The organism is Bacillus sp. SIMBA_031, assembly GCF_046535225.1.
GTDB classification, from domain to species: domain Bacteria; phylum Bacillota; class Bacilli; order Bacillales; family Bacillaceae; genus Bacillus; species Bacillus velezensis.
The window spans coordinates 285520-341796 of sequence record NZ_JAWRXC010000001.1 but is presented as its reverse complement, the minus strand read 5'-3'; the positions used below and the strand labels follow the sequence as shown (position 1 = coordinate 341796).

General features: G+C 45.9%; 61 protein-coding genes, 1 tRNA gene, 2 pseudogenes and 1 riboswitch (2 of these 65 cut by a window edge). Of the genes and pseudogenes, 29 read left to right on the top strand and 35 right to left on the bottom strand.

Going from position 1 to position 56277, the window contains the following annotated elements; all coding sequences use genetic code 11:
- From SB724_RS01855 to SB724_RS01820, 8 genes are all read right to left on the bottom strand, one after another.
- Positions 1-519: the 5' portion of a terminase small subunit gene (locus SB724_RS01855; protein ID WP_044802860.1), read on the bottom strand. Its footprint begins 279 nt before the window's first position; only the first 519 of its 798 coding nucleotides appear in the window; it begins with the start codon at positions 517-519; the stop codon falls past the left edge of the window.
- A gap of 112 nt (positions 520-631) precedes the next feature.
- Positions 632-1144: a sigma-70 family RNA polymerase sigma factor gene (locus tag SB724_RS01850; protein ID WP_032874577.1), complete on the bottom strand. Its 513-nt coding sequence runs from the start codon at positions 1142-1144 to the stop codon at positions 632-634.
- Positions 1145-1250: 106 nt separating this feature from the next.
- Positions 1251-1454: an XtrA/YqaO family protein gene (locus tag SB724_RS01845; protein ID WP_007610788.1), complete on the bottom strand. Its 204-nt coding sequence runs from the start codon at positions 1452-1454 to the stop codon at positions 1251-1253.
- Positions 1444-1785 carry a hypothetical protein gene (locus tag SB724_RS01840; RefSeq protein WP_039251797.1) on the bottom strand — a complete coding sequence of 114 codons (342 nt, stop codon included), beginning with the start codon at positions 1783-1785 and terminating at the stop codon, positions 1444-1446. The genes SB724_RS01845 and SB724_RS01840 overlap by 11 nt, the downstream gene beginning before the upstream one ends.
- 97 nt (positions 1786-1882) lie before the next feature.
- On the bottom strand, positions 1883-2050 hold the full coding sequence (locus SB724_RS01835; protein WP_162839610.1) for a hypothetical protein: 168 nt from the start codon (positions 2048-2050) through the stop codon (positions 1883-1885).
- Positions 2050-2850, bottom strand: a complete 801-nt coding sequence (locus tag SB724_RS01830; protein WP_061581963.1) for an ATP-binding protein — start codon at positions 2848-2850, stop codon at positions 2050-2052. The genes SB724_RS01835 and SB724_RS01830 overlap by 1 nt, the downstream gene beginning before the upstream one ends.
- The gene (locus SB724_RS01825; protein WP_061581962.1) at positions 2750-3577 is read right to left on the bottom strand and encodes a hypothetical protein; all 828 of its coding nucleotides are present in this window, start codon (positions 3575-3577) and stop codon (positions 2750-2752) included. The genes SB724_RS01830 and SB724_RS01825 overlap by 101 nt, the downstream gene beginning before the upstream one ends.
- A complete protein-coding gene (locus SB724_RS01820) occupies positions 3567-3746 on the bottom strand; it encodes a hypothetical protein (RefSeq protein ID WP_061581961.1) in 180 nt (59 codons plus the stop codon). The genes SB724_RS01825 and SB724_RS01820 overlap by 11 nt, the downstream gene beginning before the upstream one ends.
- 190 nt (positions 3747-3936) lie before the next feature.
- Here SB724_RS01820 and xre point away from each other — a divergent pair, with 190 nt between their 5' ends.
- Together xre and SB724_RS01810 are read left to right on the top strand one after the other, a co-directional pair.
- The gene (gene xre / locus SB724_RS01815; protein WP_003154871.1) at positions 3937-4275 is read left to right on the top strand and encodes an HTH-type transcriptional regulator Xre; all 339 of its coding nucleotides are present in this window, start codon (positions 3937-3939) and stop codon (positions 4273-4275) included.
- A 147-nt stretch (positions 4276-4422) separates the two neighbouring features.
- Positions 4423-5013, top strand: a complete 591-nt coding sequence (locus SB724_RS01810) for an ImmA/IrrE family metallo-endopeptidase (protein WP_021494032.1) — start codon at positions 4423-4425, stop codon at positions 5011-5013.
- 138 nt (positions 5014-5151) lie between these two features.
- Here SB724_RS01810 and SB724_RS01805 read toward each other — a convergent pair whose 3' ends face one another.
- Positions 5152-5757, bottom strand: a complete 606-nt coding sequence (locus SB724_RS01805; RefSeq protein WP_038457723.1) for a poly-gamma-glutamate hydrolase family protein — start codon at positions 5755-5757, stop codon at positions 5152-5154.
- A gap of 109 nt (positions 5758-5866) precedes the next feature.
- On the opposite strand from SB724_RS01805, the gene SB724_RS01800 reads away from it, so the two are divergent.
- A complete protein-coding gene (locus SB724_RS01800; RefSeq protein WP_007610770.1) occupies positions 5867-6244 on the top strand; it encodes a PH domain-containing protein in 378 nt (125 codons plus the stop codon).
- Positions 6245-6281: 37 nt separating this feature from the next.
- Here the strand turns inward: SB724_RS01800 and SB724_RS01795 are convergent, their stop codons facing one another.
- From SB724_RS01795 to SB724_RS01785, 3 genes are all read right to left on the bottom strand, one after another.
- On the bottom strand, positions 6282-7235 hold the full coding sequence (locus SB724_RS01795; protein WP_265972145.1) for an N-acetylmuramoyl-L-alanine amidase: 954 nt from the start codon (positions 7233-7235) through the stop codon (positions 6282-6284).
- Positions 7236-7377: 142 nt separating this feature from the next.
- Positions 7378-7512, bottom strand: coding sequence for a PhrA family phosphatase inhibitor (locus tag SB724_RS01790; protein WP_003154881.1), 135 nt, complete (start codon positions 7510-7512; stop codon positions 7378-7380).
- The gene (locus SB724_RS01785; RefSeq protein WP_153014821.1) at positions 7502-8638 is read right to left on the bottom strand and encodes a Rap family tetratricopeptide repeat protein; all 1137 of its coding nucleotides are present in this window, start codon (positions 8636-8638) and stop codon (positions 7502-7504) included. The genes SB724_RS01790 and SB724_RS01785 overlap by 11 nt, the downstream gene beginning before the upstream one ends.
- 204 nt (positions 8639-8842) lie before the next feature.
- Between SB724_RS01785 and SB724_RS01780 the strand changes: the two genes are divergently transcribed.
- Entirely contained in the window at positions 8843-9310 is a 468-nt protein-coding gene (locus tag SB724_RS01780) for a DinB family protein (RefSeq protein ID WP_021494037.1), read from the top strand.
- A 145-nt stretch (positions 9311-9455) separates the two neighbouring features.
- Complete coding sequence (locus SB724_RS01775; protein ID WP_007610763.1) at positions 9456-10220, top strand: sulfite exporter TauE/SafE family protein; 765 nt, start codon at positions 9456-9458, stop codon at positions 10218-10220.
- 33 nt (positions 10221-10253) lie between these two features.
- Here the strand turns inward: SB724_RS01775 and SB724_RS01770 are convergent, their stop codons facing one another.
- The 8 genes from SB724_RS01770 to SB724_RS01735 all read right to left on the bottom strand — a co-directional run bounded on the left by SB724_RS01770 (position 10254) and on the right by SB724_RS01735 (position 19852).
- The gene (locus SB724_RS01770; protein WP_061581958.1) at positions 10254-11747 is read right to left on the bottom strand and encodes a UxaA family hydrolase; all 1494 of its coding nucleotides are present in this window, start codon (positions 11745-11747) and stop codon (positions 10254-10256) included.
- Positions 11744-13189, bottom strand: a complete 1446-nt coding sequence (locus SB724_RS01765; RefSeq protein WP_061581957.1) for a tagaturonate reductase — start codon at positions 13187-13189, stop codon at positions 11744-11746. Before SB724_RS01765 ends, SB724_RS01770 begins: the two co-directional genes overlap by 4 nt.
- A 75-nt stretch (positions 13190-13264) precedes the next feature.
- On the bottom strand, positions 13265-14263 hold the full coding sequence (locus SB724_RS01760) for a LacI family DNA-binding transcriptional regulator (protein WP_410569883.1): 999 nt from the start codon (positions 14261-14263) through the stop codon (positions 13265-13267).
- 70 nt (positions 14264-14333) lie between these two features.
- Positions 14334-15725, bottom strand: coding sequence for an MFS transporter (locus SB724_RS01755; protein ID WP_049589350.1), 1392 nt, complete (start codon positions 15723-15725; stop codon positions 14334-14336).
- Positions 15726-15749: 24 nt separating this feature from the next.
- Positions 15750-17147 (bottom strand): glucuronate isomerase, encoded by a 1398-nt coding sequence (uxaC, locus tag SB724_RS01750; protein WP_410569881.1) that lies wholly within the window; start codon positions 17145-17147, stop codon positions 15750-15752.
- A gap of 185 nt (positions 17148-17332) precedes the next feature.
- Positions 17333-18511 carry an NAD(P)/FAD-dependent oxidoreductase gene (locus tag SB724_RS01745; protein WP_012117352.1) on the bottom strand — a complete coding sequence of 393 codons (1179 nt, stop codon included), beginning with the start codon at positions 18509-18511 and terminating at the stop codon, positions 17333-17335.
- Positions 18512-18550: 39 nt separating this feature from the next.
- A complete protein-coding gene (locus SB724_RS01740; RefSeq protein ID WP_003154908.1) occupies positions 18551-18967 on the bottom strand; it encodes a DUF1641 domain-containing protein in 417 nt (138 codons plus the stop codon).
- Positions 18968-19354: 387 nt separating this feature from the next.
- A complete protein-coding gene (locus SB724_RS01735; RefSeq protein ID WP_410569879.1) occupies positions 19355-19852 on the bottom strand; it encodes a cupin domain-containing protein in 498 nt (165 codons plus the stop codon).
- Positions 19853-19981: 129 nt separating this feature from the next.
- On the opposite strand from SB724_RS01735, the gene SB724_RS01730 reads away from it, so the two are divergent.
- The 3 genes from SB724_RS01730 to SB724_RS01720 are packed head-to-tail and all read left to right on the top strand — an operon-like array spanning position 19982 to position 22492.
- Positions 19982-20965, top strand: coding sequence for a DMT family transporter (locus tag SB724_RS01730; RefSeq protein ID WP_410569878.1), 984 nt, complete (start codon positions 19982-19984; stop codon positions 20963-20965).
- A gap of 26 nt (positions 20966-20991) precedes the next feature.
- Positions 20992-21729 (top strand): ABC transporter ATP-binding protein, encoded by a 738-nt coding sequence (locus SB724_RS01725; protein ID WP_410569876.1) that lies wholly within the window; start codon positions 20992-20994, stop codon positions 21727-21729.
- 1 nt (position 21730) lies between these two features.
- Positions 21731-22492, top strand: coding sequence for an ABC transporter permease (locus SB724_RS01720; protein WP_003154915.1), 762 nt, complete (start codon positions 21731-21733; stop codon positions 22490-22492).
- A gap of 25 nt (positions 22493-22517) precedes the next feature.
- Here SB724_RS01720 and SB724_RS01715 read toward each other — a convergent pair whose 3' ends face one another.
- On the bottom strand, positions 22518-23336 hold the full coding sequence (locus tag SB724_RS01715) for a uroporphyrinogen-III synthase (protein WP_265972152.1): 819 nt from the start codon (positions 23334-23336) through the stop codon (positions 22518-22520).
- A gap of 175 nt (positions 23337-23511) precedes the next feature.
- Between SB724_RS01715 and SB724_RS01710 the strand changes: the two genes are divergently transcribed.
- The gene (locus SB724_RS01710; RefSeq protein WP_003154919.1) at positions 23512-23697 is read left to right on the top strand and encodes a DUF8096 family protein; all 186 of its coding nucleotides are present in this window, start codon (positions 23512-23514) and stop codon (positions 23695-23697) included.
- A gap of 42 nt (positions 23698-23739) precedes the next feature.
- Here the strand turns inward: SB724_RS01710 and SB724_RS01705 are convergent, their stop codons facing one another.
- The 4 genes from SB724_RS01705 to fdhF all read right to left on the bottom strand — a co-directional run bounded on the left by SB724_RS01705 (position 23740) and on the right by fdhF (position 29841).
- Complete coding sequence (locus tag SB724_RS01705) at positions 23740-24924, bottom strand: macrolide family glycosyltransferase (protein ID WP_064107726.1); 1185 nt, start codon at positions 24922-24924, stop codon at positions 23740-23742.
- Positions 24921-26141, bottom strand: a complete 1221-nt coding sequence (locus tag SB724_RS01700; RefSeq protein WP_045207154.1) for a cytochrome P450 — start codon at positions 26139-26141, stop codon at positions 24921-24923. Before SB724_RS01700 ends, SB724_RS01705 begins: the two co-directional genes overlap by 4 nt.
- A gap of 207 nt (positions 26142-26348) precedes the next feature.
- Entirely contained in the window at positions 26349-26891 is a 543-nt protein-coding gene (locus SB724_RS01695; protein ID WP_012117344.1) for a helical membrane plugin domain-containing protein, read from the bottom strand.
- Positions 26884-29841 carry a formate dehydrogenase subunit alpha gene (gene fdhF, locus SB724_RS01690; protein WP_410569872.1) on the bottom strand — a complete coding sequence of 986 codons (2958 nt, stop codon included), beginning with the start codon at positions 29839-29841 and terminating at the stop codon, positions 26884-26886. The genes SB724_RS01695 and fdhF overlap by 8 nt, the downstream gene beginning before the upstream one ends.
- Positions 29842-29965: 124 nt before the next feature.
- Here fdhF and SB724_RS01685 point away from each other — a divergent pair, with 124 nt between their 5' ends.
- The 4 genes from SB724_RS01685 to SB724_RS01670 all read left to right on the top strand — a co-directional run bounded on the left by SB724_RS01685 (position 29966) and on the right by SB724_RS01670 (position 31546).
- A complete protein-coding gene (locus SB724_RS01685; RefSeq protein WP_410569870.1) occupies positions 29966-30535 on the top strand; it encodes a YjgB family protein in 570 nt (189 codons plus the stop codon).
- Positions 30536-30632: 97 nt separating this feature from the next.
- Entirely contained in the window at positions 30633-31034 is a 402-nt protein-coding gene (locus SB724_RS01680) for a ribosomal maturation YjgA family protein (protein ID WP_410569868.1), read from the top strand.
- Between the two features lie 43 nt (positions 31035-31077).
- A complete protein-coding gene (locus SB724_RS01675) occupies positions 31078-31251 on the top strand; it encodes a YjfB family protein (RefSeq protein WP_410569866.1) in 174 nt (57 codons plus the stop codon).
- Between the two features lie 112 nt (positions 31252-31363).
- Complete coding sequence (locus SB724_RS01670) at positions 31364-31546, top strand: hypothetical protein (protein WP_076983061.1); 183 nt, start codon at positions 31364-31366, stop codon at positions 31544-31546.
- A 283-nt stretch (positions 31547-31829) separates the two neighbouring features.
- Here SB724_RS01670 and SB724_RS01665 read toward each other — a convergent pair.
- Positions 31830-32226 (bottom strand): annotated as a pseudogene (locus SB724_RS01665) (MgtC/SapB family protein); the annotation flags it as partial.
- A gap of 360 nt (positions 32227-32586) precedes the next feature.
- Between SB724_RS01665 and SB724_RS01660 the strand changes: the two are divergent.
- Both SB724_RS01660 and SB724_RS01655 read left to right on the top strand, forming a co-directional pair.
- Entirely contained in the window at positions 32587-33012 is a 426-nt protein-coding gene (locus tag SB724_RS01660; protein ID WP_410569864.1) for a MarR family winged helix-turn-helix transcriptional regulator, read from the top strand.
- Complete coding sequence (locus SB724_RS01655) at positions 32996-33343, top strand: DUF3147 family protein (RefSeq protein ID WP_032863792.1); 348 nt, start codon at positions 32996-32998, stop codon at positions 33341-33343. The genes SB724_RS01660 and SB724_RS01655 overlap by 17 nt, the downstream gene beginning before the upstream one ends.
- 188 nt (positions 33344-33531) lie before the next feature.
- Here SB724_RS01655 and SB724_RS01650 read toward each other — a convergent pair whose 3' ends face one another.
- Both SB724_RS01650 and SB724_RS01645 read right to left on the bottom strand, forming a co-directional pair.
- Positions 33532-34215 carry an HAD family hydrolase gene (locus SB724_RS01650; protein ID WP_410569862.1) on the bottom strand — a complete coding sequence of 228 codons (684 nt, stop codon included), beginning with the start codon at positions 34213-34215 and terminating at the stop codon, positions 33532-33534.
- A gap of 16 nt (positions 34216-34231) precedes the next feature.
- Positions 34232-34993, bottom strand: a complete 762-nt coding sequence (locus SB724_RS01645) for a DeoR/GlpR family DNA-binding transcription regulator (RefSeq protein ID WP_088037080.1) — start codon at positions 34991-34993, stop codon at positions 34232-34234.
- A gap of 252 nt (positions 34994-35245) precedes the next feature.
- Here SB724_RS01645 and lacG point away from each other — a divergent pair, with 252 nt between their 5' ends.
- From lacG to SB724_RS01600, 9 genes are all read left to right on the top strand, one after another.
- Complete coding sequence (gene lacG / locus SB724_RS01640) at positions 35246-36646, top strand: 6-phospho-beta-galactosidase (RefSeq protein WP_088462267.1); 1401 nt, start codon at positions 35246-35248, stop codon at positions 36644-36646.
- Between the two features lie 62 nt (positions 36647-36708).
- On the top strand, positions 36709-37023 hold the full coding sequence (locus tag SB724_RS01635; RefSeq protein WP_007407323.1) for a PTS sugar transporter subunit IIA: 315 nt from the start codon (positions 36709-36711) through the stop codon (positions 37021-37023).
- A gap of 11 nt (positions 37024-37034) precedes the next feature.
- On the top strand, positions 37035-38732 hold the full coding sequence (locus SB724_RS01630) for a PTS lactose transporter subunit IIBC (RefSeq protein ID WP_130571105.1): 1698 nt from the start codon (positions 37035-37037) through the stop codon (positions 38730-38732).
- 15 nt (positions 38733-38747) lie between these two features.
- On the top strand, positions 38748-39917 hold the full coding sequence (locus tag SB724_RS01625; RefSeq protein WP_410569860.1) for a galactokinase: 1170 nt from the start codon (positions 38748-38750) through the stop codon (positions 39915-39917).
- A gap of 3 nt (positions 39918-39920) precedes the next feature.
- A complete protein-coding gene (gene galE, locus SB724_RS01620; protein WP_104843270.1) occupies positions 39921-40913 on the top strand; it encodes a UDP-glucose 4-epimerase GalE in 993 nt (330 codons plus the stop codon).
- A 1-nt stretch (position 40914) separates the two neighbouring features.
- Complete coding sequence (gene galT / locus SB724_RS01615) at positions 40915-42414, top strand: UDP-glucose--hexose-1-phosphate uridylyltransferase (RefSeq protein ID WP_410569859.1); 1500 nt, start codon at positions 40915-40917, stop codon at positions 42412-42414.
- 51 nt (positions 42415-42465) lie between these two features.
- Positions 42466-43578, top strand: a complete 1113-nt coding sequence (locus SB724_RS01610) for a glycoside hydrolase family 53 protein (RefSeq protein ID WP_410569857.1) — start codon at positions 42466-42468, stop codon at positions 43576-43578.
- A 285-nt stretch (positions 43579-43863) separates the two neighbouring features.
- Positions 43864-44337, top strand: coding sequence for a MarR family transcriptional regulator (locus SB724_RS01605; protein ID WP_410569856.1), 474 nt, complete (start codon positions 43864-43866; stop codon positions 44335-44337).
- Positions 44338-44479: 142 nt separating this feature from the next.
- The gene (locus tag SB724_RS01600) at positions 44480-45892 is read left to right on the top strand and encodes an MDR family MFS transporter (RefSeq protein ID WP_410569854.1); all 1413 of its coding nucleotides are present in this window, start codon (positions 44480-44482) and stop codon (positions 45890-45892) included.
- A 99-nt stretch (positions 45893-45991) separates the two neighbouring features.
- On the opposite strand, the gene SB724_RS01595 is transcribed toward SB724_RS01600, so the two are convergent.
- From SB724_RS01595 to SB724_RS01580, 4 genes and pseudogenes are all read right to left on the bottom strand, one after another.
- On the bottom strand, positions 45992-46273 hold the full coding sequence (locus SB724_RS01595; RefSeq protein WP_082997856.1) for a putative quinol monooxygenase: 282 nt from the start codon (positions 46271-46273) through the stop codon (positions 45992-45994).
- A gap of 121 nt (positions 46274-46394) precedes the next feature.
- Positions 46395-47315: a class A beta-lactamase gene (bla, locus tag SB724_RS01590; RefSeq protein ID WP_088462275.1), complete on the bottom strand. Its 921-nt coding sequence runs from the start codon at positions 47313-47315 to the stop codon at positions 46395-46397.
- 635 nt (positions 47316-47950) lie between these two features.
- Positions 47951-48335 (bottom strand): annotated as a pseudogene (locus SB724_RS01585) (hypothetical protein).
- A gap of 2 nt (positions 48336-48337) precedes the next feature.
- Positions 48338-48703: a hypothetical protein gene (locus SB724_RS01580; protein ID WP_410569851.1), complete on the bottom strand. Its 366-nt coding sequence runs from the start codon at positions 48701-48703 to the stop codon at positions 48338-48340.
- 521 nt (positions 48704-49224) lie between these two features.
- On the opposite strand from SB724_RS01580, the gene SB724_RS01575 reads away from it, so the two are divergent.
- Both SB724_RS01575 and SB724_RS01570 read left to right on the top strand, forming a co-directional pair.
- Complete coding sequence (locus tag SB724_RS01575) at positions 49225-51063, top strand: T7SS effector LXG polymorphic toxin (protein WP_349551572.1); 1839 nt, start codon at positions 49225-49227, stop codon at positions 51061-51063.
- 21 nt (positions 51064-51084) lie between these two features.
- On the top strand, positions 51085-51420 hold the full coding sequence (locus SB724_RS01570; protein WP_007610697.1) for a hypothetical protein: 336 nt from the start codon (positions 51085-51087) through the stop codon (positions 51418-51420).
- A gap of 581 nt (positions 51421-52001) precedes the next feature.
- On the opposite strand, the gene SB724_RS01565 is transcribed toward SB724_RS01570, so the two are convergent.
- The 3 genes from SB724_RS01565 to SB724_RS01555 form a co-directional block, all read right to left on the bottom strand.
- Positions 52002-52074: transfer RNA gene (locus tag SB724_RS01565), tRNA-Val, on the bottom strand.
- A gap of 138 nt (positions 52075-52212) precedes the next feature.
- Positions 52213-53388, bottom strand: a complete 1176-nt coding sequence (metC, locus tag SB724_RS01560) for a cystathionine beta-lyase (protein ID WP_410569848.1) — start codon at positions 53386-53388, stop codon at positions 52213-52215.
- Complete coding sequence (locus SB724_RS01555) at positions 53381-54502, bottom strand: methionine biosynthesis PLP-dependent protein (protein ID WP_007610693.1); 1122 nt, start codon at positions 54500-54502, stop codon at positions 53381-53383. Before SB724_RS01555 ends, metC begins: the two co-directional genes overlap by 8 nt.
- A gap of 69 nt (positions 54503-54571) precedes the next feature.
- A riboswitch (SAM riboswitch) is annotated at positions 54572-54697 on the bottom strand.
- 174 nt (positions 54698-54871) lie between these two features.
- Between SB724_RS01555 and SB724_RS01550 the strand changes: the two genes are divergently transcribed.
- The 3 genes in view from SB724_RS01550 to SB724_RS01540 are tightly spaced (at most 25 nt apart) and all read left to right on the top strand, a layout consistent with a single transcriptional unit that may run on beyond the window.
- The gene (locus SB724_RS01550; protein WP_326150252.1) at positions 54872-55594 is read left to right on the top strand and encodes an esterase family protein; all 723 of its coding nucleotides are present in this window, start codon (positions 54872-54874) and stop codon (positions 55592-55594) included.
- Between the two features lie 25 nt (positions 55595-55619).
- Positions 55620-56135: a YjcG family protein gene (locus SB724_RS01545; RefSeq protein WP_007610690.1), complete on the top strand. Its 516-nt coding sequence runs from the start codon at positions 55620-55622 to the stop codon at positions 56133-56135.
- 4 nt (positions 56136-56139) lie between these two features.
- Positions 56140-56277: the 5' end (the start) of a GNAT family N-acetyltransferase gene (locus SB724_RS01540; protein ID WP_044802824.1), read on the top strand. 294 nt of this gene lie beyond the right edge of the window; only the first 138 of its 432 coding nucleotides appear in the window; its start codon is at positions 56140-56142; the stop codon falls past the right edge of the window.

The window sequence follows — 56277 nt, the reverse complement described above, 5'->3', positions numbered from 1 at the left end:
AATCGGATTATCATTTTCGTCAAAGAGCGGCCCTGATTTTCCGAAGGCCTGAACCTCTTTTTTTCCGAAGGTTACATAATCGGTAATGTCGGCGAAAGCGATTTTCACATAGACTTGAAGAACGTCCATCGCTTCGACAAACACTTTATTGACCATTTCCTTTTTCATGCGGCTGATTTCTTTGGCGACTTTTTCGTTTTTTAACAGCCTGCTTCCCGTCACATGCGCGCTTTCCGGTGAATACCCGGCTTTTATCGCAGATTGGGTGGCGTTAAAGCTTTTCACATAATAAAGACAAAACAGCCGCTGGCGTTCGTTTAACTCATCACCTTCGCCCGGGGTGTTTTTTCCGCCGCTTTCCGCGTTCTTATGGAGCGCCTCGTCCCAGCGCCCTTCTTTTTTCCATCTGCCGATCGTTCTTGCGGATACGCCTGATTTGCCGGCAAGGGCGCGATTTGTGATGCGGCCTTTATGAGACTGATAGATTGTAAATGCCTGTTCTCTTTTTGCGTTTTTCATGCTACGGCATCACCGCCACCTCCGACATGATTGTCTATAATAAAAAGCGGCTTCTAATCGGGCCGCTTTTTGTGATCGTCTGTTCACTTCTAGGTGGCAAACGTATGACAACTTATGAAGCAGGCGATTGATTTCTTTGTTCCTGCTGTTTTTGAATTTTTAGAAGCGCCCGTTTGACCGTCGTCTGTACGGTTGATTTCTTTACGTTCAGCAAGGCGGCGATCCGTTCATACGAAAAGCATTCCGCTTTGTGGAGCAGCAGCATTTCTTTTTCTCTATCCGTTAAAACGGCTAATGCGTCCCGCAGTCTGATTCTGTCTTCTTCAGTCACATTTGCAGAAGGTTCAAACATCAGCGCCTGCGAATAGGTTTCTATGATTCTAGGATCTTTAATCAGCATTCTCTGATAAGCGTCTCTGCGGTCTATCGCTCTTCTTATGCCGGGCTGCCGGCCTTTTTCAAGCCATTCGATGACATATTCCACATCTGTAATGATCGTTCTGATGATTTTTTTATCTTTCAGTTCTTCTGAAGTAAGCATCGTTTCATCGGCTTCCTCCAGCTGCTTGTACCACTTTTTCGTCTCTTTCAGCGTGCGTTTATATTCAAATAGTAAGTCTTCCATGTAGATCCTCCTCTTTTTCGGAACAAAAAAAGGACACCAACCAATGCGCAGCATGTACGCGATTGATCAGTGTCCGCAGGCTTTCCGTCTTGGACGTATTCTGTTTTTAATTCAATTTAAAGCCGATTTCATATTCGATCCGGGCCAGATCTCCTTTTCGCGTTTCGACAAGCGTTTTGCCGTGCTCCGGCGCTTCGGCGAGCCATGCTTCCTTCTTCAGTCCGTCTACAATAATCACCCGAACCTTGCCTTCTTCCAGCTGGCTTTTTAATGTTGTATGTTCAATGTCAGTCAGTTTTTTAGGATTCATGTTTTACGTCCTCCGTCTTTTTCAGGATGTTTACTTCATGTATGAGGCTTCCGAGCTTATTTATGAACGCTTCTTTTTCTTCAGAACTTTCTCCTCGGAGCAGGCGGAGAGCCGTTTCGGCCGCCTCAAAAAGTTCCGGAGCTTTCGCCATCAATGCCGCGTTGATCTGCTGAGAGTATGAACTTAAGTTGAAAACGGCCGCGATGAGCCTTCCGTTTGAATAAGGGAACTTCTCTTTATCCGCTTCGCTGTAAGCGGAATAAATGTAAATGGGTTTTTCTTCTCCGCTGTGTACGGCCCGCCATGGAGCGGGGCTGTGTTTTTCTTGCAATGGTTATCCTCACTTTCCATCAGCCTCATGCCATGCTTCAATTTGCTTTTCTATCCGTTTCGCCCTGAACAGCAGGCAAAAAAGCCATTTGATATATTTATACACGTGCATCAAGCCTCGCTTTTGCGTCTTGAACCATTCGCTCAAGACGTTTAATGACCGGCGTTAAATCAGTGCCTGTTTTGCAGTTCGGGCAAGGGTGAAAGACAGCGCCGAAACCCGTTTCCGTCATAATGACCTTCTTCGGCCCGCACAGCTTACACATTATCTCGCCCCCTCTAATCTGTGGTTTACGTCAAATGAATTGCCATTAATGATGACTAAATAATCGCTGCACATCTCATAAATTCTTGTGCCTAAGGCTTCATCAACCTGCACCAGTCCGTCACAGGCCAGCTCGCTCGAGATAAGAACCGGCTTATGATTTAAATAGCGGTAATTCACGACGGCGTACATTTGTTCAATCTGCCAATCGGTCGCCCGGGGTTTTCCGTTCAGCGGTTTGAACAGATCGTCAATAAAAAGCACATCCGCCTGTTTCATACGGCCAAGCTTTGTATCAAGCAGATCAAAATCATTTTTTAAATCCGTAAAGCCCTCCACAAAAGGAAAATACAGCACCGGTGTCTGCTTCTGTCTCATGACATAATTGCTGAGAGCGGTCAAAAGATGGGTTTTTCCCGACCCCGGACGCCCTAAAAGGGCAATGCTGTTTTTCCGGCAGTTTTTAATCTTGTCGAAGTTTTCAACATATTCAAGGGCGCACTCATATGCGTCGACGACTGCCTGAGGCTTGCCCCGCGTGATAAACCCTTTGAAATCCAGCTTCCGAAAGGCGCCTGTAATCTCACTTGCGCTGAGAATGCGCTCTGCTTTTCGTTCGGCGGCGCAGCGGCACTTAACCCACACATCCATTCCAAGCTGGTTTTTGAGATAACCGCCCTGATCTTTACAGAGCGGACAGTCAAAGCGGCTTTCGCCTGATTCTTCCGGTCTGTCCGCCAGTAATGGACGTTTTCCGTTTTTCAGGTCGGACAGTATCTGCTCGATCGTTCGTTTTGTCATGTATCGTATTCCTCTCTTTTTTTGTTGTGATTGTCCTTCCCGCAATTCGTGCATTCAAGCGGTCTTCCATATACTTGGCGCAATAGCTGAAAGCCTTGATCGTTTCAGCTGAAGAGGTGCGCCGCTGTTCAAAAGCGGTAAAGCATTCGCCGAGCCATTTGATTGCTTCTTGTGCTGACGCACCGAGAGAAACAATACGGGCGATGGCCTGATAATCCCGGGGCGACGGGTATACGCTCCGCCCCTCCTGTGCAGACCTTAATCTGATAAAATGGGCGGCAATGTCGTTAATCGCTTCTTCAGCAGTATGATTTTTTGTTATATCTATTTCTCTCCGGACATTTTTGTCCCGGTGATCCGCCGATATTGTCCGGTCTGTGACTTCCGGGCGGGTCAATGTCTTTTTCTGCGTGAATCTTTTCGAGTGCTTTACGGAGACGATGAGTCCGTAAGGGGCGCGGACGGTTTTGATATATTCATGCTGTTCCAAAACCTCAAGCCACCGTCTGACGGTTTTTTCGCTGACGGTAAATACATCGGCCATCTCTCTTGCTTTTACGGGCTTATGTCCGAGGACGATCCCCCACTTTACGCCGTCTTTTACGTGTTCCTTTGTCGTTGAGCTGATGAACCATAAAAACAGCCATATGGCGGACCCTATTTTGCCATAATGTTCGGAATTCAATAATCCGGAATAGATGAAAAACGGGTAGCTTTTACGATTCATATTGGACGTCTCCGTTTGTCTTCAGACTTATATAGCGTTCATACTGCGATCGGTTATCAAATCGGAATACCGGTAGTCCGCAAGCGGTAAAAGATATCGAACCGCCTGCTTTTCCTAAACATCTCTGATCAGCCGGATTGCTGCTGAAACGGATGATAATCGGCTTCATCTCTCACCCTCCTGATCAATTTTTTATCGCACGTCGATACATTTCGTATCCCTATGATGTTGATTATATACGATACAATTCGTATCATCAAGACCTTTTTGATACTTTTTTTATCATCACTTTATTTTGATACATTTTGTATCTATAATCATAAGTAACTTAGGGTGTTGAAAAAAGAGAGGTCATTCGGATGATAGGCGGAAGATTAAAGAGTCTCAGAGGAAAGAAAACGCAGGAAGAAGTCGCAAATCATATCGGTGTCTCGCGCGCCAGATATTCTCATTATGAAAACGGCCGATCTGAACCCGATTACGACACGCTGCAAAAGCTTGCGGATTATTTCAAAGTGTCGACTGATTATTTGTTAACCGGAAAAGAACCTTCAGATGAAGACATGTTTGCCGATCCCGACTTGCAGATCGCATATCGGGACATGCAGGACTTTTCCCCGGAAAGCAAGCAGCAGGCCATTGAATTCATTAATTATTTAAAAGAAAAAGAGAAAAACCGCAGGCCGAAACATAAATAATCCGCTCTTTTCCTTTAAACTGCTTAACGTTCAGCCGATATAAAAGCTGAATGTTTATTTTTAAAAGAAAAGGGAATTGATTCAAAGTCCGATCAGGGCTTTTCTTTCTCGCTTAAAAAGAACATATGTTCGAAAGGGTGTATTCAATTGGGCGATTTTTTAACACATCTTGAGGAATACGTCAAAAACTTATATTGCCGCATGGGAATGACCGCCCCTCTCCATATTGATATGCAGATGATTGCCAAGGAGCTTGACATTTGGATTCATTTTGAAGATACGCACAGTATGATGCTGAAGCGGGACGGCATGTATAGCATCGTCCTGAATCAAAAAAAGTCACCCGAAGAGCAATGGCAGGATTTTGCGCACGAACTGTGCCACGTGCTGAAGCATACCGGCAACCATTTTCATATGAACAAGCTGTTCAGGGAACTGCAGGAATTTCAGGCCAACCATTTTATGTACCACTTCTGTGTGCCGACCTTTATGCTGTTAAACATGGAGCTTCCCCAGCGGAGGAGCCACGCCGTCATTTTAATCGCAGCCGCTTTCCGGGTGACGGCATCATTTGCGGAAAAAAGGCTGGAGCTGTTTGAACGGCGTAAAGCAGGTATTCAATTTCAGAAGCGGCTCGCTTGTCTGTTATCCGACAAGCGGCCGAATGGGTATTATGAAAGCGGACAGACACACTTGCATGCCGCTGAGGAAAAAACGCCGTATTTTATTGAAAATTAGCGATTCTCCGCCGGCAGAGTGTCAGCATTTTAAATCGCAGGAAAGGTTTTTGCATCATGCCGCTGTTCTCACCGTGCTGCCCGCCAAGCACTTCTTGCGCCGCATAGCTCCAGTGAATGTAAGAACGGGCCCCCCTGTTCATTTATCATAAAAACCGGCCTTCACGGCTTCTACATACCGAAAAAACAGATCGGTTGGCGTATATTTTTCTCCCCGGCAGCCAAAATTGCTGAACAGCGCGTGTCTCTGCGCCGTGCTCACTTCCAATTGCAGCCCCATTTTCCTTTTTGTCCGATTGACAATGTTGCCGGGATTTACACCTGCCAGCCGATCATTCTTCTCTGTCAGCTCGGCATCAAATCCCGCTTCACGCAGCAGATCACAAATCAGTCTTGCTTTTTCCAGATCCGCGCCCCCGACGAGTGTATTTGCCTTTTTCAGATCATGATACCCATGAAAAGCCAATGCGTAATGATGGGCGGTCACTTTTTCTAAAGCCAGGGGTTCGTCAAAGCGTGTGCTTGTCAAATGGAGAGAACGGTTATCGCACCGCTTCGTTCCTTCAAATAAATAAATTGAGCTTTGGTCAGAAAATGCCCGCACCAGCTCACTGACTCCCGGCTCAATCCTGCCGCCGTGGGGAGCGAGGACGATACATTTACTTCCCTCTTTTTCTTCATAAATAATACTGTATTCTGATTCAGCAGCTGAAAGGGCTGCGAAATTGTCATATCTATCTTTCATGTGTAACATGCTCTCCTTTTCCAGTCAGCACCAGTTTACTCTACTCATCTGGGAATGGAAACCTTTTTATAGTATGATTTGATAGAATACTTAACAGGGGGGATATATCATGGGGTTCATCAATGGCTTGCTGGGCAATGCGTCAACAATATCGACGGCTGAAGCAAAAGCAGAACTGGCCCGTATTCTGCTGGAAGGTGAAAATGTCAACGCCGCATTTAAGCTTGTCCGAGATATCATTGTCTTTACGGATAAGCGTCTTATCCTTGTTGATAAACAGGGACTCACGGGGAAGAAAACGGAGATTCAATCCATTCCGTACAAGAGCATTTCCAGATTCAGCGTAGAAACCGCCGGCCGCTTTGACCTTGATTCAGAGCTGAAAATTTGGATTTCAGGCGCGGAACTTCCCGCTGTCTCAAAGCAGTTTAAAAAAGATGAAAGCATTTATGATATTCAAAAGGCCCTTGCCGCAGTTTGTATGTAAGAAGAAACGGAAGCCCGGGGAGCTTCCGTTTTATTGATTACAGTTTTTCTTCTATTTTCGCCTTCGTTTTCGGGCCGTAAATTCCGTCTGCCGTTAATCCGCTGACGGATTGAAAGCGTTTTACATCATTTGCCGTTTTCGGGCCGTAAACGCCGTCCGCCCCATGATTTTTTGCTCCTTTATCGGGATAAAAATAAAGAGCGGATAAAGCGTTTTGCACTTGTTTTACGTTTGTCCCTTTCGTCAGCGGTTTCGTCACTTTGATCACACCGGATGGAAGCGGATAGGAAGACACAGCCTGACTTTTTGAAGAAGAACCCGTCTGAGCGAGCTTGATCACTTGTCCGACTGTAATGTGATTCGGATCGGTGATATGGTTGATGCTTTGCAGCGATTTTACGCTGACACCGTGCGATGCGGCGATTTCCGATAAGGTGTCGCCTTTTTTCACATGGTATTCAGACGCGGAAGAAGAAATAGAGGCTTTTTTCGCCGGCATACTCCCGCTTAATTTCTTTTCAATCTTCGCCTTCACTTCATCCCAGCGGCCTTCAGACAAAATGCGGTGCGGGCAGTACTTTCCGTTCCAGTCCTGATGCTTTCTGATTCTGTCAATCCCCCAGCCCCGTTCTTTCAAAAGCTGCGCCGCAAACGCAATTGCCAGTTCTTCTGCAGCTCTGTACCGTTCGCCGCCTGACTTACTGTAACAGATTTCTATAGCAATCGACTTTCGGTTTCCGGTACCGTTCGTGCCGTCTCCCGAATGCCAGGCATTCCGGTCCAACGGAATTCCCTGGATCACTTCTTTGTCATCAACCGCAAAATGATAGCTCGTTGATTCGCTGTTCCCCGTCATATAGCTGATTTCATTAGCGGCGGATGCGTCGTTTGCCGTGTTATGAATGGTAATATACTCCGGCGTCATCGGATTCGGACATTTTAACGCATATTTATCAGCCGATACGAGCCGTTTTTTCACTTCAATCCCCACTCTTCATCTCTCCTTATGCCTTTTTCATCAATAGGTGGCATTCGTAGGACAGATAACTTGAGCATATAGACTCTGCATTCGGATAAAAATGGAATGGATACGCATGCAAAAAATAAGACCCTTCAAAAGAAGGGTCTTTATGTTATGTTTGGTTGCGCGCGGCAATATGGAATGTGCCGTCCGCTTGGTTTTCCAAATGGCTTTCATGGCCGATCACCTGTGTAAAGCTGAACCCGACAGCAACAAGCAGTAATCCTGACAACAGTTTAGATTTCATATAGACAATCTCCTCTCTGGATTTGTTTTTGGGCGTGCACCATTTTTTCATAAAACGTGAGCGCTTTTTCAGGCTGTCCGTGTTCCATGTAAAATTTGGCAGCGTCATGCGCCAATTCTTCCACATACGGATACAGCATGTGTTCTTCCAGAAAATCAAACGTGTGCCTGACGGATGCGTTATCCATTTCCTTGCCGTATAACGCATGTAAAAATTGGAACAGATTCACAAACAATTCATCATTGTATTCGCGGGCGATACTGAGCCCTAGGCGGTATTGCTTCTCTGCTTCGGCTATAGTGTTCTGTTTATAAAGAACCTGTGTTAATGAGTAAATAGAATGCGGAAGATTATCGAACTTTTCTGACCTGCAAATGGAAACGGATGTCTCAAAATATTCGGCTGCTTTAGAGAGGTCTCCCATTTTTTCGTAACAGTTTCCGAGATTATATAAGGCTGAACTAATAAGACGGGGATTGCCTTCTTGTTTTGCAAGATCTAAAGCAAGTTCTAAGTGGGGCAATGCTCTTTCTGGATACTGCATGTCATCATAATTCCCTGCAATAACGAATTCACATTGGATTCTGCGGACGTTGTACGTCTCATACGATTGGTACGTTTCAAGGGCTTGAACGGCATAACTCATGGAGACGTAGGTTTGTTTCAGGTTGTAAAATATCTCGGCCATTTTAAAAGCAAACTCAGCTTTCTCGATGTCATCAGAAACGAGTGCAAGGTTTTTTTCAGCCCGTTTGTAATACATCATGGCGTTTAGGAACATTTTCTGTTTAAATTCGTACATTCCTCGAAAAAAATTAAAGTAGTAATCAAGCAGTCCTGTCAGTTTATACTGGTTGCCTTCAATGTCTTCCAATAATTCTGAAAACTCAGGCTGAGAAGGGTCCTCCTTTAAGGGCTTGATGTAATCCAGCATGACACGGTGTCTGAATTCCATTAATGAATAATACAGCAGCAGATCCTGATCTTCTTCCATATCCTCGATCTCTCTCTCTACTTCACGTTTGACGCGCTCCGCCTCAAGGACGTGAAACTGCCGGATATGGGTATACCATTCATTAATTTTGAGCCCGACAAAAGAGGACGGAATAGTCTGCTTCATCCTCAATAAATCCCCCCTTTTGGAATGACCGAGATATGTCATATTTTATCATATTTGCTAGAAAAAGAAGAACGCAAAAAGACCGCAATTGTCGAATTTCGGATATCCGCAACGATTTATCTCCATCACAAGCTTATTGCTTGTTTCTTCCGTGCCGTTGATATAGCATATCCTTGCAGCTTTTATTCTGTATTAAATGGGGGTTTTCACATGACAGCACAAAATCAATTGGTCAGCCACTTTCTGTCACATCGAAACGTGACGATTGAACTGGCGGAAAAAATCAGCCGCGAGCATTACGACTACAAACCGGCAGAGACATCAATGTCCGCTCAGGAACTTGTAAAACACATCGTTTATTCTTTTCTTATGTTTGCAAACGTCATTAACGACGGAAACGGATCAGCCATCCAGAACAAACCGAAAGAAGAAGCGGAAACAGACCTCGTCAAACTGGCGGAAGCATGTACTGAAAAAACGACAGACATCCTGTCACAGCTGACTGAAGAGCAGCTGAACCGCGAAATTGACCTGACCGCCTCTTTCGGCAGAAAAGTGACCGGCGCTGCTCTCCTTCAGCTTGCAATGGAGCATGAAATTCATCATAAAGGCAACCTTTTCGTGTATGTCAGAGAAATGGGCCACACGGAACTTCCGTTTTATCAGCAAAAATCATAATCCGGCCATCCGCCGGTCTGCGACATAACAGCAGGCTGGCGGATTTTTTTGTTCTGTATAAAATTTTCCGAAAATTTAATTGATTACCGCCTCTTAATCATATATAATCTGATAAAAATAGTAGGATTATTCAGGAGGCACACAGATGACTGTAAGCATTGTGTTTATGGGTTTCTTTGTCGGAACGCTGGTCGGATTGACGGGTGTGGGAGGAGCGGCGCTTTTGACTCCTTTACTGATCGTTTTGGGGATCAACCCCTCAATCGCCGTCGGCACTGACCTTTTATATAACTCCATCACCAAACTGTTCGGTGTCGTTTCTCATTGGAAGCAGCGCACCGTTCAATTTAAACTTGTCGGCTATTTGGCGCTCGGGAGCATTCCCAGCGCAACAGCCGCCATCGGTGTTCTTCACTTGTTTCCCGCTTTTCATCAGCATCAGGAGCAGATTATCAAACAGGCGCTCGGCTACGTGCTGACCCTTGTCGCCATTTCCATTATCGCCCGCCTTTTTTTCGATAAAAAACTGCGGCCGAACCGCTGGCAGCAAAAAACGCTTGAAGAAAAGCGGACACTCATGATATTGATCGGCGTCATTTTCGGCTTCATCGTCGGCCTGACATCTATTGGGTCCGGCTCGTTATTTGCAATCGCCATGTTATACCTGTTCAGAATGAAAACGGCAGAAGTAGTGGGAACGGATATCGCACATGCCTTTTTGCTCGTAACGGCTGCCGGTCTGTTAAACGCAAGCTTCGGAAGCGTCGATTACCTGCTTGTATTGAATCTGTTGATCGGCTCTGTGCCGGGTGTGCTTCTCGGCAGCTTCTTTTCGCCGAAATTCTCACCGCGCCCGCTGCAGTTTGTGATGGCGGCGATTATTTTAATCAGCGGAATAAAATTAATATAAAAAAGGCGGTCTGTTGTCAGATCGCCTTTTCCCTTATAACGTCACACCGGACTTAAAGATTGCAAGCTCCCGAAAATCGTTTTTTTCGTTATTGACGAATTCTCCGCTTGCAACTTTAATAATGTATTGAATAAAATCTCTTACAATGTGATCTTCTGTTGTTTGGTCTTCCGCCAATCTGCCCGCGTTGTAATCAATCCAATGAGGCTTTGATTGAAATAAATCGGTATTTGTTGATACTTTCACAGTCGGGACAAATGTGCCGAACGGCGTGCCTCTTCCGGTTGTAAACAAAACGATGTGACAGCCCGCCGCGGCGAGCGCTGAAGAAGCGATTAAATCATTGCCGGGCGCACTGAGCAGTGTCAATCCCTTTGTTTTCAGTGTTTCACCGTATGTCAGCACATCAGAAACCGGTGCAAGACCGGCTTTTTGGGTGCAGCCGAGCGACTTGTCTTCGAGCGTTGAAATGCCGCCTTCCTTATTCCCTGGTGACGGGTTTTCATAAATCGGCTGCTCGTGCTTCATAAAATATTGCTTGAAATCATTGATCAATCGGACTGTTTTATGAAACACTTCTTCACTCGCCGCACGCTGCATGAGAATCGTCTCAGCGCCGAACATCTCAGGCACCTCCGTTAAAACCGTGCTCCCTCCCTGTGCAATCAAGTAATCTGAAAATCTCCCTAATAAAGGGTTTGCCGTGATGCCGGAAAAACCGTCCGACCCGCCGCATTTCAATCCGATGCTCAATTCTGACAGCGGAATCTCCTCACGTTTATCTCCCTTTGCCGCAAGGTGTATCTCTTTAAGAAGCGCAGTCCCCGCTTCAATTTCATCTGTGACAGCCTGTGATTCGAGAAATTTCACCCGATCTCCATTCACTTCAGAAAGCGTTTCCTTAATCGCCGCCAGCTCATTATTTTCACAGCCGAGCCCTAAAACCAGCACACCGCCCGCATTTGGATGACGGATGGCGTTTATCAGCATTTGTTTCGTATTCTCATGATCATCACCAAGCTGGGAGCAGCCGTATTGGTGCTTTAAAACCAGCACATTGTCAAAGGGCGCAATGTCTTTCGCCTCTTTTACGAAGCGCTGCAGGATTTTCTCAGCGACGCCGTTTACGCAGCCGACTGTAGGCACGATCCACAGTTCGTTCCGGACGCCGGATGTACCATTTTCTCTTCTGTAGCCTTTAAATGTCCGGTTCTCATTTGTAAAAGGATTGTCCTCGAAGCGCGGTGAATACGTGTATTCTTGCACATCGGATAAATTCGTTTGCAGATTATGGGTATGAATATGCTCGCCGGCCGAAATCCGTCTTGTTGCACGCCCGATCGAAAAACCGTATTTAATGATGCTGCCGTTTTCTTCAATGGTTTGCAGCGCGATTTTATGCCCCCGCTTTACAGGGTCCTTCACTTCAATCGTCAGTCCGTCTGTATGCAGCCGCTCCCCTTTGTTAAAATGACGCATGGCGAGAAGCACGTTATCGTTTTTATGGATTTTTATGACCTCTTTCATTTCACTTCCCCCTTTTTTCCGCAGCATTCATGTAACGCATGCTTCATACCCCGCTTATGAATGACAGACAGAAAAAAAGCCGTTCGTTCAGTCAGCCCCGGAAGATGATTCAGATTCTTCCCCCACAATCGCTCTTCTCCTAATATGGCAGATGCCGCTTGAAACATATCATCTTTGCATCGGGACCGCGCCATTTGAAAACGGTGAAGAACCTCCTCGCCGTCAGCCGGTTTGTTCGGTCCGTTCCAGTATGAATAGATCATGGCGCTGAACGAAAATACCAGCTTCTCAGGTAGCCTGCTCTCCTGTTCGATATAAGCCTTCAGCGTCGGCAGGTTTCTTGTTTTGAATTTCGCGGCGCCGTTAAGGGTAATGCTTTGCAGATAATGTTGGATATAAGGGTTTTTAAACCGCTGTAACACATCTGCCGCGTATTGGGTGACACCCTCCATTTGCAGCACAGGGAGGATTTCTTCATTGATCAGCTCTTCGATGAACCTGCCCGTCACCTCGTGCTCAGCCGCTTCCCGGACGGTTTGCAGTCCGTATAGTAAAGCCACTGGCGCCAATGCCGTATGAGCGCCGTTTAAGATTCTCACCTTTTTTGTCCTGTAAGGCGTAAGGTCAGACGTGATCAGTGCGTTCAGCCCGGCCTCAGCAAAAGGAAGCTCATTCTGAAGCTGTTCCGGCCCTTCTATCACCCACAAATAATAATGCTCACCAACCACAAGCAGACGGTCTTCGTACCCGAGAAAATTGGTAAGTTCTTCTACGGTATCAACAGGGAACCCGGGAACAATCCGATCCACGAGGGTATTGCAGAAGATGTTCGCGTCATGAATCCATTGAGTAAAATCAGGCCCCAGCTCCCACAGCCCGGCATATTGAAGCACGGCAGCCTTCAGTTTCCGTCCGTTTTCTTCGACCAGTTCACACGGAAGCACAATGCACCCTTTCTCGGCGTCACCCGCAAATGCCTTATAGCGGAAATAAAGGAACGCCGCTAATTTCCCGGGGAATGTTTTTTGAGGTCTATCCTCAAGCCGGTCGCCTTTCTCAAACGTAATTCCCGCTTCTGTCGTATTGGAAATGATAAAACGAAGCTCCTCTTGTGCTGCCAGCCGTTTAAAGGAATCATAGTCAGAAAAAAGATCAATGCCGCGGCTGATGGATTTGACGATCGTGTGTTCTTCAGCCGGTTTCCCGTCCTTTATCCCCTGCAAAAAAAGCGTAAATAAACCGTCCTGCTCGTTTAAACGTTTGATTTTCTCAGAGCCTCTCGGCTGTACGGCGACAACGCTTCCGTTAAAATCCGTCAATTGATTCAATTGATCGATCTGCCAGTCAGCGAAGGCCCGCAAAAAGTTGCCTTCGCCGAACTGAAGGACTTTTTCAGGATATTGAATGTATTCGCCGCACATCTTTTTATTCAGCTGCCGCAAGCTGTCCGCCTCCTTCTGTATTTATGCACACGTTAACATTTTCCTGTACGAAAACCCGGATAATCAGACGGGCCGTTATGTGAGTTTTTTAATTGAATCTCTTATCATCACCTCGGTGTTTTCGTATATTTTTTCCGCCGCCGTATCCGGGTCGGCGATTAGCGCCAAGATCTTCTCTGCGCCGAGTATGCTGATGTTTTCAACCGGGCGTTTTACTGTCGAAAGCCTCGGCGTCATGTATTGGGAAATGCCGATGTCATCAAACCCGATAACGGATATATCTTCCGGAACGTTCAGGCCTTTGGCGAAAATGGCGTTCATCGCCCCGATCGCCATATCATCGTTTGAACAAAAAACAGCCGTAGGCGGTGATTGAAGCGCCAAGAGTTTTTCCATCGCCTGACTGCCGCTTTCCATATCATAGCGGCCTTTTACACTGTATTCATGCTTAATCGGGATAGAATGATCAATTAAAGATGTCAAATAGCCTTCTTTCCGCTGAGAAGTTGACCTGAATCCTTCCTTTCCCTCAATGATCGCGATATCTCTGTGTCCGTTTGCGATCAGGCAGTCGACCGCCCGTCTGGAGCCTTCTTTATCGTTTGACAGGATATTCGTGATGCTCCGGTCATCAATGTCCCGGTTCAGCACGACAAGCGGGATGTTTTTCTCGCGGATATGATAAATAAATGCATTATCACTGTCGCTTTGGCTCATTAATATGATTCCGTCATATCTCATGGGCGTAATGGTTTCAAAGCTTTTCAGGTCGTCAATCGCGCGGACGAACAAATTGTATTCCTCACTGATTGTGCGGTTTACACCTTTGATGGTATCGGAAAAAAAGCTGTGTGAGGTTCCGTTTGTGATGCTTGTAAAAAACAGTCCGATCGTATGGGACTTTTGCATGGCAAGGCTTTTTGCATTTACATTCGGTGTGTAATTCAGCTGTGAAGCGAGCTCTAATATTTTCTGTTTTGTATGCTCTTTAATATAGGGGCTGCCGTTAAGTGCCCGGGATACGGTTGTGTGGGATACGTTGGCGAGTTTTGCGATATCTTTTATGGTTACCATCGTTTTTCCTTTCTTTCTGTATGCTGTCATTTATTTCTATTGTACCATTAACGGACAGTCCATAAAATCACTAAAGTTGAGGTTTTGCATGATGTAAGTCCTGAACGAGCTCGGCATGCTGCCGGTCCGTCAGCTTATACATCAAACCGATAATCAGCATGGCGCACGCTAAAGCGAAAGCCGGGTACAGCAGCAGTAGCCCTTTAATCCCGATCAGCGTGCCTTTTGTCTGAGATGCATTCGGGATATAGCCGATAACGCTCAGCCCGATGCCTGAAAGAAAACCTGATAAAGATTGGGCGAGTTTTCTGGAGAAGTTGAAAAGCGAATATGTCGTCGCCTCCTTCCGTTCACCCGTCTTCCATTCTCCGTAATCAATAATGTCCGACACGAGCGCCCACGTAATGCCGTTTGGTATGCTGATCCCTATAAAAGCAATGCTCGCTAACGCCGTAAAGATATATACGTTTGACGGGAGACAGAAATTCAGCGCATCAGCCGCGGCGCTGACGGCAAAACCGATCATCACCGTTTGCTTTTTTCCGAAACGTTTGACGAGTTTCGGCATAAACAAAACACCTAAAAATGAAGAACCGATGATGATAAAACTCATGTAGGACATCAGCTCCGCATTGTTGAGATTGTACTGGGCGAAGTAAACAAGCATAGCGGATTTAATGTTATATGCCGATATTGAGAAAATCGTCATGAAAACGACGGTCAGAAGCGGTTTGTTGCCGATAAAGCATTTGAAAACCGACATGACGGACAGCTTTTCTTTCGGCGCTTCACGGACGATAATTCTTTCTTTGCAGTTTCGGTAGCAGATCATAAATCCCGCGATTCCGATTACGGCCATCATTCCCATGACTGCCGGGTAGCCGATGTGAACGTTATCAAAATGAACGAGAATCGGGATGACGATGACACTTGTAATGAGCAGCGCGCCGAGGGAGCCGATCTGGCGGAATGCGGAAAGCGCCGTTCTGTCCTCCGCATCCTGAGTAATGGCCGCGCCGAGGGAGCCGTACGGAATATTGACGAAAGAATAAGCGACCCCCCACAGCATGTAAGAAGCATAGGCGTACACAAGCTTCCAGGTGACGCTCACGTCCGGTGACACAAAAATCAATACGGTCATGACCGCAAGAATAATACTTCCGAATAATAAGTACGGCCTGAATTTCCCCCGGGGTCCGATCTTTTTTCTGTAGTCAATGGCCGAGCCGACAATCGGATCAGTCAAAGCCGCAAACAGCTTGCTGACCAAAAAAATACTGCCGGCGAACGCTGCCGGAATGCCTGCGACATCTGTGAAAAACTTCAGCAAATAGATCTGCCCGAGATCAAACATAAATCCGTTCCCAAAATCTCCAAAACCATAGGATACTTTTTCTTTCAGACTCAGCTTATGCTCCTTCACTTTTGCGGCAGGTGCTGTCACGACAGGCACATTACTCATAGGCCACCTCTTTCATTCCATTTTTTAAAAGCGGAAATATTCCTCAGCATTCCGGTAACAAATCCCCTCGACAATCTTTCCTAAAAGCTCCATATCGTAAGGCGCTTCGCCTTGTTCCGCCCAGCCGCCGATCAGCGTGCAGACAAGCCGCCTGAAGTATTCATGGCGGGGATAGGACAGGAAACTTCTTGAATCCGTCAGCATCCCGATAAAACGGCTGAACAGGCCTAAGTTTGATAACGCTTTCATTTGCTGGAGCATTCCATCTTTCGTGTCATTGAACCACCAGGCTGTGCCGAATTGAATTTTCCCCGGTGTTTTCCCATCCTGAAAGCTGTTGATCATGCTGGCGATAATATAGTTGTCATTCGGATTCAAAGAATACAAAATCGTTTTAGGCAATTGCCGCTTTTTTTCGGCGGAATCTAACAGCCGGGCAAGCGGCTTTGCGATACGTTCATCATTAATTGAGTCATATCCCGTATCAGGACCGATGCTGCTGAACTTATTTGTATTGGTATTTCTTAACGCGTTAATATGGAACTGCATCGCCCAGTCCAGTTCGGCGTAAAGACCGCAAAGATATTGCAGCGTCCGTGTTTTGAATTTCTTTTCATCTTCAAAAGACACATGCTCTCCGCCTAATCCGGCTGCAAAAATCCGGGCCGCTTCCTCTTCGGTCGTCTCGGCGTAAACCATTTGATCTAACGCATGATCCGACACTCTTCCCCCGGCATTGTGAAAAAAGCGGACGCGGGATTCTAACGCATCTAAATACGATTGGTAGGTGGTGACAGCTATTCCTGAAGCGCTCTCCAGCGAACGTACCCAATCGGCAAAACCCGGGCTGCTGATGTCCAGTCCTTTGTCAGGCCGAAATCCGGGCAGCACTTGAACCGGAAAATCACTTTCTTTCAACAGTTCGTGGTATGTCAGCGCATCGGCAGGATCGTCGGTTGTGCAAATGACTTTGACATTTGATTTCAGAATGAGATCCCTTGCGCCAAACCCGTCTCCCTGCAGGAGCTCATTCGTTTTTTTCCAAATTGCCTCGGCCGTTTTTTCATTCAATACGTCATAAATGCCGAACCAGCGCTGCAGCTCTAAATGCGTCCAGCTGTACAGCGGATTGCCTATCGCCATCGGCACCGTTTTTGCCCAGGCGAAAAACTTCTCTTCATCTGAAGCGTTTCCGGTAACGCAGCGCTCTTCAATGCCGTTGGCCCTCATGATCCGCCACTTGTAGTGGTCACCGTAAAGCCATGCCTCCGTAATCGTTGCGAAGGTTTTATTTTCATAGATTTCTTTAGGGCTTAAGTGACAGTGATAATCAATGATCGGCATGTTTTCAGCGTATTCCCGGTACAGCTTTACGGCCGTTTTACTATCCAGTAAAAAATCATCACCCATAAAAGCTTTCACACTTTCATCCTCCCTCTCAAAAATGTTAACGTTAACAAAATGGTTCTTTTTTATTTTAGCTTCCTCTTTCTCACATATCAATCATTTTTATTTTATTTTTCAGAAAATTGTATCCGTTAACATTTTCATATAAAAAAAGACACTGCCGAGAAAGTCCGGCAATGTCTTCTGTATGATCTTAAGGATTAGTAAGCGAGACTGAATAATCCTTTGATATGTGTTAAATAACGTACGTTACTTGCTTCTTTCATTAAAGATGCCGGAAGGCCTTTCAGCGGAGTAGAGTTCGCTCCGATGATGGCAACCGCGTCTTTACGTCCGAGGCTTGCAAGCGTACCAGAGTTTACAGGCTTGAAAGTTTCAAGCGTTTTTCCTTCTAAGTAAGCGAACAGGTTGTAACCGACAAGTTCACCCATCTGCCAAGCGATTTGCGCTGTCGGCGGGTACGGACGGCCGTCCGGCGCAAAGTATACAGCGCTGTCTCCGACAACAAATACATCTTCGTGAGAAGTAGATTGTAAGAAATCGTTAACCGTCGCACGGCCGCGGTTCACTTCAAGGCCGGATTCGCCGACTAACGGGTTGCCTTGTACGCCGCCTGTCCATACAAATGTGTTGGCAACGACTTTTGAACCGTCTTTCAGATCAATAACGTTTCCTTCAACATTTGTAACAGGAAGACCTGTTAAGAACTCAACGCCGCGTTTTTCAAGACTTTTTGTCGCGCGTTCGATAAGGTCATCAGGAAGAACAGGAAGAATTTTCGGACCTGCTTCTACTAATTTCAGTTTGATTGCTTTCGGATCTACGCCGTATTTTTTCGTAAGGTTCGGCATGATGTCAGCAAGCTCACCGACAAGCTCAACGCCTGTTAAGCCGCCGCCGCCGATAAGGATCGTTGCATCAGCTTCGTTTTTCGTTTTAGCGTATTCACGCACACGGTCTTCCACGTGTTTGTATACTTTGTTGGCATCAGCAGCAGATTTCAGCACCATGCTGTTTTCTTCGAGTCCAGGAATGCCGAAATAAGCCGTAACAGAACCAAGTCCGACAACAAGCGCGTCATAAGTCAGCTTAGAACCGTCAGAAAGGGCAACTTCTTTCTTATCAACTGAGAAAGAATTGACTTCTGCGATTTTAATGTCGACGTCTTTTCCTTTCAGAAGTTTTTCAAGCGGCATAGCAACAGCCTGTTCAGACACGTTGCCCGCTGCAAGGCGGTGCAGTTCCGTAATGATTTGGTGAGTCGGGTATTTGTTCACAACGGTTACGCGTGCTTCATCTTTACTGTAATGTTTGCGAACGGTTAAAGCAGAAAGAACTCCGCCGTAACCAGCGCCTAAAATGACAATATGTTTTGACATCGTATATCCTCCGTCCTTTATATCAATTTGAATCTGAGATTATTTTTGTTTTTCGTTCATGATTTCAAGATAGCTGTTAGCAAAACGGAACAGCTTTTGAGCTTGAGGATCTTTCAGCATGCGCAGCAGGCCGAAAAGTCCGATCGTTTCATTGCTTGCATCCGCGCGGTCTTTTGCTTCGATCGCAGTAGCCGCAACTTCTTTCGCTGTTTCTTTCACCGGCTCAAGAATTTCTGTAAGCGCACCCACTGTATCGCTCTTCAATACTTCGTCTGTCGCTACAGACTGTGCAAAATCATAAGACTTCGTTAAAATATTTACTAACTCAGTCAGTTTTGGAAGCTGATCCACTAAAACAGTCAGTGATTCTTGAACTTCAGGTTTTAGCAGCTGATCAATAAGATCGCGTTGGCCTTGGCTGACAGATGCATTTGTTTGATCGATTGTTTCTGGCATATCCGATTCTCCTTTACTATAAGCAGTATGCTGATTTTTTTTGGAAAGGGTAGCCTTTCCCCCTTCATGCAGAAAAGCATGAAAAAGCAGGATTGTGAATTCATGCACAATCATTTACAAAAATAAATGTTTACTACCCAGTTTTTCACTTTGCCATATCCAGTATTATTTTTATATCAACAAAAACAATTGAATAAGTCAAAATTTCTTTTTCCTCTCTGAAAATAGCAAACATAAAAAACCCCAATTTGATTTACTCTTATATAATAACACTTTTTGAACAAAATTTGAACGTGAATTGTTTCGTTTATGAAATTATTTATATGGCGGGGGTGTAATAACGTTTCTTTTAGGCTATTTTTTTACAGACCATCCGCTTTCCCCCTGTCATTTTTCCCACAATTTTAATAGCGGGCCCGTTTTTCCCGTAAAGGGGTCGCATTCCGGGAGTGGGACACGGCTGATTTCTTCTGAAGTTCTATCATTTTTCTCCGTTTTTGTATCGTACTGCCGGCCGCCCGGATAAGCCCCGATCACGGTAAAATCAGAACTGCCCGACAGTTTTTTATGTCCGGTGCCGGCCGGAATGACCGCTGCGTCTCCCGTTTGAAGAACGGCGTCCGCTCCTTGTTCCCCGCCGAACCTCAAAACCGCGTTTCCTTTTACCGCGACAAGAACTTCGTGCGTGGTGCTGTGAAAATGGTGATACGGAAATACTCCGCCCGTCCAGCTGTTCGACCAATCGTGCCGGCGGAGGACGGACTCTGTTTTCTGTACCGTTTCTTCATTAAATACCGCTTTATAAATAACAAGCGGAAGATTCGGGTTATTCGGAATGCGGCCGTCATCTTCAAAATAAAGCACTTGAATATCCTCTTTCTGCATTGTTTTCACCTCCGTATATGTCTGTTTCCCATTCATCATTTGTTAAAACGCTATTTTCTCATATTCCATTGCGAAGCCTGCCGGTGAATAGTATAGTATAAAAAAATATGTGTCAAAATGAGGGATTTAATGAAAGCCATCGTGATCGGAATATTGGCATCTCTGTTTTTTGCAGTCACATTTATTTTAAACAGGGCGATGGAGCTTTCCGGCGGAAGCTGGATGTGGAGCTCTTCCCTGCGTTTTCTTTTTATGATTCCGTTTTTATTTTTGATCGTTTATGCGAAAGGAAAATGGGCGCCGCTCTGGCATGAAATCCGAAAAAAACCGTTTTTTTGGCTGAAGTGGAGTTTTACCGGGTTCGTGCTTTTTTATGCCCCGATTACGTTTGCGGCGGCATATGGGCCGGGCTGGCTGATCGCCGGCACGTGGCAGATTACAATTGTCGCGGGTGTGCTTCTGTCGCCGTTTTTCTACGAAACAAAACATTCACCTGCGGGCCCGGTTTCCGTCAGACAAAAGATCCCGCTGATTTCGCTGGTTACTTCCGTCATCATCCTGATCGGAGCCGGGCTGATTCAGCTTCAGCATGCGGGTTCTCTGTCCGGCCGCACGATACTATTCAGCGTTGTGCCGGTCGTCATCGCCGCTTTTGCCTATCCGCTCGGCAACCGCAAAATGCTGGAACAATACGGCGGAAAACTCGATACGTTTCAGCGGGTGCTCGGCATGACGCTCGCAAGCCTTCCGTTTTGGCTTTTGATCGCCGCTTTCGGCTGGCATAGAGACGGGCTTCCGTCAATGGGACAGACATTTCAATCCTTTATCGTCGCACTCAGCTCTGGCGTTATCGCAACAGTATTATTTTTCCGCGCCACCGATATGGTGAGGAATGAGCCGCAGAAGCTCGCTGCTGTTGAAGCGACGCAGTCCGGAGAGGTTCTTTTTGCACTGATCGGCGAAATCGTCTTTTTATCCGCGGCGTTTCCGTCACTTCTTTCATTTGCCGGACTGTTCATTATTATTGCGGGAATGGTCATGCATACATTCGCTTCCCGGCAGACAGACCAGAAAACGGCTGAGCAAACGTCAGCCAATCTCACCGGTTCCTGATTTTTTTACGAAAGGTGTCATCCTGTATGAAAGAAGAAACTCCGGCAATATCTTTTCTGTCAGCCGGCAAACGCTTTGAACAAAACAATACGTCCTTTGATGTCCTAAGCCGTGTAACCGGACATATTCAAAAAGGTTCTATCACGGCGTTGATAGGGCCTTCCGGCGCGGGAAAAAGCACATTGCTGTCACTTTGCAATCTGATGAATACACCTGATGAAGGGGAAGTGCGTGTATTCGGAAAAGAAATAAGACACTGGGACATCAGAGAGCTCAGAAAAACCGCGGGCCTTGCATTTCAATCAGCTCCCGTCATGGACGGCACGGTGCGGGACAACCTTCTGCTCGCAGAAAAACTCCACGGCGCACAGCACTATACGCCTGAAGAGCTCGCAGATTTTACAGATCTTCCGCGCGGGCTTCTGGATCGGAATGCAAAAGAATTATCCGGCGGGCAGCGGCAGAAGCTCTCATTAGCGCGAACCCTCGCCGGACTGCCGTCCATCCTGCTGCTGGATGAAATCACTTCGGCGCTGGACCCGTCATCCGTTCTCATCATTGAGAAACTGATTACGAAACTCCATCGGCAAAAACAGCTGACGATCCTGTGGATCACCCATAACCTTGAACAAGCGGAACGATTATCCGATACAGTATGGTTTATGGCTGAGGGGCGGCTTTTAGAGACCGCGAAAACGAAAACGTTCTTTAAGGAACCGAAACACGAAAAGGCCCGGGCGCTTTTACAAGGGAGCGGGTGCTGATATGAATGATCTTTCTCTGTTATTGACAAGTATATTTGTCATTATCGCTTTATTCCTGTCTAAATCTTTTAAAGCCGGCGTCGAAAAGGATATGATCGTCGCAACCGTCAGGGCCGTCATTCAGCTGCTCATCATCGGCTATGTGCTGTCGCTGATTTTTCGCGGTGATCACCCGATATTTATCATATTAATGGTGCTTCTGATGCTCACGGCCGCTTCGCACAATGTCGCCAAACGGAAAAAAATGCGGATCGGCTCATTTTGGCGCGTTTTTCTGACACTGGCGATCGCGGAAACCGTGACGCAGGGACTTTTACTGACCCTGCATATCATTCCGTTCACTTCAAGATATGTCATTCCGATAAGCGGCATGGTCATCGGAAACTCCATGGTGCTCTCAAGCCTGTTTTTAAGCCGGCTCAGTTCGGAAGCGGATCTGCGGAAAGAAGAAATCCAGCTGATTCTCTCTCTCGGAGGAACGCCTAAGCAGGCCGTCCGGCAGATATTGACGTCCAGTATGAAGCTCAGTATGATCCCGACGCTTGAAAGCCAGAAAACATTGGGTCTCGTTCAGCTTCCCGGCATGATGACGGGGCAGATTTTAGCGGGGGCTGATCCGATACAGGCGGTGCGCTTTCAGCTGCTGATCGTTTTTACAACGATGGCCTCCGCTCTTCTTACATGTATCATACTCAGCGCCTTGACATATCCTTCCCTTTTCACGGAACACTGGCAATTAAAAAAATTCAGCAGGGAAGCATAGGCTTTTTTCCCTGCTGAATAATTATTTATGACAAGGTCAGAGATTCATAGTAACGGGATAATTCAATAATCATCGCTCCCATCCGCTCAATGTCCGGAGCAAGGACCCTCTTTACCCCTTCATCCCGGATCGCTTCAGCCGTCACTTTGCCGACTGCGGCGGCAAGCACATGTTTTTCGAATGCCTGCTGCAATTCTTTTGTGCACCCTTTTTCTTTTGCATAATCAAAGAGAGAGCGCACTTGAATGGCTGTCGTAAAACATACGGCATCAACCTCTCCGTTTAACAGCTCTCCCAGCAGTTTATCGACCGTCTCCCTTTCCGGCGGAATATGCTGATACGGGAGAACAGGGAATACCTCCGCTCCGTTTTTCTCAAGGAACTCCGTTAAGACCGGCGCTTTTTCGCCATGAAGCTGTATCATGACTTTTTTATCTTTAAAGTCAAATCGTTCCAAGGAGCGGATCAGCCCTCTTGTTGTACCGTCTTCATCTGAGGCATGCGGCGTGATGCCGAGCTTTTTTAAGGCCGCATATGTTTTATAGCCTCTGCAGCCGATTTTCGCTTCATGAACGGCCGCTAAAAATTCTTCTTTCAGACCGATTTTTTCCGATACCGACAATAACGTTTCCGTACCGATGCCTGTGGTGAATATCGCCCAGTCGGCTTTTTGCCCGGCAAATGTTCTTACGTCGGGTTCAATTTGATCCTCCGCCAGGTATACGGTTCCTTGGAGGGAACGGACGACCGCCGTTCCGCCCTGCTTTTCTATTAATTTTGTGATCTCTTCTGTTTTCCGCGAACCGCCGATGGCAATCCGTTTCCCGTTCAATCCTTTTCCCATCGCTGTTTTCTTCTTCCCTTCAGATGCCGGGCGCCCTATGGCAGGCCGTCATTTATTTCTATTATTGTTACGCAATCAGCCGGGAAAATCAAGCTATGCTCCCGTTGAATCCCTCGTGCAGTTGCTGTATCATTAACCGGGCAGAACGATTTGATTCGCGGAGGGATTTTCAATCATGGAAACAAAAAAAGAGTTCGAGACAAAAGGATACGATACTTCGGTCATTTATGAGTTCAATGAATATCCTGATGTTCACAGCGGCCGATGTGACAATTGCGACTACACGCTGTTTAAAAGCTCAGTGAAGGGCGGAAAATTTTTGAGGGAATGCCGGAGATGCGGCATGAAGAAAAACATATAACAAAACAGGCAGCCGTCTTCCGGTACGCTGCCTGTTTCTCAATCAATTTTCGACGGCCGCCGTTTTCAAAAATTCTTCAATGGCGCAAACAGCCTGTTTGGGGCCGCCGGTTTCTTCTATTTTCTGCTGCATGCTTTTCACGCGGCTGAGGATGTTCTTATCGCCGTATACGTTCTGAACGTCTTTTTGCAAACGGGCCACAGTGACTTCTTTCGGCGGCAGATGCACGCCAAGCCCCAATTCATCCACACGCTTTGCGGTGACCTCTTGTTCGTGCATTTGCGGAACGACAACGAGCGGGACACCCGCATTCATTGCTTCCATTGTACTGTTCATCCCGCCATGAGATACGAACAGCTTTGCTTTCTCCAGCACATCAAGCTGAGGAACATGCTGGCGGATGATAAAGTGGTCGGGGACATCCGAAAAACTTTCCGGATCAATTGTTGTGCCGACTGACATAATAACCCGCCAGTCCGAGTCCCGAAACGCGTCAATACACATCCGGTAAAATTCAGGCCAGGCGTTAAACGCCGTTCCCAGTGAGATGAGCATAAGCGGACGGTCATCGGCTGCATCAATTTCCAGACTTCCCGTATTTGTGCGTTCTCCAAGAGACGGACCCACAAAACAGAATCGTTCATCAAAGGTTTCCTGTTTCGGCTGAAAGGCCCTTGGCATAAAGACAATATTCAATTTTTCAGGCATGAAAAATTCTTCCATTGTCATCCGTTTCAATTGTTCATTTTCAATCTGCTCCTGATATTCTTCTATCGCCTGTTTGGCCGCTTCCAGTGTTTCTTCGTCTCTTCCTAATTGAAAATACTCATTCATTGCATAGCTCGGGCAGAACTTTACGGCCGGGATGCCGCCATTATCCGCAAACAATTTTCCGGCAAGAGCTAAAAAATCAAACAGGACGATGTCAGGAAGGTCGTCTTTGTACAGCTCTTCCAACTGCGGAAGCACTTCAACCGCTTCTTCCAGAAACATCACAAACGCGTCATTTTTGTTTACCCGTTCTTTTATCGTCTCCGGGTCCGCCTTTATGCTTGTGCGGTATAAAACGGGAATGGCGCCCGTTTTGGCAACGGAAGCTTCAAATTCCTCAGTCGTAGCGAATGTCACTTTATACCCGCGATTGACAAGTTCCTCGGCTACAGGCAGCGTGGGGTTGACATGACCGTGAGCGGCCACATTAATAATGGCGATGTGTGTTTTTCTCATCTTTTTTCTTCTCCCTCATTTTCGTTTATCTCCGCTTCTAAAGACTCCAGCCCGTACATGACACTGTTTCGGATCGGCTCAATCCGGACGGGCTCAAGGTGTGAAAAGGCTTTTACAATTCCTTTCAGCGCGACTTCCGCTTCAAGTCTGGCAAGCGGTGCGCCTAAGCAGAAGTGTACGCCGAATCCGAAGGAAAGGTGCGGATTCGATTGGCGATGAATATCAAATACGCCCGCCTTCTCAAATTTGTTTTCATCACGGTTGGCAGATGCAACGTAGCAGAGAACGATCTCCCCGCTTTTCAAGTGGCGTCCGCGCAGTTCAGTGTCGTGCCGGACCGTCCTTCTGACAAACGGAGCAGGAGCGCGAAAACGCAGCGTTTCTTCCACCGTTTGCGCGATGAGAGAAGGGTCCTGCTTCAATTCTTCATAAAGGCCGGGCGTCTCTAATATGCTGTAAACCGCATTTGAAATGAGATTAGTCGTTGTTTCATTTCCCGCCACTAAAAGCAGGTTGCAAAACGGGATCAGATCTTCTGCCGTGAGCTTCTCTCCCTCTTCTTCCTCTTTTATCAAAATAGAAATAATGTCTTGGCCGGGCTGTTTTCGTTTGCTTTCTATTATTTCCGCAAAAAATGCCGCCAGCTCTGCCTCACATCGGTCACGTTCCTGCTGATTTTTCTCCGCCGCTTCAGGACTCGCATCTTTCGGCATGCTGACGAGAATGTCCGACCATTTTTTAAACTGATCCATACGTTCGGACGGAACGCCTAATAATTCTGAAATCACCATGACCGGCAAAGGGTAAGAGAGATCTTTAACGATATCAATCCGCCCTTTGTTCTTTGCCTGTTTCAGGAGATGATCGGTAATGTCTTTAATTCTCGGTTCCCATTCCTTCAAGACGCGGGGAGTGAAAGCGCGATTGACGGCAGATCTGATTTGGGTATGCTTCGGCGGGTCCATATTCAGCATGGACTTTGCAATCGAGCTTTTCACATCAGTCATGAGGCTTGAGAACGTCTCTTTATCACTGATGACTTTTTTGACATCATCGTATAAAAACACACTCCAAACCTTCGTTTCTTCATCAAAGTGTATAGGGCTTTCCCGTCTCATTTTTTCGTACCAAGGAAAAGGGTTGTATACGTCCAGGCCGTTTTTTCCTTTCATCAGGGTTCTTTGGATGGCTTGTCTCGTGCTCCTCAGCTTACTCATGTTTCATCACTCCTGATTGTTTCATATTTGAATAGTTGACGTACCTTGAATTTTATCCTAGCACATATTTTCAATTTTTTTCTATTCATAACCTGAACTATTAACATAACACAACAAAAGTCATGAATCCGGAGGTGAAATTTCTCCCAAGAAAACAGCAGAAGCGCACAAAAAACCCGAGCCTTCGGCCAGGCTCGGGAGATATGTTCACTCATTCGTCTGCGGTTTCTGGTGCTGCTTTTGGTCTTCAGGAGGCTGCGTATTTCTTTCCATATCGTCCGTATCAGCGCCCATGCCTTTCAGGAAAGAAAACAGCAGAGTGACGGCCTTGTTGATTTCCGGGTCTTTTAAAGCGCGGACGATATCAAAATACCCCGTCTTCCTGCCGCTGTCTTTTTCCTCGACGGCCTTTGTGACGCCCGCATTGATTTTAACGATAAACGGCTCAAGCTGTTTTACATCGAGCATGCCGAGAACGCCGCTTAACAGCAGGAGATTTTTCAGCATATTGGCCGTTTCCGGAGTATTCGCCTTCTTCACGAGAATATCCATCACTTTGTCTCCCTGGCCGAAGAGCCCGCGCAGAAGCGCCAAAACGCCGCGCTCGTTCATGTGCTGAAGAATGTGCAGAGATTCCAAAATCGCGTCTTTATTTCGTAAAAGAGCCGTCTCGATCTCTTCTAAGTCCTTTTTTCGTTTGTCTTCTTCTGTGACGGTCTGTTTTCGGATGCCGCTGATTGCTTTAGCCATTTTGCTGTTTCCCCCTTTTTACGGCGTCTCCCGGAAATACATAATCTTGACGCGCCCATTTCCGATCAACCCGGACACCGATCTGCGGCTGCGGGTTTCCGTAACGGAAATTGATTTTCGGAAGCGGATTAACGCCTTCTTTTTTCAAAATCTCCATCTTCGCTGATGTTTCTTTATAAGCCGGTGTATCCGTATCCTTATCCGCATAGCTGCTTGTCAAAAGGTTAATGGCGGCGTCTTTTGAATCGTTCATCGGGAGATAGACTTGTTTGCCTTTTACCCTGTCTGTGATGACGCATTTGACTTTCACATTTCCGTACGGTGATGTCAGACGGACAAGCGTTCCGTCTTCCAGCCCTCTTTCTTCGGCGAGTTCGGGCGAGACCTCAAGGAACACACTCGGTGTTTTTTCGGATATTCCTTTTGATCGGTAAGTCAGATTCCCTTCGTGAAAATGCTCGAGAAGCCTCCCGTTATTCACATGGATATCATATTCTTCACCAAATTCTTTCGGCTCGGTCCACTGAACGGGATATAGAATCGCTTTGCCGTCTGAAAACGGGAACTTGTCCGTAAATAAAAGCGGTGAATCGGTTCCGTCCGCTGCAACCGGCCATTGCAGTGAATTGTAGCCTTCGAGACGTTCGTAAGTGACGCCTGCGTAGAGCGGCGAAAGCATTGCCGCTTCTTCCATAATGTCTGCCGGCTGTTCATAGTGCCAATCAGCGCCCAGGCGGTTGGCGATGTCTGTAATGATCTGCCAATCAGGCTTTGAATCTCCCAGCGGTTCAAACACTTCGTAAAGGCGCTGCACCCTCCGTTCCGTATTCGTAAACGTCCCTTCTTTTTCAAGGCTCGGGCTTGCCGGGAGCACGACATCGGCGAACTCGGCCGTACGCGAAAGAAAGATATCCTGCACAACGAAGAAATCAAGCTTTTCAAATGCGGCATGAACATGGTTAATATTGGAGTCGACAAGCCCCATTTCTTCTCCTTTTAAGTACATGGACTTCAGTTTTCCTGAGTGGATGCCTTCGATCATTTCATGATTTGTCATTCCGATTTCTTTCGGCAGGTCTGTTCCCCAGCCCTGTTCGTACTTTTTGCGGGCTTTTTCATCCGTTACTTTTTCATAGCCGGGGAAGCTGTCAGGCATACTGCCGAAATCACTGGCGCCCTGCACGTTATTATGGCCCCGAAGCGGATATGAGCCTGCGCCGGGCTTGCCGTAATTCCCGGTCACAAGAAGCATGTTGGAAATGGCCGTGCTCGTATCACTTCCTCCGATATGCTGGGTGACACCCATCGCCCACAGTGCGCACACGCTGCCGGCTTCATGAATCATCCGGGCCACTTTGATTAGGGTATCCTTATCGACACCGGTATGTTTTTCCGCATATTCCATTGTATAAGGTTCAAGGCTTTTCACGAATTCGTCTAATCCGTTCACTCTCTCCTTCAGAAATGCAGTATCCGCCAAATCGTGATCAAGCAGATATTTCGATACGGCATTCAGCCAGACAATATCTGATCCGGCACGCGGCTGGAAAAACACATCGGAGCGCTCGGCCATTTCATGTTTTCGCAAGTCAGCGACGACGAGCTTCTGTCCGTGCAGCTTATGAGAACGTTTAATGCGTGTGGACAGGACGGGGTGAGACTCAGACGTATTTGAGCCGATAATCAGAACGAGCTCCGCTTTTTCTATATCTGTAATCGACCCTGAATCACCGCCGTATCCGACCGTTCTGAACAATCCGGCCGTGGCGGGAGACTGGCAGTAGCGTGAGCAGTTGTCGACATTATTTGTGCCGATGACAGCTCTTGCAAGCTTCTGCATCACGTATGATTCTTCATTCGTGCATTTGGAAGATGTGATAAAGGCAAGTGCGTCCGGGCCGAAATGTTCTTTTATATCAGTAAATTTATCAGCGATCAGCTGCAGCGCTTCATCCCATTCCGCCTCCCGAAATGAGTCTCCTTCCCGGATAAGCGGTTTGGTAAGACGCTTTTCACTATTGACGAAATCCCAGCCGAATTTCCCTTTCACACACGTCGAAATGCCATTTGCTGGCGCCTCGGCCTGAGGTTCTACCTTTAAAATGTCTCTTCCTTTCGTCCATATATCAAAACTGCAGCCGACACCGCAGTAAGTGCATACGGTTTTCGTTTTCTTGATTCTTTCATCCCGCATGGCCGATTCCATGTCCGATATGGCCAAAATCGATCCGTATCCGGTTTCGACGCCTTTTGTGATGTCAATCATCGGCCGAAGCGTCTCTTGGTTAATGCCTGTTAAATAGCCCGCTTCGCCTTCCATGCCTTTTTCCATCATGGCATTGCACGGACATACCGTCGAACAATGTCCGCAGGAAACACATGATGATTCATTGATCGGCACATCCTGATCCCAAATGACCCGCGGGCGTTTCCGCTCCCAATCAATGCTTAACGTTTCGGTTACCTGTACGTCCTGACAGGCTTCGACACAGCGTCCGCACAAAATGCACTGGTCGGGATCATATCGGTAAAACGGATTTGATTCATCTTTAGGATACGGTTTTTGATCGAACGGAATGCTTTGATGATTGATTTTCATTTCCTTTACGGTATTATGTACTTCGCAGCTCCCATTGTTGTAATCACAGACCGTGCAGTACAATTCATGGTTGTGCAAAATGTTGTCCATGCCGATAATCTGCGCTTTTTTCACATCAGACGAAATCGTATCGATGACATCTCCGTCCTTTATTTGCGCGGAACACGAACGCACCAGTTCCCCGTTAACATTGACGATACAGGTATCGCACGTTTCAATCGGCCCGAGACTCGGGTGATAACACACGTGCGGCACGTCAATTGAACTATTATTCAAAAGCTGCAAAACGGTTTGGCCGTCCGGCGCTTCCATTTCAACCCCATTGATTGTAACCTTCTTTGTATCAGCCATTTTCTTTTCCCCTTTCTGTACCCCTCTATACATCCTCTATGATTCCCAGCCGGCCTATCACTAAAACATCTCGTTTATCTCAGGAAACATACGGGTATGAGCGGTAAAAAGGAGGCATTCACATATGTTGAAGAAAAAAACACTCGCCACGGGATTATCGGCAGTGATGCTCACGGGATGCGCATTCGGTGCAGAAGCATTTTCAAATACACAGCCCGTCCATGCCGCAGCCGCTTCAAAAACGGAAAACCAACGTGCACAAGAACTGGTGAACAGCCTTTACCAATCGGCGTTTAAAGGGGAAATGCCGCAAAATGTGAAAGGCCTGAAAATCAACCAAAGCACAAGACAGGACGTTTACGATAAAATCGGCGAGCCGGAACAAAAAGCAGACAGCCGCAATCCATTTGATTTATACAGCTGGAACATGGGAAACCCCGGTTATGGATTTTCCTATCATAAAAACGGAAAAATCTCGGAAATACGCTATTTCGGAACAGGGGTTGAGCGGCGCTTAAACCTCGGCAGCGTCACACCTGACGTCTTAAGCAAACAAATCGGCAGCGCTGACAAAATCCTGACAGTGCCAAAAACGGGCGAAACAGATTACGTCTACCATACGGGGCAGTATGAGCTCCGCTTCGTCATCGGCAGTGACCAAAAAGCAGACCACGTTAACCTAAAAGCAAGATAACGCGAAAAAAGCGGCCTCCCGGGCCGTTTTTTCATAGACAGCTTCTCCGTCGTTCCTTACAATACATGGGAGTACAAAAAAAGGGGAACAGTGTGAAGTGAATAGACATCCATTGACATACGGAATATGTACCGTTTTTATCATCGCCCTCGGTTTGCTGTCCAGAACCGCATACATCACCGCCCTATTGCCCGGCATCATAAACGCTTATTTAGGAGATGCCTTGTGGGCGGCAATGATTTTTACAGGATTCGGGCTTTTCTTTCGGCACATCCGGACGGAAACAGCCGCATTTTTGAGCCTCTCGTTTTGCTGTCTGATTGAATGCAGCCAGCTGTATCACGCGCCTTGGATTGACGCAATCAGAAGCAGCACGCTCGGCGGGCTGATCCTCGGCTGGCAATTTGTCTGGAGTGACATTTTCGCCTATACCCTCGGGGTATGCGCTGCCGCATTTTTAGAATGGGCCGTAAAAAGAAACCGCCAGTCCCCTTCATAATCGGAGCATACCGCCGATATGAAGGGATAAGGAGGTGGAAGCTATGGATATCCCTGCGTTATCAATCGCTATGCACCAAGCATCTCTGGCGCAGAATGTAAATATGGCTTTAACAAAAACGGTCATGCAGCATGCACAGGCTGCGGCGGAAGAAACAGTGAAAATGCTGCCGTCCCAGCACCCGACTGCCGGACATTCAATTGATGTGAAAGTGTAAAAAAGATGCCGGATGAGAACCGGCGTCTTTTTTTTGCCCGTTGTACGTACACCATACCGGGCATACAGGAATAAGGTAAACGGAACCAACATTTGAAAAGGAGGTTTTCCTCTTGTACGATCCTTTCTATCATGAAGACACAGCCGAGAGCCACGAACGGGTGCCATATCATTATCCGCGGCCGCCTTATTATTACCCCAGACCATATCCATACTACCCGCGGCCGCCTTATTATTTCCCCAGACCGTATCCATACTATCCGCGGCCGTATATCCCGTTCTATCCCTGGTATTAATATTTGAATAGAAATGACTGCAGACAGGAGGCTTCCCCTGTCTGCTATTCAACTTTGACCGACAGGATATACGGGAGGGCTTGAACTTTTTCCATTACCGCCGCTTTCCCGCTTTTGCTTTTCACCCTTCCCTTCACTTCAAGCACCGCCTTATTCAATTCATAGGACGTAATAAGAATTCCTTTTTCCTCAAGAGAAGTTAAAATATCATGCATGACGGCTTTCTCCTCAATCCTGAAACTGACAGACAAAGAATGCGCCGCCGGTTTAAACAGAAAATTTAACAGTTCAAGCCCGATTAACGCCAAAATCGTGCCGCTGATGCCGATGACATACATACCCGCCCCGATCGTCAGCCCGATCCCAGACGTAGCCCAAATCCCCGCGGCCGTCGTAAGCCCCCGCACGACATGCCGCTGCAAAATAATCGTGCCGGCTCCTAAAAATCCGACGCCGCTGACGACCTGCGCCGCCACCCGGCTCGGATCAAAGGACGTATGGCTGTTGGATAACAAATCAAAAAAGCCGTATTTGGAAACGATCATCATCAAGGCGCTGCCGACGGCCACTAAAAAATGCGTCCTCAAACCGGCTTCCTTCGCCCGGAATTCTCTCTCCAATCCAATAAGAGCCCCAAGCAGACCCGCAACCGCCAGACGAATCACAAAATCAAGTTCCATCCGTCTCTCTCCTTTCCTTATCTTCTTACCCGCTTTTTATCCCCCGTATCTTTTTCTTTCAGCACAAGACTGCTCTGCTGAAAAAACTGCATTTGAATATATACTTTGGTTCTTTATCATATTGTCAGCGCCCTTATTTATATGCGGAAGGTATTAAGCTGGCGTTTCCAAAATAAGGGAAGTAACTTATTGAGAGTATATGAAACAAGTTTATTCGCTGAAGCTGCGGCCGCTTGTCTCTTCCAATCTTCTAAAAACAGAACGAATGCCGCTCCCTCATGCTCAAAAATTGCTTTCAATCCGCAAAAATATATCGTAATATAAGATATAATCTCAATAAACGATAGAAGGTGGATGATGATGTCAAACGAAATCATGCGATTAAATGACCTTTGGACAGATATTTACTACCGGCTCCGTTATCGGCACCATGAAAAAATCACTCACCAAGGTGTACGGATTCTGCAAGTCATTCAAAAAGAGAAGGCAGTCGGAATAAAAGACATTGCCGAAGCGATTCAAGTATCACATAATACCGCTTCGGAACATATAAAGCGGTTACTGCAGAAAAAGTACGTTTATAAAACCAGAAGTGTTGAGGATGAGCGGAAAGTCATTTTAAAACTTACCAGTTTGGGGGCGGATGTCCTTTACCGGCATTCCGGTCTTGATGAAGAAAAGCTTAAACAGCTTCTTTTTGACAGCATGAATAATGAAGAACGAACACTTGTCTTAAAAGCATTCAGTTTGATGAAGGAGCGTGCTGAAGATGTTTACGATCGTTAAAATCATTGTCTCCGCTGCTATTATTGGGATTATCACTGAAATATCAAGAAGAAGCCCGAGTTATGGAGGTATTATAGCGGCTTTACCAATTGTCAGTATGCTGAGCATGGTTTGGCTGTACATCCAAGGCGAAACGAAGGAGACATTAAGTCATTTTGCATTCAGCGCGGCTTCCGGCATCCCCTCCACAGTCATTATGCTGGTCATTATCGGCATCGCCCTTCGCCATTCACTGTCTTTCATTGCCGCATCAGGGCTTGGACTTACAGGATGGCTGGTTTTCTTGTATGCTCAGGATTTTATCGTAAAACATATAAACAGTCAGCAATAAGCACCTTAGCGCTTCTTTGTAAATACGAGGAATTAAAAAAACAGGGATCTGTCTTAAAAGTGACTCCGATTAAAAAGCGAAGCCCCTTTCTTCACGAAGCAGACACCGCCGAACACAAAAACATCCCGTGTTGCGAACGGAGTCCGCAGCCTGTACAGCCATATCGGCATAAAAAACCGGCTGATCTCTCAAACAGAATGTCCGGCAATCACCTCAAAAAACGAGGTGAAATCTGTCAGTATCCCGTCACCCGCCAGCTGTTTTTCTTCAAATAACGCGCGGTTTTTTCCGAGCGGGTCAATGGCCATAATCTTGCCTGCACCTGCTTTATTCGCCGCTGTGAGCCCCGAAAAGGCATCTTCAATGACTAAGCATTCTTCAGGTCTGAGGCCTAACTTTTCCGATGCGATGAGAAAAATATCCGGCGCCGGTTTTCCGGGGAAGCTCCCGTCATCAAACGTGACTTTGTCAAAATCAAACCACCGATCCAACTGAAAGACGTCAAAGTAAAACTCGACATTTTCTTTTACCGTAGCCGTGGCAATGGTCATTGGCGTTTCTGATTTTTTCAGATGGTTCAATACGCCGGTCAGTCCCTTCGTCAGCTTTAACTCATTTTTGTTTTCAAGGCATAATTCTCTGTAGTAGGCTTCTTTTTCAAAAGACAGCTTCTCGATTTCTTCATTTGTTAAATCGCCGGAAATAAAATACGTCAGGATTTCACTGTTTGTTCTCCCGTGAATGTTCACGAAAATGTCTTCATCAGAAATGGTTTTCGGCGCGTATTTTTTCACCATGAAAAACCATGCTTTTTCGTGCAGATGCGAATCTTGAAACATCGTGCCGTTGAAATCAAAAATAACCCCTTTCATCGAACCGCCCGCCTTTTTATTTTTTTGCGATTTTGACATCTACATATTGCTCGTAATGAATTTGAACATCTTTCATCACTTTATCATCCGTAATCAGATAATCCATATCATGCAAGTTATAGAACACGTAAAAATCTTCCCGGTTGAATTTTTTATTATCCGCCAGCAAAAATTTCGTCCGCGAATTATTCAGCGCGATTTGATGAGCTTCCCCTTCTTCAATGCTGTAAGAAGAAATCTCATCATTATGTATGCCGTTGGCGCTGATGAAGGCTTTCGTAAAATTGAATTTCTGCAGATTGCCGTTCACGATGGGCCCGACGAAGGCACCGGTATTTTTCCGGAAATCGCCGCCAATCAGGATGGTATCCGCAGTGTCACCATGTTTTAAAATATCAAATACGGGATAGTTGTTTGTGATAATCCTGATTCGCTTATGCAGCAAGTGTTTGGCTAAAAGTTCAATCGTCGTGCCGGGCCCTAAAAAAACGGTATCGCCGTCATTTACATAGGAAGCTGCGAGTTCCGCGATCTTCCCCTTCTCCTCCATTTGAACACCCAGTTTTTCATTATGCGATAATTCGTGATCAATGGAATAAGATATGCTCTGTGCGCCTCCGTGAATACGTACGATTTTTCCGGCCTTATCCAGCTCGTCCAGATCTCTTCTCACTGTCATATCAGAAACTGCCAATTCATCGATAATATCACTCACCGTAATAAACCCCCGCGAGTTTACGATATCGATGATTTTTAAAAGACGTTCTTTTTTTAACATGTTCAATCATCCCCTCAACTTTACACACAATCTAACACACCGCGGCAATCCGGTCAACAAAAACAAACACTAACAAACAACATAATCAACATATAAAACAACGAAAAACTTATAAAACCCCTATTAAAACAGATTTTATTTCTTTATGAAGCTATTGACAACAAAAATGTATGCGTTTACTATTAAACAAAAGATAACAATTACAAACATTAACAAACTTCAATTCACACATTGGCGAAGGAGGATTCAGTAATGCTCAAATTACCTCATGACTTTATTTTCGGCGGGGCGACTGCGGCATATCAAGCGGAAGGCGCCACAAAAGAAGGCGGCAAAGGGCCTGTAGCCTGGGATGAATTTCTTGAAAAACAGGGAAGATTCAGCCCTGATCCGGCAAGTGATTTTTACCGCCAGTTTCCGGAAGATATTAAACTATGTGAAAAATTCGGAATAAACGGCATCCGCCTTTCTATAGCCTGGACGAGAATTTTCCCTGACGGCACGGGCAAAATCAATCAGGAAGGTGTTGATTACTATCATCGTATTTTCTCAGAGTGCCATAAACGCAACGTCACCCCTTTTGTCACGCTGCATCATTTCGATACACCGAAAGGATTGTTTGATCAGGGAGACTTTCTCAACCGCGCTGCGATAGAAGCGTTTGTCAGCTATGCGGAGTTTTGCTTTAAAGAATTCAGCGAAATCAGATATTGGAGCACGTTTAACGAAATTTATCCCACAGCCACCAACCAGTATTTACTCGGGGTTTTTCCGCCATCTGTTAAAAGTGATATCACAAAAGTCATTCAATGCCTCCATCACATGATGGTAGCGCATGCGATGACCGTCAATCTTTTTAAAGACGGCGGCTATCCGGGAGAAATCGGTGTCGTCCACTCATTGGAAACAAAATATCCCGCCAGTGACTCAGAAAAAGACCGCCACGCCTGTTTTCTGGATGACGCGTTATCAGTGAGATTCCTCCTCGACGCCACCTACCTTGGCTATTATTCTGAGGAAACCATGCGGGCTCTGGATGAAATCTGTGAGGCAAACGGCGCTTCATACGAGTTTTCAGACAGTGACTTTGACGTGATGAAAAAAGCTTCGACGCGCAATGATTATCTCGGCATCAATCATTATCAATGCCATTTCGTCAAAGCGTACGACGGAGAAACCGTTATTCACCATAACGGAACGGGCGATAAGGGCACTTCGGTCTATAAAGTAAAAGGAATCGGCGAAAGAATTTACAAAGAAGGCCTGAAGCGGACCGATTGGGACTGGCTCATTTATCCTGAAGGTCTGTATGACATGCTGATGCGCATCAAACGGGACTATCCGCAATATAACAAAATTTACATTACCGAAAACGGCATGGGCTATAAAGATGAGTTTGAAGACGGCATCATTATGGATAAGGCAAGAATCGACTATTTAAAAGTCTATTTAGAAGCCGTCAGTAAAGCGATTACCGACGGAGTCAACGTAAAGGGGTATTTCTTATGGTCCTTAATGGATTTATTTTCATGGACCAACGGCTACAACAAACGTTACGGTCTTTTTTACGTCGACTTCGACACCCAAAAACGGTATCCGAAAGAATCGGCCTACTGGTACAAACTTGTAAGTGAAACAAAAACAATCATTTAACGATCATACATGGTGAAAAGAGTCTCTTTTCATCATGTGTGCCGTCTTTAGGAGGTTTTTTCATGACAAAGGAAGAATTGCAGATGCTCGGTTTTGAAATTGTCGCCTATGCCGGCGACGCCAGAAGCACTTTATTGAAAGTCCTGAAAGAAGTCCGTGCCGGAAACTTCGAAAACACGGAAGCAGCATTGAAAAGCGCCGATGAAAATTTAACCCTCGCCCACAATGCGCAAACGAAAATGTTAGCTGAAGAAGCTGACGGCAAGGACATGGAATTAGGGTTTATTTTCGTTCACGGCCAGGACCACTTGATGACAACCCTTTTGCTCCGTGATCTTATTCAGGATTTTATAGAACTCTACCGAAGCCGCCGATAAGGAGTGGAAAAATGAACGGTATCATCAAGCAAATCGAAAAGGGAAAACCGTTTTTTGAAAAAATCTCAAGGAACATTTATTTAGGTGCGATCCGCGACGGCTTCTTAACGGCCATGCCTGTTATTTTATTCGCCAGCATTTTTATCCTCACCGCCGCTGTGCCGGAAGTGTTGGGTTTCACTTGGCCTAAAAGTGTTTCTGAATGGCTTTGGAAAGTTTATAACTATTCAATGGGCGCCCTCGGTCTGATCGTTGCGGCAACAAGTGCGAAATGCCTGAGTGAATCAATGAACCGAAAAATGCCGAAAAACAAAGGGATCAATCCCGTTTCAGCGATGCTTGCTTCAGTCGTCGGGTTTCTCATTTTAAGCGTCACTCAAATCGACGGCGGATTCTCCACGGAATACCTCGGCACAAAAGGTCTTTTAGCCGCTTTTGTATCCGCTTTCATAACAGTGAACGTTTACAGATTCTGCGTGCTGAAAAATATTACGATTAAAATGCCTAAAGAAGTACCGGGTACCATTTCACAAACATTTAAAGATGTTTTTCCGTTCGCTTTTTCCGTTCTGGCCATGGTATTCATTGATTTATTGATCAGGAACACGCTGAACGTATCTTTTGCAGAGGCTCTCTCCTCTCTCTTATCGCCGTTTTTTACCGCCGCAGACGGTTATCTTGGGATTTGTGTCATTTGGGGAATGATGGCGCTGTTCTGGTTTGTCGGCGTTCACGGGCCTTCTATTGTGGAGCCGGCCATCGCAGCTATTATTTACGCAAATGTAGAGGCGAACCTTCAGCTTCATAATGCCGGTGAGCAGGCGTCCAACGTGCTGACCGTCGGACTCGGGAACTTCGTCGGCACAATGGGAGGGACCGGCGCAACCCTTGTTGTTCCGTTTATCTTTCTTCTTTTCGCGAAATCCAAGCAATTGAAAGCAGTCGGAAAAGCATCCGCGGTTCCGGTGTCTTTCGCAGTAAACGAACCTCTGCTCTTTGCTGCGCCGATCATTTTAAATCCTTATTTTTTCATTCCGTTTGTTGTAACGCCGATGGTGAATGTCTGTCTGTTTAAATTTTTCGTGGATGTCATCGGAATGAACAGTTTTATGTATGTTCTTCCGTGGGCCACCCCGGCGCCCGCCGGCTTGATTCTCGGAACCGGCATGGGGCTCTCGGCTTTTGTGCTGACGGCTGTATTAATCATTGTCGATTTCCTGATATACCTGCCATTCTGTAAAGCTTATGACAAAGTATTAGCGGCGAAAGAAGCCCAACACACCGAGCCTGAAAGCGCGCCGCAAACATTACAGCCCGCCATGGCCGGCGCCTCAGAAGACGCGGCCTCCGTCATCAGCACAAATTTTCAGGAATCCTCATCCGCCTTGGAACACGGCACCAATGTGTTAGTGCTGTGCGCCGGAGCGGGAACGAGCGCCATGCTTGCGAACGCACTGACAGAAGGAGCCGAAGAATACAACGTGCCGATTACCGCCTCAGCAGGCGCCTACGGTTCCCATTACGACATCATGAAAGACTTCGATATGATCATTTTGGCTCCGCAGGTCGGCTCTTATTATGATGACATTAAAGAAGATGCGGACCGCCTGCAAGTGAAACTCATCGCAACGAAAGGAGCGGAATATATCAGTCTCACAAGAAATTCACAAAAAGCCATTCAGTTCATACTGGAGCATACCTCAAAATAGAATCGGAGGTTTATCATGGATGCCAAACTTTTGAAATCAAGATTCGAAGACATTTTCCAGAGAAGTAACGGGGAACTGTTTTTCGCACCCGGCCGGATCAACCTAATCGGGGAACATACGGATTATATAGGCGGCCACGTTCTCCCCTGCGCGATCACGATCGGAACTTATGCCGTATGCGCAAAACGCGAAGATCATCAGATCCGGTTATACTCAGAAAACTTTCCTGACAGCGGCATTGTCTGCCTTGATCTTTCCGCCACAGCATACAAAAAAGAAGACGGCTGGGCCAATTATCCGAAGGGGATGATCCATTACCTTCTTAAAGCCGGCGGCCAAATAGACAGCGGAATGGATATTCTTTTTCACGGTACGATTCCAAACGGAGCCGGTTTAAGCTCCTCCGCTTCTATTGAAATGTTAACCGGTTCCATTTTAAGGAAGTTATTCAGTCTGGATGTTTCCGATACTGAACTGGCGCTTATCGGAAAAAGAGTCGAAAATGAATTTATCGGCGTGAATTCAGGCATTATGGATCAATTCGCAGTGCAAAAAGGCAAAAAGAACATGGCCATTCTGTTAAACTGCGATAAGCTTGAGCACGAAATGATTCCGGCTGCTTTTAACGGATATAAAATCGTCATTATGAATACGAACAAGCGCCGGGAGCTGGCGGCTTCAAAATATAATGAACGCCGCAGCGAATGCGACGCAGCTCTTTCAGAACTGCGGCAATATCGGAATATCGCATCACTTGCGGAATTGACGGGAGAAGAATTCAACAAACTCGAATCCCTTCTCTCCTGTGAAACGTTGCGTAAAAGAGCCCGGCACGCGGTCAATGAAAACGAGCGGACCCTCTCAGCCGCGGAGGCTCTCAAATCGAATGATTTGAAAACGTTCGGCGAGCTGATGAATGCGTCCCACCGTTCGTTACGCGATGATTACGAAGTGACCGGTGACGAATTAGACGCGCTCGCTGAAGCAGCCTGGAAAGAAGGAGCGCTCGGAGCGCGGATGACGGGCGCGGGGTTCGGAGGCTGCGCCATAGCCATTGTGGAAAGTGAAGAAACCGCTGGCTTTACCCGGGCCGTTTCATCTCACTACCGCAGCAGGACAGGTCTTGAAGCTTCTTTCTACATCGCGGATATAAGCGATGGCGCGGCTGAATGGAGGGAAAAATAAATCATGGCGATTCTCGTTCTCGGCGGAGCCGGCTATATCGGTTCTCATGCGGTTGATCAATTATTAAACAAAGGATTGAAAACGATAGCTGTGGATCATCTGCAGACAGGCCACCGGAAAGCCGTTCATGAAAAAGCAGTCTTTTACTATGGAGATATCCGTGACAAACCGTTTCTTCGCTCTGTGTTTGCGAAGGAAAACGTAACAGGCGTTCTCCATTTTGCCGCTCAATCTCTTGTCGGCGAATCAATGAAAGACCCTCTTTCATATTTCAATAATAATGTGTACGGTACGCAAATTACGCTGGAGGTCATGCAGGAATTTGGAGTCAAACACATTGTGTTTTCTTCATCCGCCGCTGTATACGGCGAACCTGAAAAAGTGCCCATCACAGAAGACATGCCGGAAAAGCCGGAAAGCGCATACGGCGAATCAAAACTCATGGCAGAAAAAATGCTGAAGTGGTGTGAAACTGCCTGCGGCATAAAATATGTCTCGCTTCGGTATTTTAACGTTGCCGGCGCGAAAACGGACGGTTCCATCGGAGAAGATCATCATCCAGAAACCCACCTTATCCCTATCCTTTTACAAACCGCGCTCGGTCAGCGCGAGGAGGTTTTGATATTCGGCACTGACTATGATACAAAAGACGGCACGTGCATCCGCGATTATGTCCATGTTTCCGATTTAATCGATGCCCATATTCTCGCTCTGGAATATTTGCAAAACGGCGGAGACAGCGGCATTTTCAATTTAGGATCAAGCAGCGGGTTTTCCGTATCAGAAATGGCGGAAGCGGCCCGGCAAGTGACCGAAAGAGACATAAAAGTAAGAGCGGCCGCAAGAAGACCCGGTGATCCAAGCACCCTCATCGCTTCCAGCGATAAAGCGCGGAACATTCTGGGCTGGAATCCGAAACAAACGGACATATCGGAAATCATTGCGTCAGCATGGAATTGGCATCGGCATCATCCAAACGGATACAAGGACAAATGAAATGGAGGCGGCGGTCATTGAAGTTTTTGAATCAGTGGCAGGGTTTCTGAAAGAAAGCACTGTCTTAGGCGACATAAATGAAACAGATGTGATTTACACAAGAAACAGACTTCTCGATCTGCTCGGACTGACGGATTATGCAGAACCGAAACATATCAAGAAACAAAACAGGCTTCACTATTTGGACGAAATGGTGAAAGACGCGGTAAAACGGTCAATCATAAACGATACGCCGGCTGAAAGAGACATGCTGGGAAGCAGAATCATGGACGTGATCACACCGGCCCCTTCTCTGATCAATGCCGCATTCAGCAAATTGTTATCAGATTGTCCGAAAAAAGCAACAGATTATTTTTATAGATTGAGTCAAAACAACGACTATATTAAGACGCGGGCCATTCGAAAAAATATCGTGTACCGCTCACCAACACCTTTTGGAGAATTGGACATCACCATTAATTTACCAAAGCCCGAAAAAGATCCTAAAGACATCGCCGCGGTAAAAAACAGTCCGGAAAACCGGTATCCGACATGCCTGCTCTGTATGGAAAACGAGGGGTATGCCGGAACACCGCATCACCCCGCCCGTTCAAACCACCGCATCATCAGGCTTGACTTAGCGGGAGAACAGTGGGGGTTTCAATACTCTCCTTATGCGTATTACAGCGAGCATGCCATCTTTCTTTCAAGCGTGCACAAGCCGATGAACATCAGCCGCGACAGCTTCAGAAGGCTTCTGGCCATTACGGAAATCTTCCCGCATTATTTCGCGGGATCAAACGCAGACTTGCCGATCGTAGGAGGCTCCATTCTTTCTCACGATCATTATCAAGGCGGCGGCCATGAGTTTCCGATGGCAAAAGCGGGTTCCCTCTACCCTTTTCATATGCGTCATTTTCCAGACGTTCAGGCCGAAGCCGTGAAGTGGCCGGTATCAGTGATCCGCCTTCGCGCAAAAGATCCGGATTTGCTGACAGATGCCGCTGCGTATGTTTTTGAAAAGTGGCGGGAATATTCAGACGAAACCGTCAGCATCATCGCAAAGACAAATGAACCCCATAATACCGTCACTCCAATTGCCAGACGCAGGGGAACGGATTTCGAAATGGATCTCGCTCTCAGAAACAACCGCACCTCCGAAGATTATCCGGATGGCATTTTTCACCCGCATCAAGATGTCCATCACATCAAAAAAGAAAATATCGGTCTGATTGAAGTGATGGGACTCGCCGTTTTACCTCCCCGCCTGAAAGATGAGCTGGCAGAAGTGAAAAAGTATTTACTGAATAAACCTCATGACATCAAAGACATTCATCTTCCGTGGGCTGAAAACATCAAAGCGGATAAAGACGTGACACCGGAAAATGCAGCCGCTGTTATACAAAAAGAAACCGCGAATGTATTTTTACGCGCGCTGACCGATGCAGGCGTTTTTAAAATGACACCCGAAGGAATTCAGGCGTTTCAGCGTTTCACGACGTTATTGGAGAATGGCAGCTGAAACATTCAGAGTGAAATCAATCAACAATCTTTTTTATCAGGAGGTATTGTGATGTTAAAAAACCGATTGAAACGTGTATTTGTAAACGCATTCTGTCTTTCTCTCATTTTCACTGCTTTTACATTCTTTGAGAAGTCTCCTAAAGCAAAAGCGGATGCCCCGTTTGCCTATGGCGCTGATATAGGATGGCTGAAACAAATGGAGGACGAAGGTGTGCGCTGGCTGGATGACGGCGGAAAACAGAAAGATGCCTTGCAGATTCTTAAAGATCACGGAATAAATGCCGTGAGACTGAGAGTGTTTGTGAATCCGCCAAGCAGCTATTATTGGCTGAAAGACGGCACAACATGGACCATGCTCGGCTATAGTGACAAAGCGGGCGTACTTGCGGCGGCCAAAAGGGCAAAAGCGTTAGGAATGAAGGTAATGGTTGACTTCCATTACAGTGATGTGTTCGCTGATCCCGGCCACCAGATCAAGCCGAACAAATGGACCGGCTATTCAAACAGCCAGCTGCAGGCAGCCGTGTATAACCATACGTACGATGTCATGAAAGAACTTAAAAATCACGGCATCTCCCCTGATTGGGTGCAAGTAGGGAATGAAATGAATTCAGGAATTTTACTGCCCGACGGCAGCACGAACGATTTCAGCAAATTGACCGCCTTACTGAACAAAGGCTATGACGCCGTGAAATCCGTCAGCCCGGCCACCAAGGTCATCAGCCATTTGGCACACGGCACGGACAACAGCCTATTCAGATGGTGGTTTGATCAATTCTTTAAAAACGGAGGAAAAACCGACATCATCGGCGTTTCGTTCTATCCCTATTGGGAAGGTAAGCCGTACTGGGAGCTCACCAGCCATTTATCATCTAATTTGAATGACATCGCCTCACGCTACAACAAGGAAGTCATGGTGGTTGAACTGGGCGGAGATGAAAATAATCCGAAAGATTCCTACTGGACCATAAAAGACACCATAAAACTGGTGAAAGCCGTTCCGAACGGCAAAGGAATCGGCGTATTTTACTGGGAACCCGAAGCTCACTCCAGCGTTCTGTCAGACGCGTATCCATTAGGCGCAACCGCCAAAGTGTCTAAAAACGTCTTGAAATACACAACCGCAATTGACGCTTTTCATGACGCCGCAATAGGAAAATGATTGATGCGAATCTCAAGCAGGCTCATTGCGCAGCCTGCTTTTTTATAAGGCTGTAGTGTTGGCCTGTTATGAAACAGAGCAAGTAACGAATACGGAAAGAAAAATACCCGAAAACCCACGTTTCGGTTAAAAAGCCGCTTTTTAAATAGAATACTTCTTCTATCCCCCTCCTTCTTAATTTCTGCGCACTATCTCTCAGTTGCTAAATAACAACTTTACGATTGTTGAAAAAGAAACAAAAATTTTATAATATTGTGTAAGCACCACCGAGCAGGAGGACGGGCCATGGACAAAAAAGAACAGCTCCTCACGAATTTCAGGGACTTTTTTAACAAGATGGTGTGGCTGAATAGGCTGAAGATGGAAGAAAGCCTTAAGGGGCATAAACCTTCTGAAATGCATTGCATCGACTTCATCGAAAAAATTGAAGACGCCAATGTGACTAAACTTGCGGAGTCCCTTTATATGACAAGAGGCGCCATAAGTAAATTAACGAAGAAGCTTATCAATAAAGGCCTTATCGAAAGCTATCAGAAGCCGCTTAACAAGAAAGAAATCTATTTCAGGCTTACTGAGCAAGGAAAAGTCATTTATAAAATTCACGAGGAATTGCACAAAGAGTTTCAAGAACGCGACAAAATCGTGTTTGAACAAGTAACTGATGAACAATTTGACACGATGCTGAACTTCGTGGATACATACAGCAGGCATTTGGATTCAGAAATAAAGAAACTTGGTGCAGACATGAAATCGGAATAAATATGAATAAAACCATAGGCAGCCCTTCTCCATGAAAACGGGCTGCCTTTTTATACCCCTCTTATTGTTGACAAAGAAACAAAATCACTCTATTATTTTGTTGACAAGGAAACAAAGACAACAATTTTGAGAGGAGAATAATATGTCAACACATAAAAGAAAGGAACTTCGGGTGCCAAAAGAAGTTCTCACAGCCGCCTGGGCTATTGCACTGGGAGCAATCGCTCCAATGCTTGACTCTACGATGGTAAACATCGCCATCGACAAACTGACCAAAGACTTCAACACGACATTGGATACCATTCAGTGGTCCGTTACAGGCTATGTCTTAGCACTTGCGATTGCAGTACCCGTATCCGGCTGGCTTATGAATAAATATAACGGTAAGAAAATCTTCATCGGCTCAGTCATCGCCTTTGGTGTCATTTCTGTTTTTGCGGGAATGAGCCGTGACGTTTCCAGCTTCATCTTCTTCCGTTTGCTTCAAGGATTCAGCGCCGGTATTATGACTCCGCTTATGTCAACACTCTTGGTTAAAACGGCAGGTCCGGAAAACCTGGGAAAAGTGATGGCAATCGTCAGCACCCCTATGATCTTCGGCCCGATTTTAGGACCTGTCATCGGAGGCTTCATCGTCCAAGGCGCTTCATGGCATTGGATTTTTTACATCAACGTGTTCATCGTTTTGATTGCTGCACCGCTTATGATGAAAACCATTCCAGACTTTGAACCATTCAACAAAGATCGTAAACTCGATATTTTCGGGATTATCAATTTGTCATTAATGAGCGCGGCATTGATTTACGGTATTACGAAAGCGGCGGATCATGCATCATTTAACAATAGCGACACCATTTTATGGACGGGCATCGGTCTTGTTTCAGCAGCCATTTATCTTGTATATAATCTGATCAAGAAAAACCAAACCGTGCTGCCTATGAATTTGTTTGCAAACAAGAGCTTCTTATCATCTTCGATCGGGTTGTTCTTAGCGAATGTTGCCATCATGGGGCCGATGTTAATACTTCCGCTGTTTTTTCAAAACATTCGTCATTTCACGGCAGTCGGAGCAGCACTCGCTTTAATCCCTCAAGGAATCGGAATGCTCGTGACTCGTCCGCTGATCGGAAAATTGATTGATAAGATCGGTGCGAAATACGTGGTTACGGTCAGTCTTGTTCTTTCGCTGATCGGATCTATTCCGCTTATTTTTATCACCGATAACACAAGTATGATTTGGATTTCCGTCGTATTATTTATCCGCGGCACCAGTTTTGGAGGAATTATGCTCCCATTAATGAGTGACGCTTATACAGGCCTTGACAGCAAACAGCTTCCGGAAGCAGGTGTCGGTATTCATATGATTGAAAACCTCGGTTCCAGCTTTGGGTCAGCTGTGATCGCAACCGTTACCGCAACTGTCATACAAGGATTGCAGCCAACGATTCCGAACAGTTTAAAAGGCTACCATGCCGGATTCTTAGTATCCGTCATCATCCTTGCGGCCATCTTCATTCCAAGTCTGTTCCTTACCCATAAAAAGACTGCGATATAAAGAACTTTTTAAAGTAAAAAACCCTTGCACAGCAAGGGTTTTAGTGAATGAAACTGATGATTGTTGCCGGCAGAGTCAGCCAACAACAGACAAAGCCTTTTACTCAGTCACATTGCTTTTCATTAACCATTCTACTTCCGTTAATTCTTGTTTTTGAACGTCTTTTGTGTGTTTTTTCGTAAAATGGACTTTAACAGCTTCTTCGTTTTCCCAAATCTCCCAAAGCATGATTTTGCGTTCTGATGGTTCGAGCGGATGAGCATGGAACTGAATACAGCCGTCTTCTTTGTTCGTTTCTTCCTCAAGTTTTTTGAATTCCTTCATTATTTCATTAAGGTCTTTATCACTGATGATTTTTAAGCATGCCGTTATGTAATGCATCGAAATTCCCCCTCTTCCCATCTTTTTATGGCTTTACATTATAACATTTATCGAAAAACGAAACCGGCATACCGCATTCTCAACATATAAAAAACCGTCCATAAAAAATGAACGGCAATGTTTATTTAAGAGCATTAAGAGCGACTTTTGCAGTCTCAGCGATAAGAGCATTATTATAACTGGCATCTTCCGTAAACCGGTTTGACAGGATTGCCAAAACAATTGGGGCTCTGTCAGGCGGCCAAACGATCGCAATGTCGTTTCGCGTCCCGTAACTTCCGGCTCCGGATTTATCGCCGACTTCCCATCCTGCAGGAGCGCCTGCACGAATCAGTTCATCGCCGGTAGCGTTGCCCCGCATCCAATCCGTTAAGATCGTGCGCTTGTCAGTCGTGAGAGTGTTACCCAAAGCGAAAGTCTTAAGGTCAGTTGCCAGTGCTTTTGCGGTGCTTGTGTCACGACGATCCCCGGGAATCGCCGAGTTTAGATCCGTCTCGAATCGATCAGCTTTTGTTACATGATCCCCGATCTGTTTCAGTGATTTTTCGAAACCTTTAGGGCCGCCAAGCTGCTGCAGCAATAGGTTCCCGGCGGTATTATCGCTGTAACGGACAGCGGCTTCTGAGATTTCTTTCAGACTCATGCCTGTATCCAGGTGTTTTTCTGTGATTGGAGAATATGTAACTAAATCGTCTTTGCTGTAGCGGATGATGGCATTAAGTTTTTCATTTGAGCTTTTCTTCAGAACAGCAGCCGCGGCCAAAACTTTATAGGTTGATGCGTAAGCAAACCGTTCATTCGGCCGATAAGCAATTGTCTTGTTTGAACCTGTATCAATCGCATAAACCCCAAGCCTGGCATCAAATTTTTTCTCAAGCTGAACAAATTTTTGATTCGTTATACAGCTTGTCATTTTTGTGTTTTCTATAGACTTCGCTTCAGCATGCGCTGAGCCGAATAAAGGATTGAAACCGGTAAAGCTCAAACATAAAAGTCCAATGCATATTCCAACTTGTATTCCCGCTTTATTTTTCACATTCAGGCCTCCTCATTATAATGATTTTGTATACATCTTCTAATTAACATTACAAACAGGATGAAAGTCAATATATTTCCTTTGAGATGTTGTTCATGACAGTTAGGAAATCAGCTGAAATTTCAATTTAAAACACCCCTGAATCTCTTCAATGGATAGTGTTTCTTCCCGTATTTTTCCTTGTATTTCATGCCTTTGACGTAATCCGTATACGTCTGAATATGCTTTTCAGCCATATACATTCACCGCCGCCCCATTCTGATTCGTGTTTATTTCGAAGAAATTTTCTCCTAATAATTGTTTCCCGCTACATTGTTAATTCTTAGTTCAGGCAACTACTTCTGTATTATTTGTTTACATTGCATATCAGCTAAATTTTCATCGTAAGTTGTTATTACTGGTTGCAAGGCATTAATGGGACAAAAGGAGTGTCTCATTATGTTGAGGAATTTTATTCTTTGCTTACAGGTAATACTGCTAATTATTGAAATTGTTGTAAAGATCATCACCCTTTTTGCTTAAGCAGAAATCAAAAAAAGAACAGTAACCAGTATAATAATATTCACTATTAATGCCGGGAGGGATGAAACTCTAACCTCCTGGCTTTTAAAACGAAGTTTGGCGAAGTTAATACGAAGCCCTTACGAAAATACACTCCCCTTAATTTGAAATTTAGCTGATTTAAATGTTTCGATGTAGTTTCGATTGCCGGAATTAGAATAGCATTCCAGCTAGATGACATAGGTTCCTTTCCCAGTCTTATTCCGGATCGTTGTCACGTTGAATGATTTCAGAGGCGTTGCCGTTTTGAATCTGCCCCGTTGTACTAAGTTCGTATCAGTCAGCCCGCCGCCGCTACGCTTCTTGTATACGCCGGCCGTGTAAGTCGCGGCATCCGGAAACACCCGGCCGCTCTACCCGGATTCATTTTGCCATCTGGACCATGCGGCGGAAGCAGGCGGCGCAACGGCCGCCGCTCCCATAAGTAACACAACTGATAAATGATTGACTGAATAATTTTTTCACCGTCATTGCTGCTTCCCCTGCTTTTTATATTCTGCGATTTCCTTAGGGGTAGCCTTTCGGACTCCGTCTGTGTCTGTCCTGTTTGCCACTTGAACGCCTTCCATGTTTTTTATCTCGCTGACTACTCCCAAATGCTCTAAATACACATGATCACCAATCTTGAAACGATTCTGTTTGGCCCGCTCCTCTGTCATGCTCCTGTATTCAGTCGCGGCTTTCATTTTTAATTCAGCCAGACACATTTGACAAAGGGTTATTGTTACAGAATTGCCGTTAAAATCAGTAAACGAAACCGATCTGACAGATTCCTTTTCCGGGTGCATCGTGCATGTTTTCTTCATAGGTGATGGCCGTGTAAATTCAATCATGCCGCTTCCTCCTCAAAAAAGTCTTTTCGTCCCTCTCACATAACTCCGGATGAACGGGAAGTTCCATACACCCGCATTCGAACTGTCACAACACATGGAGATTGCCTTTCCTTCGCCGTCTGACGTATTTTCATACATCCTTCATAGCTGTAAGCCTATATTCCTTTATATTCCCAATGCTTGCCGTACTTCCCTGTTAGGTTGAAGTTTCTAAAGCTGTTGACCAGTTGCCGCATGTTGGTTCCGTGCGAAAAGCCGTTTGGGCCGCCGTATCCCAATTCATACAGGTGAATTTCAGCCCTCTCATATGTGTGTATGCTTTGTAAAGGAGGTGCGTCACATGATGTTCTAACAACCGATTCAACCTGAAGCTAACTCTTCCCCAATTTCCGATCATAAAATAAGTAAATTTACCCAGAACAAATTAATCATTTTGCACTTTCAAAATACTTATTTGTCTTTCCCTTCATTCTTCCATGGTAATATCTTGTTGAAGTATTTCGAATGAAAGGATTATGGTCATGAAAGTTTTCAAAGCAACCACCCTCCTCGCCGCCGCCAAACAGCGCGCGGGTGAATATAAAGAACTGCGCGGTCAGATGGTCAACCTGAAAAAAGCGTTTCAAGGCATGGCTGATCTTGGTGACAATGATTTCTCAGGCCGGGGCGCTGACAACATCAAAGCTTTTTTCAAGGACCACGCCGGCGTCACAAACAGCTGGCTTGATCTGATCGACATGAAAATCGCATTTCTCACAAGCCTTCCCGGTAAGGTCGAAGACGCCGGACTTTCCAATTCGCATGTGGAGGAATCATTTCTGGAGCATGAGCTTACCCACGCCCTCAGTAAATCAAAGGCGATTATGGAAGAGCAAAAAAAGGACATGGGGTCCATCCTCGGAGAGATCGAAGACATCATCTCGCTCGAATTATTTTCAACCGAAAGCACAGATCAGAAGCTTTCTTCAGCTGACAAAAAAAGAAGCGAAACGATACATAAGCTCGGCAAGCTTGATCACGATCTAACGAAGGAATACACAGAAACCGAAGCGAACGAAAATTTCATCCAAGCCGACTTTGAGCAGCTCCAAAACGCCACAGGCAAAGGAAAAAGCGCCACGCCGCTTCACTACAACGCCAAAGCGTACCGTGAAAGCGACATTCATAAGAAAAAAGGCGATATCGCAAGACATTCGGATGCTTATTTGACGATTAAAAAGGAAGAAGCGAAAGAGCGTGAAATTAATGACCTAAAGAAAAAGCTGGCCGATGGTGTCACCGATCCGGATGAATATTTGGAAATCGCGAAAAAGATTGGCTATGAAAACCTTGAACCCGCTCAGGTGGAATATGTGATGCAGCTCGAACAGGCAAAACAGCTCGAAGAAGTCGGAGAAACGGCATGGGACATCGTCAAAGGAATAGGCGTCGGCCTTTATGATGTCGGGAAAGACACAATAACCGGCGTCAAAGATCTGGCTGTCGGCGCATGGGATTTTTACCATCTCTCTGATGAACAAAAAGTCGCTAAAACCATATCGGCTGTATTGAACACGCCCTCCTACGCAAAAATCATATGGACAAACCTGGCGGATTCATGGAATGATAAAATGGTTAACGGGGATGCGTATTCAAGATCACATTACATCACCTACGCCATCGGGAGCATTGTCGGACTCAAAGGTTCCGGCTCAGCTGTGAAAGTCTCAAGCAAACTCGCGAAAACAGGTGCCGCCAAAGTGGATAACGTCTTGGAAGCCGGAGAAAAAGCGGCTGCAAAACATGTGAAGACCGGGATTGAAAAAGGAAAAGACTATATCAATTCCGTTTCGAAAAATAAGTACCAACCCGCACTTGCCGGAATAGCACAGGATATTGAAAATACTCACAATGTGAAGAATACGCCTTTGTTGAAAAGTATTATTGAAGATCAGAAAGAGAGTGTTCTCAGTAAATCTGTGACTTCAAATTTTAGTACTGGAAAAAGCAAGTATACCGCCGATACAATGAAACATATTTATCATGGAGAAGTTAATAAACGCGGTAAAGCAGTTGGCTACCACCATGAAAGCATGATGGGCGGGAAGATTATACCAGGTACAGAAAAGAAACCTGACAAAAATGGAGTGTATATGGCGAAAGTTGAAGTCGGGTCTGTAAAAAAGATAGCGGATTCAAGTTTCTTTCCAAGAGAATGGAACCGCGCTGATGTATTAAAAGCAATTGACGAAGCTTATCATACTAGAAAACAAGTACGTTCAAATAAGTATAGGGGAATCACTTCAACAGGAATTAAAATTGAAATGTATTTAAATAGTGACGGAACAATAGCAACAGCATATCCGTTATATAAAAAATAATCTTAAAGGTGACCGTGACACATGAAATATTCATACAGGTTTGATAAAGATCCATTTGGTGATATAAAAATAGTTCTACCAGAAGAAATCAGCATTTTCTCTGACTTCATTGAAAATATTACCACAATAGAACAAACTGATGAGTATATAGAATACATTCAGAATGTTTTAAATGGGATACATGAGGATTTTGAAATTGATTTAAATGGGATAAGTGTATTGATAAAAAAAGATGTTACCGATGTTGAAAACCCTTTTTTAATCGATGACCCTTATAAAAACTCAATAGAAACAGACCAATTTAAAGAGTTGTTATTAATATGGAGAAATAAAATTCCTGAGATATTTAAAGATTAAGTACATTCATTATTCTACGAGCCGGTATTCAAATTTCCCAGAGGACCAAAATATTAAAGCCTTCTCATAAGAGAGGGGCTTATATAGTGCATGAAATTTGAGTAACATGTCAGACAGCACTTGCCGAAAAGGTCGGAAAGTATAGTTCTGTTCTGAGTGATCCAAAAAACATTAGTAAAATAAAAAAGGCTCTCCAATCCTGATAGTGGACCTCCTAATGCCTTAAACAAGTTACAGAACAAATAAAACAACACATTGAATGCCTCAAGATAAAAGAAAGCCCTTCTCTTATGAGAAGGACTTTATCTATGTTTTCAATAGGATAGACTGTCTTCAGTCCGTAGAAAAGCACATCGAGATTGCTCGTAGTATTCCGTAAAGTACGTTCCTTTTTGACAAGTTTTCCTGTTCTATTTGCGGACATATTACCGCCTCCGTTCGGTTAAGTCACCGAAATAAAACCGCTACCTTGTCGTTGGTAGGACCGCTTCCCTGCGCCTTAATACGCCTAAGTCATCGACTAAGTCAACGTAATAAAAAACGGCTAGAAACGTTGATATAACGCCTCTAACCGCCGTGGATGATTCCGACTGGGCTCGAACCAGCGACCTCTACCCTGTCAAGGTAGCGCTCTCCCAGCTGAGCTACGGAATCATGATATGTATGTGTTGCTGGGTATGTTGTTGTCTCTCTGACATTTATAATTATATATCCTGATTTCTCATTCGTCAACACTTTTTTTATCTAAAATAAAAAAAGGGCGCGTCGCAAAATTGACGGCGCCCTTTTCGTTTATGATCTCACTTGGGCGGGGGTTATTTTTTTCAATGTCTGTTCGAAGTCCCGTTCTAAATCTTCGGCGTTTTCGACTCCGACGCTCAGGCGCAGAAGGCCGTCTGTGATGCCGCGTTTCTCCCTCTCTGCTTTCGGCATGGCGGCATGCGACATGGCTGCAGGGTATGAGAGAATGGACTCGACAGCGCCGAGGCTGACGGCAAATACCGGAAGCGATACGTTTTCGACCAGCTTTTTGACGGCTTCTTTGCTTTCCAATTCAAAGGACAGGACGGCGCCCGCTCCGCTCGCTTGACGTTTATGGGTATCAGCTCCCGGGTGTCCGGCAAGGCCGGGATAGTAAACGTTTTTGACGGCAGGATGCCCGTTAAAATAGGCAGCCAGCCGCTCAGCCGTCCGGCTCGCTTTTTCCAGTCTGACCTGCAATGTTTTTAAGCCTCTCAAGACGAGCCAGCAGTCCTGAACGCCGAGCACCGCTCCAAATGAGTTTTGCAGCTTATACAGCTGATTGCCGAGCTCTTCATCCTTTACGGCGGCAAGGCCTGACAGCACGTCACTGTGGCCGCTTAAAAATTTCGTCGCGCTGTGGAGCACGATATCTACGCCGAGATCAAGCGGACGCTGCAGAGCAGGCGTCATGAAAGTATTGTCAAGGTATGTCAGACAGCCGTGATCCTTTGCCAGTTTGACGACGCCCTTAATATCCGTGATGCCGAGCGTCGGGTTTGACGGTGTTTCCATATAGATGGCTTTCGTATTCGGCCGGATGGCGCGGGCGACAGCTTCTGTGTCCGTCATATCGACAAAGGTATGTTCGATCCCGAAACGGGACAGAACCTCAGTCACCATGCGGAATGTTCCGCCGTACACGTCCTCCGTGACGAGGACATGGTCGCCTTGGGATAAGAGCAGAAATGCCGTCGAAATCGCCGCCATACCGGAGCTGAAAGCAAAACCTCTCGTTCCGCCTTCAAGACCTGCGATCGTTTCTTCAAGCGCTGTTCTTGTCGGTGTGCCTGAGCGGCTGTAGTCATATGTCCCGAATTCTTCAAATGAAGACTGATGGAATGTGGAAGCATGCTGGATCGGGACGCTGACGGCTCCGGTGGCTCCGTCTGTTTTAAATGGATTGTGCACGAGCTGGGTTTCCAGCGTCCAATTGTGATTACTCATATGACACGGCCCCCTCTTTTACTTGCTGTAATGCCTGCTTTACATCCCGCTTCAAATCTTCTGCATGTTCAATGCCCACTGAAAATCTCAGCAGACGGTTGCAGACACCGTTTGCGATACGGATGTCTTCCGGAATGTCCATGTGCGTCTGTGTCGCGGGGTATGTAATAAAGCTTTCCACCCCGCCGAGACTTTCTGCGAAACAGATCGTTTTCAGCGCCTTTAAAAACGGATTGACCCATTCCTCTTTTTGCAGCCGGAAAGACAGCATCCCGCCTTTTCCGGGATATAACACGTCGGCGATTTCTTCTTCCTGTTCTAAAAATTCTGCAAGTTCACGGGCGTTTTCTTCATGACGGCGCATTCTGAGTCCGAGTGTTTTCATCCCTCTCATTAAAAGCCACGAATCAAACGGCGGGAGAACGGCGCCGATCGCATTTTGGTGATTAAACATGATCTCGCCGAGCTCTTCATCCTTAACGACAGCCAGACCGGCAAGGAGATCATTGTGCCCCGCTAAATATTTTGTGGCGCTGTGAATGACGATGTCCGCTCCCAGTTCAAGCGGGCGCTGTAGCACCGGGGTATAAAACGTATTATCCACAATTAAAAGCAGGCCGGCTTCTTTCGTAATCCGGGCGATTTTTTCAATGTCCGCCTCCTGCATTAACGGGTTTGTCGGTGTTTCAACAAATACCGCTTTCGTATTTTCCGTTATTTTGGAGCGTAAACAGTCTTCATCGCTGAAATCATCGTAAATAAAGCTTAAGCCGTATTTTCTCCATTCGTTTTCAAACAAACGGTACGTGCCTCCGTATAAATCGGAGGATACAATCAATTCATCCCCGCTTTTAAACAACGCCATAATGGTTTGAATGGCTGCCATTCCCGAGCTGAAGGCAAATCCTCTCGCACCGTTTTCCAACACGGCGATGGCGTCTTCGACGAGCTGGCGTGTCGGGTTTTTCGTGCGCACGTAATCAAAACCTGTAGATTCTCCTATTCCTCTATGGCGGTAAGCGGTGGACAGATAAATCGGCGGACTGACCGTTCCCGTTGCTTCTTCGCTTCTATTTCCGATTTGGGCTAATTTTGTATCAACATGCTGCGTCATCAGTAAGCACCATCCTTTTTCAAAAATAAAAAAGCCCCCTCTTCATAAGAAGAAGGAGCTTTTCTCTTCCTCTTATCTTCCAAGCATGTGAATCGCTTGCTGGATTTAGCACCTTGGCACTTTGCCTTCCCGCGGCAAAGCAAACCGGTTGCTGAGGTTTCAAAGGGCCAGTCCCTCCACCTCTCGTGATAAGAATATTGTTTTGTATTTTCTGATTGTTCTATATTAACGCACTATAAAATGAATTTCAATAACTTTTTATTCATCTGAACTCTCGCAAGAAGTGCATCTGAAGAAAGAAATTTCTAATAATTCATGGTACAATAGGAAAAAACCATCAAGACAAGAAGCGGCCTGGAGGAATGCGATGTGGCATCAAAAAACGGAATCATTCATGAGAAAAAACTTTTCTCCCATGAGCTTGAAGAGGAAATGACCGTTTTGGTCTACCTGCCCGCCACCTTCTCCCCCCTGTATAAATATCATACGGTCATCGCTCAGGACGGCCATGATTATTTCAGATTAGGGAGAATCGGGCGGCAGGCGGAAGAGCTTATGTCAAAAGGGGAAATTGACCGCTGCATCATTATCGGCATCCCTTATAAAAATGTGCAGGAGCGAAGAAACACATACCATCCAGAAGGCTCTAAGTTCGCCTCATATAAGCGGTTTATCGCAAATGAGCTCGTTCCTTTTATCGACAAAGAATACCCGACTTATCAAGTCGGATACGGCCGCACCATGATCGGGGATTCCCTCGGCGGAACCGTTTCGCTCATGACGGCGATTGACTATCCGAACATGTTTGGAAACGTCATCATGCAGTCTCCGTATGTTGACGGGCACGTGCTGGATGCCGTCCGGCAGTCGGAGGATCTCAAACAGATTTCCGTTTATCATCAAATCGGAGAAAAAGAAACCGGCGTTCACACGACGGACGGCCAGGTTATTGATTTCACCGCGCCGAACGAAGAGCTCAAACAGCTGCTGGAAAGCAAACAGTCCGAATACACGTATGAAACCTTCGACGGGGATCATAAATGGACCTACTGGCAGCCGCTCATCACGCCGGCGCTGAAAAAAATGCTGTAACCATTCATTTAAGGAGGGAACTTTCATGAAATACGGTATTGTTTTATTTCCATCAAAAAAATTACAGGATCTCGCAAATTCGTACCGGAAACGCTACGACCCGAGCTACGCGCTCATTCCTCCGCACCTGACGCTAAGAGATCCGTTTGAAGCGACAGAACAGGAAATCGAGCAGGTCGTATCACAGCTGAGACAGACGGCGAAAGAGTCGCATCCGCTCGTTCTGAAAATCACAAAATACAGCTCGTTTTCTCCTGTGAATAATGTGATATATATGAAAGCGGAGCCGACGGAGGAATTAAAATCTCTGAGTGAGAAATGCTACTCAGGAGCATTATCCGGCGAGCCGGAATACAGCTTCGTTCCGCATGTCACGGTCGGCCAGAAGCTGTCGTCAGATGAACATTCCGACGTACTCGGACAGCTGAAAATGCAGGACATTTCCCACGAAGAAGTCATCGACCGTTTTCACTTGCTCTATCAGCTGGATAACGGCTCATGGACTGTGTACGAAACATTTTTATTAGGCGGAGGAGAATAACTGTTTGGAATCCATCATCGCAAAAACTGAAAAACAGCTAGACGACGCTTTTTTCGTCAGAAAAGAGGTCTTCGTTAAAGAACAGCACGTTCCGGAAGAAGAAGAGATTGATCAATTCGAGGACACGTCAGAGCATATAGTC

What these genes read in the sequence shown, in the direction of transcription:
- SB724_RS01595 (WP_082997856.1), bottom strand. Translation starts at nt 46,273, where the DNA reads ATGCATTACATAACGGCATGCTTAAAAATCATCAGTGATAAAGACCTT.
- SB724_RS01715 (WP_265972152.1), bottom strand. Translation starts at nt 23,336, where the DNA reads ATGGGAAAAGGATTGAACGGGAAACGGATTGCCATCGGCGGTTCGCGG.
- SB724_RS01745 (WP_012117352.1), bottom strand. Translation starts at nt 18,511, where the DNA reads ATGTCAAAACATATTGTCATTTTAGGCGCTGGTTACGGCGGAGTTCTT.
- SB724_RS01770 (WP_061581958.1), bottom strand. Translation starts at nt 11,747, where the DNA reads ATGAAAGAGGTCATAAAAATCCATAAAAACGATAACGTGCTTCTCGCC.
- SB724_RS01710 (WP_003154919.1), top strand. Translation starts at nt 23,512, where the DNA reads ATGGAAACAAAAAAAGAGTTCGAGACAAAAGGATACGATACTTCGGTC.
- SB724_RS01630 (WP_130571105.1), top strand. Translation starts at nt 37,035, where the DNA reads ATGAACGGTATCATCAAGCAAATCGAAAAGGGAAAACCGTTTTTTGAA.
- fdhF (WP_410569872.1), bottom strand. Translation starts at nt 29,841, where the DNA reads ATGGCTGATACAAAGAAGGTTACAATCAATGGGGTTGAAATGGAAGCG.
- SB724_RS01760 (WP_410569883.1), bottom strand. Translation starts at nt 14,263, where the DNA reads ATGGTAACCATAAAAGATATCGCAAAACTCGCCAACGTATCCCACACA.
- SB724_RS01805 (WP_038457723.1), bottom strand. Translation starts at nt 5,757, where the DNA reads ATGAAAGATAGATATGACAATTTCGCAGCCCTTTCAGCTGCTGAATCA.
- SB724_RS01600 (WP_410569854.1), top strand. Translation starts at nt 44,480, where the DNA reads ATGTCAACACATAAAAGAAAGGAACTTCGGGTGCCAAAAGAAGTTCTC.
- SB724_RS01605 (WP_410569856.1), top strand. Translation starts at nt 43,864, where the DNA reads ATGGACAAAAAAGAACAGCTCCTCACGAATTTCAGGGACTTTTTTAAC.
- SB724_RS01575 (WP_349551572.1), top strand. Translation starts at nt 49,225, where the DNA reads ATGAAAGTTTTCAAAGCAACCACCCTCCTCGCCGCCGCCAAACAGCGC.
- SB724_RS01825 (WP_061581962.1), bottom strand. Translation starts at nt 3,577, where the DNA reads ATGAATCGTAAAAGCTACCCGTTTTTCATCTATTCCGGATTATTGAAT.
- SB724_RS01820 (WP_061581961.1), bottom strand. Translation starts at nt 3,746, where the DNA reads ATGAAGCCGATTATCATCCGTTTCAGCAGCAATCCGGCTGATCAGAGA.
- SB724_RS01655 (WP_032863792.1), top strand. Translation starts at nt 32,996, where the DNA reads ATGTTTACGATCGTTAAAATCATTGTCTCCGCTGCTATTATTGGGATT.
- SB724_RS01850 (WP_032874577.1), bottom strand. Translation starts at nt 1,144, where the DNA reads ATGGAAGACTTACTATTTGAATATAAACGCACGCTGAAAGAGACGAAA.
- SB724_RS01705 (WP_064107726.1), bottom strand. Translation starts at nt 24,924, where the DNA reads ATGAGAAAAACACACATCGCCATTATTAATGTGGCCGCTCACGGTCAT.
- SB724_RS01830 (WP_061581963.1), bottom strand. Translation starts at nt 2,850, where the DNA reads ATGACAAAACGAACGATCGAGCAGATACTGTCCGACCTGAAAAACGGA.
- SB724_RS01650 (WP_410569862.1), bottom strand. Translation starts at nt 34,215, where the DNA reads ATGAAAGGGGTTATTTTTGATTTCAACGGCACGATGTTTCAAGATTCG.
- metC (WP_410569848.1), bottom strand. Translation starts at nt 53,388, where the DNA reads ATGAGTAATCACAATTGGACGCTGGAAACCCAGCTCGTGCACAATCCA.
- SB724_RS01660 (WP_410569864.1), top strand. Translation starts at nt 32,587, where the DNA reads ATGTCAAACGAAATCATGCGATTAAATGACCTTTGGACAGATATTTAC.
- SB724_RS01835 (WP_162839610.1), bottom strand. Translation starts at nt 2,050, where the DNA reads ATGTGTAAGCTGTGCGGGCCGAAGAAGGTCATTATGACGGAAACGGGT.
- lacG (WP_088462267.1), top strand. Translation starts at nt 35,246, where the DNA reads ATGCTCAAATTACCTCATGACTTTATTTTCGGCGGGGCGACTGCGGCA.
- SB724_RS01625 (WP_410569860.1), top strand. Translation starts at nt 38,748, where the DNA reads ATGGATGCCAAACTTTTGAAATCAAGATTCGAAGACATTTTCCAGAGA.
- SB724_RS01570 (WP_007610697.1), top strand. Translation starts at nt 51,085, where the DNA reads ATGAAATATTCATACAGGTTTGATAAAGATCCATTTGGTGATATAAAA.
- SB724_RS01545 (WP_007610690.1), top strand. Translation starts at nt 55,620, where the DNA reads ATGAAATACGGTATTGTTTTATTTCCATCAAAAAAATTACAGGATCTC.
- SB724_RS01555 (WP_007610693.1), bottom strand. Translation starts at nt 54,502, where the DNA reads ATGACGCAGCATGTTGATACAAAATTAGCCCAAATCGGAAATAGAAGC.
- SB724_RS01845 (WP_007610788.1), bottom strand. Translation starts at nt 1,454, where the DNA reads ATGAATCCTAAAAAACTGACTGACATTGAACATACAACATTAAAAAGC.
- SB724_RS01580 (WP_410569851.1), bottom strand. Translation starts at nt 48,703, where the DNA reads ATGATTGAATTTACACGGCCATCACCTATGAAGAAAACATGCACGATG.
- SB724_RS01720 (WP_003154915.1), top strand. Translation starts at nt 21,731, where the DNA reads ATGAATGATCTTTCTCTGTTATTGACAAGTATATTTGTCATTATCGCT.
- SB724_RS01610 (WP_410569857.1), top strand. Translation starts at nt 42,466, where the DNA reads ATGTTAAAAAACCGATTGAAACGTGTATTTGTAAACGCATTCTGTCTT.
- SB724_RS01800 (WP_007610770.1), top strand. Translation starts at nt 5,867, where the DNA reads ATGGGGTTCATCAATGGCTTGCTGGGCAATGCGTCAACAATATCGACG.
- SB724_RS01740 (WP_003154908.1), bottom strand. Translation starts at nt 18,967, where the DNA reads ATGCCAGAAACAATCGATCAAACAAATGCATCTGTCAGCCAAGGCCAA.
- SB724_RS01675 (WP_410569866.1), top strand. Translation starts at nt 31,078, where the DNA reads ATGGATATCCCTGCGTTATCAATCGCTATGCACCAAGCATCTCTGGCG.
- SB724_RS01635 (WP_007407323.1), top strand. Translation starts at nt 36,709, where the DNA reads ATGACAAAGGAAGAATTGCAGATGCTCGGTTTTGAAATTGTCGCCTAT.
- SB724_RS01730 (WP_410569878.1), top strand. Translation starts at nt 19,982, where the DNA reads ATGAAAGCCATCGTGATCGGAATATTGGCATCTCTGTTTTTTGCAGTC.
- SB724_RS01700 (WP_045207154.1), bottom strand. Translation starts at nt 26,141, where the DNA reads ATGAGTAAGCTGAGGAGCACGAGACAAGCCATCCAAAGAACCCTGATG.
- xre (WP_003154871.1), top strand. Translation starts at nt 3,937, where the DNA reads ATGATAGGCGGAAGATTAAAGAGTCTCAGAGGAAAGAAAACGCAGGAA.
- SB724_RS01695 (WP_012117344.1), bottom strand. Translation starts at nt 26,891, where the DNA reads ATGGCTAAAGCAATCAGCGGCATCCGAAAACAGACCGTCACAGAAGAA.
- SB724_RS01685 (WP_410569870.1), top strand. Translation starts at nt 29,966, where the DNA reads ATGTTGAAGAAAAAAACACTCGCCACGGGATTATCGGCAGTGATGCTC.
- galT (WP_410569859.1), top strand. Translation starts at nt 40,915, where the DNA reads ATGGAGGCGGCGGTCATTGAAGTTTTTGAATCAGTGGCAGGGTTTCTG.
- SB724_RS01725 (WP_410569876.1), top strand. Translation starts at nt 20,992, where the DNA reads ATGAAAGAAGAAACTCCGGCAATATCTTTTCTGTCAGCCGGCAAACGC.
- SB724_RS01790 (WP_003154881.1), bottom strand. Translation starts at nt 7,512, where the DNA reads ATGAAATCTAAACTGTTGTCAGGATTACTGCTTGTTGCTGTCGGGTTC.
- galE (WP_104843270.1), top strand. Translation starts at nt 39,921, where the DNA reads ATGGCGATTCTCGTTCTCGGCGGAGCCGGCTATATCGGTTCTCATGCG.
- SB724_RS01645 (WP_088037080.1), bottom strand. Translation starts at nt 34,993, where the DNA reads ATGTTAAAAAAAGAACGTCTTTTAAAAATCATCGATATCGTAAACTCG.
- SB724_RS01780 (WP_021494037.1), top strand. Translation starts at nt 8,843, where the DNA reads ATGACAGCACAAAATCAATTGGTCAGCCACTTTCTGTCACATCGAAAC.
- SB724_RS01735 (WP_410569879.1), bottom strand. Translation starts at nt 19,852, where the DNA reads ATGCAGAAAGAGGATATTCAAGTGCTTTATTTTGAAGATGACGGCCGC.
- SB724_RS01755 (WP_049589350.1), bottom strand. Translation starts at nt 15,725, where the DNA reads ATGAGTAATGTGCCTGTCGTGACAGCACCTGCCGCAAAAGTGAAGGAG.
- SB724_RS01775 (WP_007610763.1), top strand. Translation starts at nt 9,456, where the DNA reads ATGACTGTAAGCATTGTGTTTATGGGTTTCTTTGTCGGAACGCTGGTC.